This is a genomic window from Sphingomonas sp. AC449 (assembly GCF_979253475.1).
In genome coordinates this window covers 223,746-268,071 of record NZ_CEEDCZ010000005.1, presented here as the reverse complement: position 1 = coordinate 268,071, position 44,326 = coordinate 223,746, and the positions used below count along the sequence as shown (strand labels likewise).

The following is a 44,326-nucleotide window of genomic DNA, read 5'->3' as shown; positions in this document are numbered from 1 at the left end:
CTGCACACCGTCATCACGATGGTCAGCGTCCATGTCGACCTCGCGAGCGGCCGCCCCGCGCCGCTCCCCCCGCCGCCACAAAGCCCTGCAATCTAGCCGCTCGATCACACTGACTTGACGCTTTTGATTGCAAAGCGGCGCGTTGCGGCCCCATCTAGCAATCGTGTTGCGCCAATATGAACTCGTCGATCGAGTCCTCGATTACGATCCCGATGCCGACGAGGCCCTGCTGAATCGTGCCTATGTGTTCTCGATGCAGGCGCACGGGTCGCAGAAACGCGCCAGCGGCGATCCGTATTTCAGCCACCCGATCGAGGTGGCGGGGATCCTGACCGACCTGCATCTCGACGACGAGACGATCGCCACCGCGATCCTCCACGACACGATCGAGGACACCGTCGCCACGCCCGAGGAGATCGAGCGGCTGTTCGGCCCGTCGGTCGCGCGGCTCGTCGACGGCGTCACCAAGCTCAGCAAGATCGAGGCGCAGACCGAGAACGAACGCGCCGCCGAAAACCTGCGCAAGTTCCTGCTCGCGATGTCCGACGACATCCGCGTGCTGCTGGTCAAGCTCGCCGACCGGCTGCACAACATGCGCACGCTGCATCATATCGCGAAGCCCGAGAAGCGCCGTCGCATCGCCAAGGAGACGATGGACATCTACGCGCCGCTCGCCGAGCGGATCGGCATGTACGAGTTCATGCGCGAGATGCAGACGCTCGCGTTCGAACAGATCGAGCCCGAAGCCTCCGAATCGATCAACCGCCGGCTCGAGCAGCTCAAGAACGGCGACGGCAACCGCATCGCCAAGATCGCGTCGGGGCTCAGGCTGGTGCTATCGCGCGCGGGGATCGAGGCCGACGTGTCGGGGCGCGAAAAACACCCCTATTCGATCTTCCGCAAGATGTCCGAACGCCATATCAGCTTCGAACAATTGTCCGACGTGATGGCGTTCCGCGCGATCGTGCCGACCGAGGCGGACTGCTACGCCGCGCTCGGCATCATCCACCAGCGCTGGCCGATGGTGCCGGGCCGGTTCAAGGATTACATCTCGACGCCCAAGCGCAACGGCTATCGCTCGCTCCACACCAGCGTCATCCACGCGGACAATGCGCGCATCGAGATTCAGATCCGCACCGAGGCGATGCACGCGCAGGCCGAATTCGGCCTCGCCGCGCACTGGGCGTACAAGCAGAAGACCGGCGGCCAGACGATCGGCGGCGGCGAGCATCAGGTCAGCTGGATCCGCGATCTCGTCGAGATCCTCGACACCGCCGAGAGCCCCGAGGAGCTGCTCGAACACACGCGGATGGCGATGTACGCCGACCGCATCTTCGCCTTCACCCCCAAGGGCGAGCTGATCCAGCTGCCCAAGGGCGCGACGCCGATCGACTTCGCCTATGCGGTCCACACCGATCTCGGCGACCAGGCGGTCGGCGCGAAGATCAACGGCCGCGTCGTGCCGCTTTCGACGGTGATCGAGAACGGCAACCAGGTGCAGATCCTGCGCTCGAAGGGCCAGTCGCCGCAACCGCACTGGCTCAACGTCGCGACCACGGGCAAGGCGCTCGCCGCGATCCGCCGCCATCTGCGCCACAAGGAGCGCGTCGAGCAGGAATCGCTCGGCCGCACGCTGTTCGACGACATCGTCACGCGGCTCCCCGCGCAGATCGCCGCGGACGCGACCGAGCACGCGCTCAAACGCCTCAAGATCGCCGACGAGGGCGCGCTGATGGTCGCGATCGCGCGCCGCACCGTGTCCGACGAACAGGTGATGGAGGCGCTGATGCCCGGCTCGACCGGCGCCGATCTCGGCCACGCGGTCGCGCCGCAATCGAGCGCGATCTCGATCAAGGGACTGACGCCGGGGGTCGCCTACGACCTCGCCATCTGCTGCCATCCGGTGCCGGGCGACCGCATCGTCGGGCTGCGCCGTCCCGATGCGGGGATCGAGGTCCATGCGATCGACTGCCGCGTGCTCGCCGAACTCGCCGAGCGGACCGAGAACGAGACCGACTGGGTCGACGTCGCGTGGGGCGAGAAGACCGAGGGCGCGGTCGCGCGCATCTCGGTGATGGTCAAGAACGAGCCCGGCTCGCTCGGCGTGGTCGCGTCGATCATCGGCACGCACATGGCCAACATCATCAACCTGCGGCTCGACACGCGCGACACCAGCTTCCACACGAACGAGATCGACGTCGAGGTCCACGACGTCCAGCAACTCATGCGCCTCATGGCCGGCCTCCGCGCCGCCGACGCCGTCAACACCGTCGAACGCGTCTAACCCGCCGGCGTCCTCCTCGCCCGTCCGCGCAGCAACCGCCGTCCCGTCCCCCCTCCGCCGTCATCCTGACGAAAGTCAGGATCCAGAGCCAAACAGCGACACGCCCCCGCAACCCTGGATCCTGGGTCAAGCCCAGGATGACGGCAGGGGAGTGCCGCCCCCACCCACCCCGTCATCCTGACGAAAGTCAGGATCCAGAGCCAAGCAGCGTCACGCCCCCGCAAGCCCGGGATGACTAACACACCCCCCGCTTGCCCCCCGCAATTCCCCGGCTACTATCCCCACCAACACCCCGGGGGACCCATCACATGAACCGTCGCGCCTTCCTCTCGTCCGCGAGCATGCTCGCCACGCTCGCCCTCGTCCCGCGCGCAGCCCTCGCCGCGGGCGCCACCCCCGGCGACGCGAAGCTCGACGCGCTGCTCACGTCGATCTTCGACGCGAACCTCAAATACGCCCCCGAATTCGCCACGCAGCTCGGGCTCGACAAGGGCGCCAACGCCGCGCTGAAAAGCCGGCTCGGCGATTACACCCCCGGCGCGGTCCGGGCGAACCTCGCGCGCACCACGCGCGCGATCGCGCAGATCGAGGCCGTCCCCCCCGCCACGCTCTCCGACGCCGGCCGCCTCAACCGCGAGGTCGTGCTCTATTCGCAGAACCAGCAGCGCGCCGCCGCCGAGCGGTTCGGGGTCGGCTCGCCCACCAATCCCTATGTCATCAGCCAGCAGGACGGCGCCTATTTCGACGTCCCCGACTTCCTCGACAGCGCGCACGTCATCAAGACCGCCGCCGACGCGGACGCCTATTGCGCTCGCCTCGACGCGTTCGCGACGGCGCTCGACGGCGACACCGCGACACAGGCCGAGCGCGCGAAACGCGGCCTCGTCGCCCCCGGCTTCTCGCTCGACCTCGCACTCGGCCAGATGGCGGCACTCCGCGCCCCCGCGCCCGCACAAAGCGGCCTCGTCACCTCGGTCGCGACGCGCAGCAAGGCCGCCGGGCTGACCGGCGACTGGGACCGCCGCGCCACCGCGCTTGTGACGGACAAGGTCTATCCCGCGCTCGACCGCCAGATCGCGCTGGTGAAACAGCTCCGCACCACGGCGCGCCCCGAGGCGGGGCTCTGGGCGGTCCCCGGCGGCGACGCGATCTACGCCGCCGCGCTCGCACAGGCGACCACCACCAACTTCACCCCCGACGAGGTCCACAAACTGGGCCTCGAGCAGGTCGCGCAGATCAGCGCCGAACTCGACACCATCCTCAAGGCGCAGGGCCTGACCAAGGGCAGCATCGGCGCGCGGCTCGCGGCGCTCAACGCGAGCCCCGCACAGCTCTATCCCGACACGCAAGCCGGCCGCACCGAGCTGATCGCCGGGCTCAACACCGGGCTCGCCGCGATGCAGGCCAAGCTCCCCCAGGCGTTCATAAACCCGCCGTCCGCCCCGCTCCAGATCCGCGCGGTCCCGACCGATATCCAGGACGGCGCGTCGAACGGCTATTACCGGCTCGCCGCGCTCGACGGCTCGCGCCCGGCGATCTACTTCATCAACCTGAAAAGCGTCGCCGACTGGCCCAAATACACTTTGCCCTCGCTCACCTATCACGAGGGCGTGCCCGGCCATCATCTCCAGCTCAGCCTCGTCGCCGGGCTCGACACGCCGCTGCTGCGCAAATTCTCGTTCTTCGGCGCCTATGTCGAGGGCTGGGCGCTCTACGCCGAACAGCTCGCCGACGAGCTCGGCGGCTATGCCGGCCCCATCGAACGCGCGGGCTATCTCCAGTCCTTCCTCTTCCGCGCCGCGCGGCTCGTCGCCGACACCGGCCTCCACGCCAAGCGCTGGACGCGCGAACAGGCGACCGACTATTTCGTCGACACGGTCGGCTTCGCCCGCCCCCGCTCGCAGCGCGAGATCGAGCGCTACTGCACGATGCCCGGCCAGGCGTGCAGCTACAAGCTCGGCCACATCAGCTGGCTTCGCGCGCGCGACTCCGCGAAGAAGATCCTCGGCGACAAGTTCGACGTGAAGCAGTTCCACGAGGTGCTCCGCGACGGCGCCGTCCCCCTCACGATCCTCGAACGCCTCGTCGAAGCCCGCGCGACGGCCTTGGCCAAGGCCTGACCAATAAATCCTCCCCCGCAAGGGGGAGGTGGGCCGCCCTTGCGGCTCGGAGGGGGAGGAAAGGGACGAACTCACCGAGGTCCCCCTATCCTCCCCCTCCGTCGCCTACGGCGCCACCTCCCCCTGGCGGGGGAGGATCGAGACCGAATATCCGACGATGACGCCGCCCGCACACCCGGCTAAAGACCCCGCATGCACCGTCCCGCGCTCTCGATCGTCGTCCCCTGCTACAACGAGGCCGCGTGCCTCGACCTCCTCCACGCGCGCATCTCGGGCGCGGCGCAGAGCGCGGTCGGCGACGATTACGAGATCGTCCTGATCAACGACGGCTCGCGCGACGACAGCTGGTCGGTGATGCAGCGTCTCGCCGCCGCCGATCCGCGGCTCGTCGCGATCAACCTGTCGCGCAACCACGGGCATCAGCTCGCGCTCACCGCCGGGCTCGACCTGTGCGCGGGCGCGCAGATCCTGATCATCGACGCCGATCTCCAGGATCCGCCCGAGCTCCTCCCCCAGATGCGCGCCGCGATGGCCGAGCAGCAGGCCGACGTCGTCTACGCGGTCCGCCGCCAGCGCGCGGGCGAGACGGTCTTCAAGAAAGCCACCGCCGCCGCCTTCTACCGGCTGCTGACCAAGATGACCGACACGCCGATCCCGGTCGACACCGGCGATTTCCGGCTGATGAGCAGGCGCGCACTGGACGCGTTCCTGTCGCTCCCCGAACAGGCGCGCTTCATCCGCGGCATGGTCGCCTGGATCGGCTTCCGCCAGGTCCCCTTCGCCTATGACCGCGCCGAGCGGCATGCGGGCGAGACCAACTATCCGCTCGCCAAGATGATGCGGCTCGCGTTCGACGCGGTGACCGGCTTCTCGACCGCCCCGTTGCGCTTCGCCAGCCATGCCGGCCTCGCGCTCACCGGCGTCTCGCTGCTGCTGTTCGTCTACATCGCGATCGGCTGGCTCTCGGGCAGCGCGGTGCAGGGCTGGACCTCGACGATGCTGGTGACGGTGTTCCTCGGCGCGGTACAGATGTTCGTGCTCGGCATGATCGGCGAATATCTCGGCCGGCTGTATGTGGAATCCAAACGCCGCCCGCTCTACATCGTCGCCGACATCGCCGGCCCCATCCAGGGCAAGGCGACGCTCGGCTTCCGCGCCGAACCCACAGAACCCCCCCTCAAGTAATCAAAAAGCCCCTCCCCTTCAGGGGAGGGGTTGGGGTGGGGCGAACCCAGCAAGCCGACGTCTCGGAAAGCCCCCACCCCGGCGAAGGCCGGGGCCCAAACGGGATAGCCAGAATAACGAGGCGCAACCGCCGTCACGACGGTCCCCCAACTGGACCCCGGCCGACGCCGGGGAGGAATTGAGGAGACGTCGCGTGCGAACCACACCCAACCGCAGCGCCGCCCCACCCCCCGTTCGTGCTGAGCGAAGTCGAATCACCGCCCCCGCACACACCCTTCGACTGCGCTCAGGGCGAACGGACAAAAGGCGCCGCTTTCGCCCATTCGTCGCCGTTCGGCCCGGGGCGGGCCGCTCCCGATTGCAGACGCTCGGCAACGATGGCACGCATGTCGACGAGGAAAGCGGGAAGGGCTCGGCATTGGAACTTGGAGATAATGAAACGGGCCTTCTGGAAGACTGCCATGAGGACTGGCGGGCGTTGTGGGAGATCCCCTCGGGGCCTCCGACCAGAAGCATTGACGAAAGCATCGGTTTTCTCGTGCCTCTTATTGAGGGCGGCTACCTTACAACGCTTGAAGTTACTGCGTGGGAACAGGCGAGGGCTGCCGCGCCGATGAATCGAGACGTTGCTTTGACTGTCGTGAGACGGAGCGAAAACTACACTCCACCGGCGAAGGAAGGCGAAACCTTTTATTTGCTGTCGATCACGCCTGAAGGCGAAGCCGCCATCCCGCCGGGTGCGTTCCCGAACGATTGACTATCCGGGTCTGCTTTGCCCGATGCCGTGTCCAAAAGCGGACGATCCGCTGACCACCAAACCCAGACATCAACCCAACCCCTACCCAGGCACCGCCAGCGTCACGATCGAAACCCCCGGCGTCATCGGCACGCGCCCGACCAGATGCCGCTCCAGCCGGAAGATCCGCTCGAACAGCGCGTTGAGCGGCTTGGCGGGCGGCGAGTCATCGCTGTCGTCGCGGCCCGACAGCCGTCCGGCGATCCGCGCCGCCGCCGCCAGCGGGAACAGCAGCGAGTTGAAATAGCCGAGCTTGTCGGGCTTCAGCCCCGCCGCCGCGATCGCGGTCTTCAGCGTCGCCTTCGAATAGCGCCGGTGGTGATGGTTGACCGTGTCGTGCGCGCTCCACAGCCACTGGTGCGCCGGCACCGCGATCAGGATCTTGCCGCCGGGCGCGAGGCACTGCGCCATCGCCTTCAGCGCCGCGACGTCGTCCGCGATATGCTCGACCACGTCGAGCACCGCGATCAGGTCGTAATGCCCGCGCGGCACCCCCGGCAGCTCGGGGAGCGGCGCCGCCCCGACCGGCTTGCCAAGCCTGGCGCTCGCGATCTCGCGCGCCGCCGGATCGATCTCGATCGCGTCGATCTCGCCGAACCCCGCGAGCATGGGCAGGTTGTGCCCCGTCCCGCAGCCGATCTCGAGGATCTTCGCCTGCGCGGGCAAACCGCCATAGCGCGTCAGATAATCCGCGAGGATGTCGCGGCGCGCGCGGTACCACCAGTGCGTGGAATCATGCGCGGCCATCCGGTCGTAAACGATGCGGTCCATCAGCAATCGGCCATAATCAAGAGAATACCCAGAAGCGGTTGAGCACGAACGTCACGATCGCCGCAAGGAACACCGCAGGGATCAGCGGCACCCAAGGGTGCAGATGGAGGAACGCGGTCCCCACCCAGGTGATCAGCGCGTTGAGCGCGAGCCCCGTCCCCTGCACCAGCACGAACTTGACGTGTTTCGCCCCGCCCGGCTCGGCGGCATGCCCCTTGAAGCTCCACCGGCTGTGCAGGAAATAGCCCGCGGTCACCGCCACCGCAAAGGCGAACGGCACCGCCGCGACCGCCTGCTGCTGCGGAAACACGAACTTGGTCAGCGGCAGATAGACGAGCGAATAGATCACGCTCGACAGCCCGCCCGCAATCCCGAAGCGGAGGAGCTGGCCGAGCACGCCGCTCGCCCGCATCTGGTCCATCTGTCGCCTGATCGCCTGCATGCCCGCCTTGTTCTTTGTACGCGCGTCGATACAGCGGCGCTCACGATAGCCCCGCGCATTAGTCCGCGCGCGGTCAGGAGGAAAGCGTTTTGGATCAGCCCCAACAGTCCCCACGGCAGCGGTGGCTCGACCTGCTCGACCGGCACTGGATCGCGCTGACGCTGATCGCTTGGGTGGGGGTCGCGGCGTGGTCGGTGTTCGACCGCTGGGGGCAGGTCCGCTGGCTGTCCCTCGGCGACACCGACGACAACATGCGCCTGATGCAGGTCCGCGCATGGCTCGGCGGTCAGGGCTGGTACGATCTGCGCCAGTACCGGCTCAACCCGCCCGTCGGGTTCGACATCCACTGGAGCCGGATCGTCGACCTGCCGATCGCCGGGCTGATCCTGTTCTTCCGCCTGTTCACGAGCAACAGCTGGGCCGAGCGGCTCGCCTGCGGGATCGCGCCGCTGCTGCCGCTGTCGATCGCGATGCTCGGGATCGGCGCGACGGTGCGGCGGCTGGTCCATCCCTATGCCTGGCCGCTGTCGATCGTCTTCCTCGTCGGCGCGACCGCGACGATGCTGATGTACATGCCCGAACGCATCGATCATCACGGCTGGCAGCTCGCGATGCTCAGCCTCACGCTCGCCGGGCTCTGCGATCCGCAGGCGCGGCGCGGCGGCGCGCTCGTCGGGATCGCGAGCGCGGTGTCGCTCTCGATCGGGCTCGAGCTTCTCCCCTATGCCGCGATGGCGGGCGCGATCATCGGGCTGCGCTGGGTGTGGGACCGTGCCGAGGCGCCGCGGCTCGCGGTCTATGCGCTGACCTTGGGCGGCGGCAGCACGCTGGGGTTCGCGCTGTTCGCCTCGAACGCGAACCAGGCGATGCGCTGCGACGCGCTGACGCCCGTCTGGCTCAGCGTGATGATCGCGGCGGGGATGCTCCTCTTCCTACTCGCCCGCTTCGGCCCTGCATCACGCGGCGCCCGGCTCGCACTCGCGGTCGCGGCGGGCGCGGCGATCGTCATCGGCTTCGCGCTGATGTTCCCGCAATGCCTCGCCCGGCCCGAGGGCGTCTCGCCCGAGCTCCAGCGCAACTGGCTCGACAATGTCCGCGAGGCGAAGCCGATCTACAAGCATAGCTGGCGCACCGGCGTCGCGCTCGCGACGCTGCCGATCATCGGGCTGATCGGCGCGCTCGTCGCGGCGTGGCGCGCGCGGCGCGAGCGGCGCGCGATCGGCTGGGTCGCGGTCGCGCTGTTCACGAGCTTCGCCGCGGCGATGCTGCTGTGGCAGGTCCGCGCGGGGCCCGCGGCGCAGCTGCTCGCGGTGCCCGGCATCGTCGCGCTTGCCTGGTTCGTGCTGCCCTGGCTGCTCGGCCACCGCTCGGTCTTCGTCCGCGTCTTCGGGACGGTCGGCGCGATGGTGATCATCTCGGGGTTCTTCGTCGGGATCGCGCTTAAATACGTCCCCGTCGGCCGCCCCAAGGCGTATGAGAAGCGCGTCAACATGGCGACGGGCAACTGCCTGCGCACGACGGTGCTGCTCGCGCTCAACAAATACCCCGCGCAGACGGTCTTTACCTTCGTCGACATGGGCCCGCGGCTGATCACGATCACGCACCATGATGCGATCGCCGGCCCCTATCACCGCAACGGCGCGGCGATCCTCGACGTCCAGCACGCCTTCGGCCGCAGCCCCGACGCGGCGCACGCGATCATCAAGCGCCACGGCGCGACCTTGCTGCTGCTCTGCCCCAACGCGGCGGAATCGACCAACTACAAGGCGCGCAGCCCCAACGGCTTCTACGCCCGGATGGCAAAGAACGAGGTCCCGGCCTGGCTCACCCCGCTCCCCCTCCCCCGCAACTCCCCGCTGCGGCTGTTCAAGGTCGACTGACACACCCGTCATCCTGACGAACGTCAGGACCCAGAGCCAGGCAGCACCACCGCCCGTAACCCTGGGTCCCGGGTCAAGCCCAGAATGACGAAGGAGAGGCAGCCACCCCTCCCCCCGTCATCCTGACGAAAGTCAGGATCCAGAGCCAAACAGCACCCCCGCCCGCAACCCTGGATCCTGGGTCAAGCCCAGGATGACGAAGGAGGGGCAGCCACCCCCTCCCCGTCATCCTGACGAAAGTCAGGATCCAGAGCCAAACAGCACCACCGCTCGTAACCCTGGATCCTGGGTCAAGCCCAGGATGACGAAGGAGGGCGGACACACCACCCCCTCCCCCGTCATCCTGACGTTCGTCAGAATGACGGCAATCGGCGCACCACGGACGCCTGCCCCCCCTAGCGCATCACCGCCGAAACCCCGTCGAGCACGAACTGCACCGCCAGCGCCGCGAGCAGCACGCCGAGCAGCCGCGTGATCACCGCCTCGATCTTCGCCCCCAGGATCCGCATGATCGGCCCCGCCGCGAGCAGCGCGGCCAGCGTCAGCAGCAGGATCGTGACCATCGCGCCCAGCACGACGAGGCTGCGCTCGAGCCCGCTGTTGCGGCTCATCAACAGCATCACCGACGCGATCGACCCCGGCCCCGCGATCATCGGCATCGCCATCGGGAAGATCGAGACGTCCTCCGCCTCGGGGTCGCTCGCGACCTTGGCGGCGCGGTCCTCGCGGCGTTCGGTGCGCTTCTCGAACACCATCTCGAGCGCGATCAGGAACAGCATGATCCCGCCCGCGATCCGGAAGCTCGCCAGGCTGATCCCCAGGCCTTTGAGCAACGCCTCGCCGAACAGCGCGAACACGAACAGGATCGCCGCCGACACGCCGACCGCGCGGATCGCCATCGCGCGCTTCTGCGCCGCGGACGCGCTCGCCGACAGCCCGGCATAGATCGGCGCGCAGCCGGGCGGATCGATGACGACGAAGAACGTGATCAGCGACGAGACGAACAGCTCGATCACAGCGCAGCCTCGTCGATGGCAATGCCTTCGCGGCGGCCTGCGGACACCAAGGTGTTGCGGAGCAGGCACGCGATCGTCATCGGCCCGACGCCCCCCGGCACCGGCGTGATCGCGCCCGCGACCGCGACCGCGCTCGCAAAGTCGACATCGCCGACCAGCCCCGTCTCGGTCCGGTTGATACCGACGTCGATCACCGTCGCGCCGGGCTTCAGCCAGTCGCCCTTGATCATCTGCGGGATGCCGACCGCCGCGACGACGATATCGGCGCGGCGGACATGCGCGGGCACGTCCTTCGTCCGGCTGTGCACGACGCTCACGGTGCAGCTCTCGCGCAGCAACAGCTGCGCCATCGGCTTGCCGACGATGTTCGACCGCCCGACGACGACCGCCTCGAGCCCGCTCAGGCTTGGCAGCACGCTTTTCAGCAGCAGCACGCAGCCGAACGGCGTGCACGGCACGAACCCCGGCAGCCCGGTCGCGAGCCGCCCCGCGTTGATCGGATGGAAGCCGTCGACGTCCTTGTCGGGATCGATCGCCGCGATCACCGCCTGCTCGTCGATATGCCTGGGCAACGGCAGCTGCACGAGGATGCCGTCGATCGCGCGATCCGCGTTCAGCGCCGCGACGAGTGCCAGCAGCTGCTCGGCGGGCACGTCGGCGGGCAGCCGGTGCTCGATGCTCTCCATCCCCGCCTCGCGCGTCGCCTTGCCCTTCGAGCGGACATAGACGCTGGACGCGGGATCCTCGCCGACCAGCACCACGGCGAGCCCGGGCGCACGCCCCGCCTCGGCCCGAAAGGCGGTGACGCCGTCTGCGATACGGGCCCTGAGGCCGGCGGCGAAGGCCTTGCCGTCGATGATGGTCGCGCTCATGCCCGCGGTCCTTAAAGACCGGCGGCGATTTCCGCCAGCGCGGGCGTGTCGCCGGCGACATGCAGGCGCTTGAGCCGCGCGGTCTCGCCCGCGACGATCCGCACCGCGCGTTTGGGCACGCCGAACCGCCGGGCGACCAGCGCGATCAGCGCGGCATTCGCGGCGCCGTCGACGGGCGCCGCCGCGAGCCTTGCGGCAAGATGCTCGGGCGTCCCCGCCGTCAGCGCGTCCCGCCCGCCGCGCGGCGTCACGCGGACCGCGATCGCCAGGCCGCCGTCGACGACGCGCCAGGCGGCGGGTTCGCTCACAGCGTCGGAGCGAGCAGGCTCTGCGCGATGTTGGGAACGACGATGTTCTGCAGGATGTACAGGATCAGCAGCACGACGAGCGGCGACAGGTCGAGCGCGCCGAAATCGGGCAGGATCCGCCGGATCGGCCGGTACATCGGCTCGGTGATCCGCTGCAGCGCGTTCCACACCGACCGGACGAAATCGCTGTGCGTGTTGATGACGTTGAACGCGATCAGCCACGACAGGATCGCCTGGATGACGATCACCCACCAGACGAGGTTGAGCAGCAACTGGACGATCTGAAGAAGGGCGAGCAAGGCAAGGGTCTCCGCTGGTGTACCCCTGATATAAGGCAGCCGAACGACAACGAGAACCCCGCACCGCAAACACCCCGCCCGTCATCCTGACGAACGTCAGGACCCAGAGCCAGGCAGCGCCACCCCCGTAACCCTGGGTCCCGGATCAACCCCGGGATGACGAAAGAAGAGCCCCCCCTGCCCCAACCCCGTCATCCTGACGAAAGTCAGGATCCAGAGCCAAGCAGCGTCACCCCCCCGTAACCCTGGATCCTGGGTCAGGCCCAGGATGACGAAAGAAGAGCACCCCCCTGCCCCAACCCCGTCATCCTGACGAAAGTCAGGATCCAGAGCCAAGCAGCATCACCCCCGTAACCCTGGATCCTGGGTCAAGCCCAGGATGACGAAAGAAGAGCACCCCCCTGCCCCAACCCCGTCATCCTGACGAAAGTCAGGATCCAGGGTTACGGGCGGCGTCCCTCATGGCTCTGGATCCTGACTTTCGTCAGGATGACGGAAGAAGGACTCCTACCGCGCGCCGCCCTTCGCGCTCACCAGCGTGCCTGCGCCCTGTTTCGTGAAGATCTCGAGCAGCATCGCGTGCGGGACGCGCCCGTCGATGATCACCGCTGCGTCGACCCCCGACCCGACCGCGGCGACGCACGTCTCGAGTTTCGGGATCATCCCGCCCGTGATCGTCCCGTCGGCGCGCAGCTCGGCGATCTTCGCCGGATCCAGATCGGTCAGCAGCTCGCCCTGCTTGTCGAGCACGCCGACCACGTCGGTCAGCAGGAAGAACCGCGCCGCGCCCATCGCCGCGGCGATCGCGCCCGCCATCGTGTCGGCGTTGATGTTGTACGTATGCCCGTCCGCACCGATCCCGATCGGCGCGATCACCGGGATGATGTCCGCCTTGATCAGCGTGTCGAGGATCGTCCGGTCGACCGCGATCGGCTCGCCGACGAACCCCAGGTCGACATGCCGCTCGATCCCCTGCAGCTTGTCGGGCTCGCGCGCGTGGCCGACCTTCTGCGCGAGGACGAGCCCGGCGTCCTTCCCCGAGATCCCGACCGCGCGGCCGCCCGCCTGGCCGATCCAGCCGACGATTTCCTTGTTGATCGAACCCGCCAGCACCATTTCGGCGATCTGCGCGGTCTCCGCATCGGTCACGCGCAGCCCGTCGACGAACCGCGATTCGACCCCGAGCCGCTTCAGCATCGCGCCGATCTGCGGCCCGCCGCCATGGACCACGACCGGGTTGATCCCGACCGCCTTCAGCAGCACCATGTCCTCGGCGAAATCGCGCTGCAGCTCGGGATCGCCCATCGCGTGCCCGCCATATTTCACGACGAAGGTCTTGCCGGCATAACGCTGCAGATAGGGCAGCGCCTCGGTCAGCGTCTCGGCCTTGGCGAGCAGGGCGGGATCGGGCGTATGATCGGTCATCGCGCCCCCTTAGCCAGTGTGGCGAATGAACGAAAGCCGCACTGCCCCCTTCCGCGTCAGACCCGGTCGAGCCGCCGCCCCAGACCCACGAAGAACGTGATCATGAACGGCACCAGCACGATCGACAGCACGACCTTGGTCAGCATCTGCCCCTCCATCAGCGCGAGGATCGGGCGTTCGCCGAGGAACGAGATCGTGATGAACAGGATCGTGTCGATTACCTGCGACACGATGCTCGCGATCATCCCGCGCAGCCACACCAGCTTGCCCGCGCCGCTCCCGACCTGCCCCGACAGCTTGGCGAAGATCAGCACGTTGAGCGTCTGCGAGATGCCGTAGGAGATCAGCCCCGCGATCATCATCCGCGAACTCTGCCCGACGACGATGGGGAACGCCTCGATCGCGGGCGGGTACATCCCCGGATCGTGCGGCAGCGCGAGCACGAGGTGGATCAGCGCCGCCGACACCAGCAAGGGGATGAACCCCAGCCGCACGAGGAACGTCGCGGTCTTCTGCCCGTGCAGCTCCGAGATCGCGCTGCTCAGCACGACGAGCAGCAGGAACCCGAAGATCCCCGCCTCGACCGCGAGCGGCCCGAGCGCGACCTGCTTCACCCCCAGCACGCCGGCGATGCACACCATGCCGCCGTAAAGGACCGAGAAGACGAAGAGCGAGCGCGGAAAGGCGGGCGCCGGATTGGGGGGGATAGTCATCGCGCGGGACGCTAGCGAAAACACGCGCGGCGTCAAACACCTCGCCTCAATTCGCAGGCCTCTCAATTCACTGGCCCCCGCAATTCACTGGCGACGACCATCCTCCCGTGTCATGTCGCTCGCTTGCGCTGCCGGGGGGCCGCGTGTGACATTCGAAAAGAGCGCAAGGGCGTCCATGGAAAGATTAGTCATCGGCCTTGCCGGCATCGCCGTCATCCTCGGCATCGCCGTGCTGCTCTCGAGCGACCGCCGCGCGATCCGGCTGCGGATCGTCGGCGCCGCGTTCGCGCTCCAGGCGGGCATCGCGATCCTCGTGCTCTATTCGAGCTTCGGCAAGGTCGTGCTCGGCAGCATGTCGGGCGGCGTCGCCAACCTGCTCGGCTATTCGCAGAAGGGCACCGAATTCCTGTTCGGCAAGATGGCGACCCCCGAGATCGGCGGCCAGAGCTTCGCGATCGCCGCGCTCCCCGTCATCATCTTCTTCGCCAGCCTCGTCTCGATCCTCTATTATCTCGGCATCATGCAGTTCGTGGTGCGCTGGGTCGGCGGCGGCATCGAGAAGGTGATCGGCGTGTCGAAGGTCGAATCGCTCTGCGCGGCGGCGAACATCTTCGTCGGCCAGAGCGAATCGCCGCTCGTCATCCGCCCCTATCTCGCCGGCCTCACCCCCGCGCAGCTCTTCACCGTGATGACCAGCGGGATGGCGGGCGTCGCGGGCACGATCCTCGCGGCCTATGCCTCGATGGGGATCCGCATCGACTATCTGCTCGCCGCCAGCTTCATGGCCGCGCCCGGCGGGATCCTGATGGCGAAGATCATCATGCCCGACCGCGTCACGCCGCCCGAGGGCGAGCTCGCGCTCGGCGACCTGCCCGGCGAATCGTCCGCGGGCGAGCCCATGCCGCAGGCGACGCATGACGAGGAAAAGCCCGCCAATCTGATCATGGCGGCCGCGCAGGGCGCACAGACCGGCGTCCGCCTCGCGGTCGCGGTCGGCGCGATGGTGCTGGCGTTCGTCGCGCTGGTCGCGCTCGCCAACGGCCTGCTCGGCGGGCTCGGCAACATGATCGGGCTGCCGGGGCTCAGCTTCCAGGGTCTGCTCGGCTATGTCTTCGCGCCGATCATGTTCCTGCTGAACGTGCCGTGGAGCGAGGCGGGGATCGCGGGCGGGCTGTTCGGGCAGAAGATCGTGCTGAACGAATTCGTCGCCTATATCTCGCTCGGCACGCAGACGGGTCTCAGCCCGCGGACGATCGCGGTGATCACCTTCTCGCTGTGCGGCTTCGCCAATTTCTCGTCGATCGCGATCCAGATGGCGGTGACGGGCAGCCTCGCCCCCAACCAGCGCCCGATGATCGCCAAACTCGGCCTCCGCGCCCTCGCCGCCGGCAGCCTAGCGAACCTCATGTCCGCCGCGCTGGCCGGCCTCCTGATCAGCTAAAAACCCCCGTCATCCTGACGAAAGTCAGGACCCAGAGCCAAACAGCGCCACGCACCGTAACCCTGGATCCCGGGTCAAGCCCAGGATGACGGCGAGCGCCAAACCCCTCTCCCCCCGGGGGAGAGGGAGGGGCCCACGCAAAGCGTGGGAGGGTGAGGGCACGTGAGGCCCCACCCCACCCGTCATCCTGACGAAGGTCAGGACCCAGAGCCAAGCAGCGCCACGCGCTGTAACCCCGGGTCCCGGGTCAAGCCCGGGATGACGGCGAGGAGCGGGCACCCCCACCCCACCCGTCATCCTGACGAAAGTCAGGATCCAGAGCCAAGCAGCGCCACGCGCCGTAACCCTGGATCCTGGGTCAAGCCCAGGATGACGGCGAGGGGCGGACACACCCTCACCCCCGTCACCCCGCCAGCGCAGCGCGCGTTACGGCAGCATCACCGTGTCGATCACGTGGATCATGCCGTTCGACTGGCGCACATTGGCGATCGTGATCCGCCCCTTGTGCCCCTTGCCGTCCATGATCCCCCAGCCGCTGCCCGACTTCGCGAACATCAGCGGCTCGCCCTGCACCGTCGTGTAGCTGGCCGTCCCGCCATCCGCCTTCGCCTTGGCCGCGATGTCGGCCGCGGTGATCGTCCCCGGCACGACGTGATAGGTCAGCACGCCCGCCAGCTGCGCCTTGTTCTCGGGCTTGAGCAGCGTGTCGACGGTCCCCGCGGGCAGCTTCTTGAACGCGGCATTGGTCGGCGCGAAGACCGTGAACGGCCCCGGCCCCGACAGCGTCTCGACCAGGTCGGCGGCCTTGACTGCGGCGACCAGCGTCGTGTGATCCTTCGAGTTGATCGCATTGTCGACGATCGTCTTGGTCGGGTACATCGCGGCGCCGCCGACCATCGGGTTGGTCTGCGCGGCGACGAGCGCGGTGCCGCCGACGGCGATAGCGGCGGCAACGATCGTCGTACGGAACATGGGGGTCATGGCACATCTCTCCTGATCGGCGCCGATGATCCGGCTGCCGCGGCGAAGATACGGCCACCCGGACCGCAACGATGCACGCGCTTCCTTACATTGGGTTGCGCAATGTTTCCCAGGCGGCAATTTCTTCGTCATGCCGCTGCGTGATCACCAGGTCGCGCGCGCCCGGCTCGTCCGACTCGAGATCGACCGTCACCGACCCGCTCCATTCGACCGTCGCATTCCCCGACAGCGTCACCATGCCGTCCGCGCCCGCCTCGGCGCGCACCAGCCCGCCCTTGTTGAACACCGTCGTCGGCGTGTCGTACGCGATCCGTCCGGTCAGGCATGCGGCATAGGTCGACGCCGCCATCGCGCTGCCGCAACTGTCGGTCAGCCCGACGCCGCGCTCATGCGTCCGGACGAACAGGTCGGTCCCGCGCACCTCGACAAAGCTTACATTGGCGCGGTTGGGCAGCCAGTCGGGCGCCGCCTCGCACGCCTCGCCGACGCGGACGAGTTCGGCATCGTCGACCGACTCGACGAACGCGACCAGATGCGGGTTGGGCATCGCCACCGCGGTGAACGCGCGCGGCGACGGCAGCCCGGCGAGTGGCGTCTCGACGATCTCCTCCGCATCCACGAGCATCGGCCACGCGGCAACGTCGAGCGACGCGGGGCCGGCGGTCTCGCGCACCGTGAACACGCCCGGCGCGATGTCGCGGTCGCGCGCGACGACCGCCTCGCTCGTCTTGAGCCGCGCGGTCGCATGCGCGAGCCCGGTCGCGGCAAAGCCCGCGCGCGCGACGCAGCGCAGCCCGTTGAGGCACGTCTCCGATTCGCTCCCGTCCGAATTGAACATCCGCATCCCGAACGCGCGTGCGCCGTCATCGTCGCCAGCGGTCAGCAGCAGCAGCCCGTCGCCGCCGACCGGCCCCGCGCGATCCGCGAGCGCGCGCGCGACGCGCGCCCAGTCCGCATCGCCCAGCGACAGCGCACGCGCGTCGATCAGCGGGAAATCGTTGCCGGAGCCGTGACATTTGATCAGATCGAAGCGCATGCCGCGCCCTTAACCGCGTCGCTCCGCAAAGGCGAGCCGCGCCCCCCATCCCCGCCCTCATAATGCCCGCCTTCATAATGCATCGCCAGCCGGTCGAGCGCGAGCGTCAGCACGACGCGCCCCGCGCGCGCGGGCCAGGACAGCGCCCGTTCCGCCGCGGGCAGCCCCTCGCCCGCGCACACCACGCGCCACAAGATGTCCGCAAGCCCCGGCCCCGCCGCCGCGATCGCCGCATCGAACCGCCGCTTCGCCGCGATCTGCGCGCTGGTCGGGTCGAGCGCGTCCTGCCCGCCGCCATCGACGCGCGGCGTCCAGCGCATCGTCACGCTCGGCGCGATCGACGCGGTCTCGTACGCCGCGCGCAACCGCTCGCCCGCCGCATAGTGCCGCGCGTCGATCAGCCCGCGCGACCGCAGCCAGGTCAGCGGCGACTCCGCCCGGTTGACCGTGACGCTCCGCCCGCCCCGCGCGACACCTTCGCTCTGCACCTCCCGCTCGACCACCCTGTCAGCGTCCCGCTCACCTTCCCTGTCAGGCTCCCGCCGCATGCCCTGCCCGTCGATCGCGACCTCGATCAGCTCCTGCATGCGCCGCCCCTTTCCATTTGCCGAATATGGTTTTCTTTGCCATATTCGATCAGAAAATGCAAGCGAAACTAACCTGTTTGGTTTGTAGAAGCGACGGAGCCTGTCGATGATCACTGCTATCCGTGCCGTCCGCCGTGCCAAGGGGCTGACGCTCGACGATGTCGCAAGGCGTTGCGATCCCCCGACAACCGCGCAGACGATCGGCCGGCTCGAGACGGGGACGCGGACCGTTTCGGTCGGCTGGCTCAACCGGATCGCCGCCGCGCTCGACGTCGCCACGGTCGATCTCGTCACGATGCCCGAACGCGCCGATCTGCCCGTGGTCGCGATCCTGGATTCGACGGGAATACAGGCGCCTACGCGTCCCAACCTCGCTACGCCGCCACAGGCTGCGCCGGGTCAGGTCGCGCTGACCGTCGCGGCCGGGATCGGCGATTATCGTGCGGGCGACGTACTCTGGTGCACCACGCTCGCGCCCGCCGAGTTCGACACCGCGCTCTACCGCGACGTGCTCGTCCCGCGCCCCGCAGGCCGCTTCGCCTTTGGCCGGCTCGTTGCGATAACCGACGGCAGCGCCACGATTATTCCGCCCGGCCACGGCACCGAACCGCAGACGATCGACCGCCCCGTCTGGATCGCGCGCGCGGTCCGCCTGATCCGCGAACTCTGATTCCTCGCGGCCGATTCGTCCGTTGACGCCCCCCCGCCCCCGGCCCATCGCTGGCGCATGATCCGCTCGCTCCTCCTCGCGCTCGGCCAGCTTGGCGACCCGCCGATCCTGCGCGTGTTCGCCAAGTCCATGGCCTTGACCTTGCTGATTTTTGTGGTCGTCGGGATCGGCGTGTGGTGGGGGACGCAGGCGATGCTGGCGACCTGGCTGGGCGCGCAGTCCGCCGACATGAGTTCTGGAATCGCCGCGCTTTTTGCGCTGTTCGTCACCGCGCTCGCGCTCTGGCTCGTGTTCCGCGTCGTCGCGATCGCGGTGGTCGGCATCTTCGCCGACGACGTCGTCGCGGCGGTCGAGGCGCGGCATTATCCCGCCGCGCTGGCGACCGCCCGCCCCGTCCCGTTCGCGCGTGGCGTCGCGATGGGGCTGCGCTCCGCGCTCCGCGTCGTGCTGGTCAATCTCGTCATGCTCCCCGTCTATGTCGCTCTGCTCGTTACCGGAATCGGCACCGCCGCGGCGTTCTTCGTCGTCAATGGCTGGCTGCTCGGGCGCGATCTTGGCGACATGGTCGCGGCCCGTCACATGGATGCCGGGGCGATGCGGGGCTGGCGTGCGACGACGCGCTTGCGCCGGTTCGTGCTGGGTCTTGCGAATACCGGGCTGTTCGTGGTTCCCGTGCTCAATATCGCGGCCCCGGTCCTGGGTGCCGCGATGGCGACGCACGACTATCACGCAAACCGCGGCACACGCCGCGTCGGGGGACAGGATCAATGACGGCATCGGCAAAACTGGCGGTCGGTCTCGCGCTCGGGCTGGGGCTTGCCGCGTGCGCCGCACCGGTCGCCAAGCCCGTCGTGGGCCGCACCGTCATTCCCTATACAAGCGTGGGTTTGGAACGGGTTGTGGGTCAGGACGCCGCCGGATTGACGCGGCTGTTCGGCGAACCCGATGCCGATGTCCGTGAGGGCACCGTGCGCAAATTGCAGTTCCAGAGCGGCATCTGCGTGCTCGACGCCTATCTCTACCCGAGCGGGTCGGGCGAGCCCAAGGTCACCTATCTCGATGCCCGCGAACCCGATGGCAGCACGATCGACCGCGCCAGCTGCGTCGCCGCGCTCACGCGTCGCGACGGCGGCCGCTAACGGATCTCGGGCGCGGGCACGGGCGCCGGATCCGCCGGCACCGTCTGTTCGACAGGCGCCGGTTCGGTCGCACCCGACGACGGCACCGCCGCAGACGGGGCGGCGGTCGGGGCGACGGTCGGAGCGGTGAGCGGCACGGCGAGCGGTACGGGGGGTGGCGCTCCGACGGGGGTCGGATCCACCGTCCCGTCGCTGTTCGGCGTCAACCGCCGCGTCGCGGGCAGCGCATCCTCGCAGAACGGCGCAGGCGCGGGTGGACGGCGGTGGAGATGGTCGATCTCCGCCTGACGCCGGTGCAAATAAAAGGCGCGCGACGAGGCATAGGGATCGGACGCGTCGTCATGCAGGCATTTCAGCGTCTCGTCGAAATCCGCGCGGTGATCGAGCGCGCCCAGCACCCCCGCCGGCGCGGTATAGCTCGTATCGGTGAACGGCGAACCGACCGCCGCCGGCAACAGCAGCCGGTCGAGCGTCCCCCCGACCAGATCGCGCACCGTGGTCGGCCCGACCAGCGGCAGGAACAGGAACGGACCGTTCTTGACGCCGTGATAGCCCAGCGTGTTGGCAAAGCCGTTCGACCGGCGCGGCAGGCGGAACGGACGCTTCTTGGCGACGTCCAGCACACCCCCGATACCCGCGGTCGTGTTGACCAGGAACCGCCCGACCGTCTCCGCCGCCTTGCCCGGCTTGAACTGGAGCAGGAAGTTCACGAACACGATCGGCTCGCGCAGATTGTACAGGAAATTGTGGATTCCCCGGCGGATGGGGCTTGGCACCTTGCGTTGATAGACGCGCGCGACTGGCCCGACCACGGCCTTGTCGACCGCCTGCGTCGCGCCGAACGCCTGCGCATTGACCGACCGCAGCGGGTCACCGGGATCGCGCTTGCGCCCCACCACGACGATGTCGCTCGCGGCATTGGGCGCTCCCGCCCTGCCGGATGTCTGCCGCGGCTTCGTCGCAACGGGCGGCACTGCGCCGGTCGGCCGCGTCTGGTCCTGGGCCGGCGTGATCGTGGACGCAGGCGTGGGCGTGGGCGTAGTCGTGGTCGCGGGCATTTCGACCGGCGTGGTCACCTGCGTCATCGGTAGGGCGTCCGCAACCGATCCCGACAAGGCGGCAATCATCGTTGCGGTCGTAAATGCCAACATCAGAACTCGTCGCCTTCCCGGTCGCCGATGCCCAGGCACCGACGCTATGCCTGCATCGGTGTGGCGATTGTCCGCTCAACGCAAGCGGCGAATGGCGTCGGCGCGATCTTGTGCAGAAGAATCGCGCGCCACACCGGCCGGCCTACTGGCGGTCCCATTCCGCCCGAACATCCTCGTCCGGCTCGACGGCCATGCGCGCCGCGCGCTCGGTTCCCCAGACCGGGCGATCGAGCATCCGCAGCGCCCAGACCGCGGCGCCGCGAACGACCGCGTGCGGGTCGTCGAGCAGTGCCGTGACCACCCCGATCAACGCGGCCTCGCCGCTGTTTCCAGCCGCGATCAAGGCGTTGCGCGTCATCTTGACGCGACCGATGCGCTTGATCGGCGATCCCGCAAAGACCTGTCGAAACCCGGCATCGTCGAGCGACAGCAGGTCGGCAAGGCTGGGCGCGACGAGTTCCGCGCGGGGTGCGAAGGCCAGGTTCGCACTGGCCGACGCCGCGAACTTGTTCCACGGACAGACCGCAAGGCAATCGTCGCAACCATAGATGCGGTTGCCGATCGCGCGCCGGAATTCGTGCGGGATCGCACCCGAATGCTCGATCGTCAGATACGAGATACACCGCCGCGCATCGAGCCTGTAGGGCGCCGGGAACGCGTCGGTCGGGCACGCGCGCTGGCACGCATCGCAGCTGCCGCAGCTATCCGTACCGGCGCGATCGGGCACGAGGTCGAGCGTCGTGTAGATCGCCCCGAGGAACAGCCAGCTGCCCTCGGTACGGCTGACCAGATTGGTATGCTTGCCCTGCCACCCGAGCCCCGCGGCTTCCGACAGGGGTTTTTCCATGACGGGCGCCGTATCGACGAACACCTTCAGGTCGAAATCGCCGCGCTCCTGCCCTGCATCGACCGCGAGCCAGCGACCGAGCGCCTTGAGCTGACGCTTGATGACATCGTGATAATCCGGCCCCTGCGCATAGACCGAGATACGGCCGATTCCGCCCTCGTCAGCCAGGCGGAGCGGGTCGTCCTTCGGCGCATAGCTCATCCCCAGCGCGATCACGCTGCGCACTTCGGGCCAGAGCCCGGCCGGACTTTCGCGGTGGTGCTTGCGCTCCTCCATCCAGATCATGTCGCCGTGCTGTCCCTCGGCGAGCCATTGGTGAAGGCGCTCGCCTGCACGCGGCGCGGCATCCGCCCGCGCGATCCCGCAGGCCGCGAAACCCAGCTCGGTGGCCTTCGCCTTCAGACGTGCTTCAAGTTCCAATCGGTCCGGTCCAATGACTTGTATTGGTGGAGTGCTCGCCGCTACCACAGGCCACGGGTTTGAAGGAAGTTGCGCGTGGACGAGAAGTGGGCGGTCAGCGCGAGCGGACTGGTAAAGATGTTTGGGGATCGGCGCGTCGTCGACGGGGTCGACATCGCCGTGCCGACGGGGTCGATATACGGCGTGCTCGGGCCCAATGGGGCAGGAAAAACCACCACGCTGCGCATGCTGCTCGGCATCATCGAACCCGATTTTGGCCACCGCTCGCTGCTCGGCCAAGACCGCCCGCGCGATGCAAGCGACCGCGTCGGCTATCTGCCCGAGGAACGCGGTCTCTACCCGGCGATGAAGGCGCGCGAGGCGATCGCCTTCATGGGGGCGCTGCGTGGCCTCGACTGGAAGACCGGACGCGCCCGCGCCGTGACGTTGATGGAGGGCGCAGGCCTCGGCCATGCCGTCGACGAGAAGATTCGCAAACTCTCCAAGGGGATGGCGCAACTCGTCCAGCTGCTGGGGTCGGTCGTGCACCAGCCCGATCTGCTGGTGCTCGACGAGCCGTTTTCCGGGCTGGACCCGGTCAACCAGGAACGACTCGAGAAGCTCATCCTCGTCGAGCGCGACCGGGGCGCGACGATCCTGTTTTCGACGCATATCATGAGCCACGCGGAGCGGCTGTGCGACCGGTTGGCGATCATCGCGGGGGGCAAGCGCCGGTTCGAGGGCACCGTCGACGACGCGCGCGGGATGCTGCCGCAACGCGTCCGCTATACACCGCACCGCCCGGATCCGGCGATCCGCGGCATATTGCCCGGCGACGCGGTCGCAGACGGTCCGGTGGGTGCAGGGGGCTGGAGCTTCCAGCTTCCCGGCGAAGGGATCGAAGCGCTGCTCGTCCGGCTGATCGACGCCGGGTACGGCATCTCCGGCCTGTCGATCGAGAGACCCGGGTTACACGAGGCATTCGTCCGCATCGTCGGCGAGCAGGACGTCCAGCCATGAGCCCCTTCCGCCGCATGCTTCGCCAGACGATGACGATCGCCCGCCGCGATTTCATCGCCACGGTCTTCACCCCGATCTTCCTCCTCTTCCTCTTCGCCCCCGTCATCATGGGCTCGTTCGGCGCGATCGGCGGCCTTGGTGCCGCCAGTGTCAGCGATGGCGCGCAGGACAAGGCGCGTATCATCGCGATCGTTCCCGCCGGAACCGCGCCGGTCATTCAGCGCGGCGACGCCCGGCTTCGCGCTATGTTCCGCCGCGACGAGACACCGCCCGCGCTCATGACGGTCACCCCAGGGCGCGATCCGGCTGCCCAGGCGCGGGCTGCATTCGACGCCAAAAACATCGATGCCGCAGCCGTGCTTTATGGCCCGCTGGACGAGCCGCAGATCCTGTACGGGTCGCGTGGTGTCCGCGCGGCCGACTATCTCGCGACACTCGCGCAGGTGACGCGGGCGACGGAACGACTTGGCGGGACGCTGCCAGCCAGCAACCCGACCAAGATCCGGATGACGCGCACGGGGACCTCGATCGGTGGTCAGCACCAGTCGGCCTTCTTCGCGGTGTTCGGGATCTTCTTCCTGACGCTGTTCCTCTCCGGCCAGGTCGTCGGCACGATGGCCGAGGAGCGCAACAACAAGGTTATCGAGGTGCTTGCGGCCGCGGTCCCGCTCGAATCGGTCTTCTTCGGCAAACTGATCGGCATGTTCGGTGTTGCAGTATTGTTCGTCGCCTTCTGGGGCACCGTAGTGGGGCAGATCACGTCGCTGCTTCCAGCGGGTGCGGCGGCGGCGATCGGGGACCTTACCCCGGCCGTTGGCGGCCCTGCGTTCATGCTGCTGTTCGCCGCCTATTTCTCGATGGCCTATCTGCTGCTCGGATCAGTATTCCTCGGCGTCGGTGCACAGGCCTCGACGATGCGCGAGATTCAGATGCTCTCGTTGCCGATCACGATCCTCCAGGTCGGGATGTTCGGCCTGTCGTCGGCAGCCGTTTCGCGTCCGGACAGCTGGCTTGCCACCTTTGCCGAAATCTTCCCCCTGTCATCGCCCTTCGCGATGGCGGGCCATGCCGCCAATTCACCCGAGCTGTGGCCGCATTTCGCAGCGCTGGCATGGCAGGCCTTGTGGGTGACGATCTTCATTGCGGTCGGCGCGCGGCTGTTCCGGCGCGGCGTGCTGCAATCGGGCAGCGCACGCCCGTTCTGGCGCAGGCGACGCAAGGCCGACTGATCCAACGCTGTTGACAGGAATGTCAGCAGGCGATCTCCTGCGGCAAACGCTAGGAGAGCAACGATGGCCTCGATTCCGCAGGATACCGTGCAGGCACCCCCGCGCGTCTATCCGATCGATCCTCTCGATGTCAGCCGCGCCGAACTGTACCGCGACGACGTGTGGCAGGCGCCCTTTCGAACGCTGCGCACGTCCGCGCCGGTCCATCACGTGCCGCGGTCGGGCTATGGCGCATATTGGTCGGTCTCGACCTACAAGGGCATCGTCGAGGTCGAGTCGCTGCCCGAGATCTATTCGTCGGAATCCGGCGGCATCACGCTCGCCGATTTCGACGAGAACCGCGACGTCCGCATGCCGATGTTCATCGCGCGCGATCGCCCCGTGCACACCAGCCAGCGTCGTACGGTGGCACCCGCCTTCACCCCCAGCGAGATGGCACGGATGGCCGCCGATATACGTCGGCGAACCGCGGATATTCTCGAAAGTCTGCCCTGGAATACGCCGTTCGACTGGGTCGATACGGTTTCGGTCGAACTGACGACGCAGATGCTTGCGATCCTGTTTGATTTCCCTTGGGACGATCGGCGGAAATTGACGCTCTGGTCCGACTGGGCAGGTGATATCGAACTTGTCCGGGACGAGACGACGCGCAAGCAACGCCTCGCGCATATGTTTGAGTGCGGCGCCTATTTTCAGAATCTGTGGAATGCGAAGATCGGCAAGGATCCGACCCCGGACTTGATCTCCATGATGATCCACTCGGATGCCATGGCGCATATGGAGCATCACGAATTCATCGGGAACCTGATCCTGCTGATCGTTGGCGGCAATGATACGACGCGCAATTCGATGTCGGCATTGGCGTACGGCCTCGACAGATTTCCCGATGCCCGCGCGATGCTCGAGGCGGATCCAGGCCTTATTCCAAACGCCGTGAGCGAGATTCTGCGCTGGCAGACGCCGCTCGCGCATATGCGCCGGACCGCAACCCGTGACACGGAATTGATGGGCCAGTCGATCAAGGCGGGGGACAAGCTGGCGCTGTGGTATTTGTCGGCCAATCGCGACGAGACCGTCTTTGGCGACGATGCCGACTCCATTCGGGTCGATCGCCCGAATGCCCGCCGCCATCTGGCGTTCGGGCACGGGATCCACCGCTGCGTCGGCGCAAGGCTCGCGGAAATGCAGATCGCGATCCTTCTCGAGGAAATGGCGAACCGGCGGATGCGCGTCAACGTGATTGCCGAGCCGGAGCGGGTCGCCGCCTGCTTTGTCCACGGTTACCGTAGCTTACCCGTCGAGATCAGCCGATATTGATCGACACATCCTGTTGCCGGGCGAGATCGTACTTACATCATGACCATGACGCAGACATCTTCAGATCGCCGCACGTTTCTGACAATCGCAGGCGCCGGTACAGCCGGCTTCGCACTCTGGGGTTGCAGCGCACAGCCCGCCGAAGCCGCCGAGCGATTCGAAGTTCAGCTGACCGATGCTGAGTGGCGCAAGCGGCTCTCGCCGGACGCCTATGATGTGCTGCGCAAGGAGGGGACCGAGCGGCCCTATTCGAGCGCGCTGAACGGCGAACATCGTGCCGGGATCTTCCGGTGCGGCGGCTGTGCGCTGCCGGCGTTTTCGTCGAAGACCAAGTTCGAGAGCGGCACCGGATGGCCGAGCTTCTGGCAGCCCCTACCCAATGCCGTCCGAAACCGTGTGGATCGCACGCTCGGCATGGCGCGGACCGAGGTGCATTGCCGCCGGTGCGGCGGTCATCTGGGCCATGTGTTCGATGACGGGCCCAAGCCAACGGGCAAGCGCTATTGCATGAACGGTGACGCGATGACCTTCAAACCGGCATAGACGACGCGCATTGCGTCACGTCTCAGAAGCGCGAGTCGACCAGCGTGAAGATGTGGCGCGGATCGCTGAAGCCGCCGCGTGATGCGCTCGAGGCCGCTGCGGATACGACGTTGGCGCGCGCAGTGGCGGATGTGGAGGTGTCGATCGATGCCATCTGCATTGCCGGCTGGGTCTCGGTATCGAGAGCGGGTGCACGGCCCGAATAGATAAAGCCCTTGGTTGGATAGGCCGAGGTGCCGAGATCGCCCTGCGGGCCATACCAGACCTTGACCATGCTCCAGTCGCCCGCGCTCGAAACGTCGATCGCGCGGACATTGGTCTCGATCGCACCGCGACGCGACCAGTTGGCGTGGGTGAGGAGGACTTCGCGGTCGCTGACGACCTTCGAAACCATCGCGACATGGCCCACGCGCATGCGCGACGTCGGCGAGAAGGCGAGGACCGAACCGGCCTTCGGGGTATGGCCGCGCTCGTAGCGACCCTCGGCTTGGCTCCACCAGGTGTTCGCGTTGCCGCGGATCTCGATGCCGGACGCCGAGCGCGCAAAGGTCACGCACTGCCAGAACTGTGCTGCTGCCGGTGTGGCCGTCATCAGGCCGCACGATACCACCAGCGCAAAACGCGCTGCTAACGCCTTGAAATTCATCGAGACCCCCCGGTCAAAACCCGTTCGTCACAGTCTGGCTACGGGAGCCGCGATTTAATTGAAAGTCGCCGCGGAACCATATCCGACGAAGCGTGTTGCCGCGCCGACGAGTTCCTTTTTGCGACAGCGACACTGGCGTTCTGTACCGGCGGTTGCGGCTTCTGACGCACCACTGCCTCTCGTCTGGCGCCGCGCGCCGCAACGGCACGGATCTGAAGCGGGCGGGGCAGGACACGGCCAGTTTCCGATATTTCCGACCGGAGTATGGAAGCGCGACCCGTCAATCAGACGCTATTTGAAAATCGGGTTTGCGGCAGGCGGCGGGCGGCGATACCAGTCGAAAAACACTGGAGGATGCCGCATGGATACGACCACCCTGTTTCGCCTGGACGGCCGCGTCGCGCTGATAACCGGCGGCAGTCGCGGAATCGGCAAGATGATCGCGGCGGGCTTCATCGCGCAGGGGGCAAAGGTCTATATCTCGTCGCGCAAGGCCGATGCCTGCGAGGCAGCCGCGGCGGAGCTCGGCCCCAACTGCATTGCGTTGCCCCAGGACGTATCCACGGTCGCCGGCTGCAAGGCGCTCGCGGCGCAGTTCGCCGAGCATGAGGGCCAGCTCGACATCCTCGTCAACAATGCGGGCGCGGCCTGGGGCGTGCCGTTCGAGGAGTTTTCGGAAGTCGGCTGGGACAAGGTCATGGACCTCAACGTCAAGTCGCCCTTCTTCCTGACGCAGGCGCTGCACGCGGCACTCAAGGCGTCGGGCTCGCGCGACCGGCCGGCCAAGGTCATCAACATCACCTCGATCGACGGCCAGCGGCTCAACCCGTGGGAAACGTACAGCTATCACGCGTCGAAATCGGCACTGATCTATCTGACCAAGCGCATGGCCGCGCGGCTCGTGACCGACTCGATCAACGTCACCTCGATCGCCCCCGGCGCGTTCGCCAGCGACATGAACAAGGCGGCCCGCGATCACGGCGACGCGGTCGCGCAAGGGATTCCCGCCAAGCGGGTCGGAGTCGACGAGGACATGGCCGGCGCCGCGATCTACCTCGCGAGCCGCGCCGGCGATTACGTGATTGGCGAAACGATCACCGTCGACGGCGGCCTCGTCCACGCCTCGCTAGGCACCAGCATCGACGCCTGAGCATAACCCCTCTCCCCCCGGGGGAGAGGGAGGGGCCCGCCGCGAAGCGGTGGGAGGGTGAGGGCACGCGCCGCATTCCCTCCCGTGCCCTCACCCTCGCGCGCTATGCGCGCTTTCCCTCTCCCCGCCGGGGAGAGGGCCTGCATGTCAGCGTGCGATGCCACCCGCGGCGAGAACCGCCAGCGTGACGAGTTCGCTTGCGGTTGAGGTCATCGGCGCAACCTGCACCGGCTTCTCCATGCCGATCAGCATCGGCCCGATCACCGAATCGCCACCAAGTTCGCGCAGCAGCTTGGCCGAGATATGCGCGGACTGCAGGCCCGGCATGATCAGCACGTTCGCCGGCCCCGACAGCCGCGCGAACGGATAGTTCGCCAGCTGCTTGGGGTTGAGCGCAACGTCGGGCGCCATCTCGCCCTCATATTCGAACCCGACCTGACGGCCGTCGAGCACCGTCACCGCATCGCGGATATTGTCGAGCCACTCACCCTTCGGATTGCCGAAGTTCGAATAGCTCAGGAACGCGACGCGCGGCTCATGCCCCATGCGACGCGCGACTGCCGCGGTCTGCTCGGCGAAATCGGCGAGCTGTTCGGCGGTCGGGCGCTCGTTGACCGTGGTGTCAGCGATGAACACCGTGTGGCTCTGCCCGACGAGCAAATGGATGCCGAACGGCGTCTTGCCCGCTGCCGGATCGATCACGCGGTAGATCTGGCGCATCGTCTCGCCGTATGTGCGCGTGATGCCGGTGATCATCGCATCGCCCTCGCCGAGCTGCAGCAGCAGCGCACCGAAGATGTTGCGATCCTGGTTCACCATCCGCTCGCAATCGCGGCGCAGATAGCCACGACGCTGGAGCCGGGCATAGAGCAGCTCGACCATCCGCGGCACCAGCGGCGAGACGCGGCTATTGTGCAGCTCGAAGCTCTCGGGGTCGGTGACGCCCAAGGCACGCAACCGGTCCGGCACGTCGTCGCGACCGACCAGCACCGGCGTACCATAGCCGCCCTCCTTGAACGCGATCGCCGCGCGCAGCACGACCTCTTCCTCGCCCTCGGCGAAGATGACGCGCTTGGGATGCGCCCGTGCGCCCTCATAGGCCATCGACAGCACCGAGGTGGTCGGGTTGAGGCGCGCGCGCAGCGACTGGCGATACGCCTCGATGTCGAGGATCGGCTTGGTCGCGACGCCCGATGCCATCGCCGCCTTGGCGACCGCGACGGGAACGACCTCCATCAGCCGCGGATCGAACGGCGCAGGGATGATATAGGCGGGGCCGAAGCTGTGGCTGACGCCGTACGCCAGCGCCACTTCCTCGGGCACACGCTCGCGCGCCAGCTCGGCGATCGCATTGGCCGCGGCGATCTTCATCGCGTCGTTGATCCCCGTCGCGCGGACGTCGAGCGCACCGCGGAAGATGAACGGGAAGCACAGCACGTTGTTGACCTGATTCGGATAATCCGACCGGCCCGTCGCGACGATCGCGTCGGGGCGCGCGGCCATCGCCAGCTCCGGGCGGATTTCGGGCTCCGGATTGGCCATCGCGAAGATGATCGGCGCCGCCGCCATGTCCTTGACCATCTCGGGCTTGAGCGCGCCTGCCGCCGACAGGCCGAGGAACACGTCGGCGCCAACCAGCGCCTCGGTCAGCGTCCGTGCCGAGCTGGTCGTCGCATGCGCGGACTGCCACTGGTTCACGTCGTCGCGACCCTGATAGATCACGCCCGTACGGTCACACATGATGACGTTGTCGGGGCGCACACCCATCGCCTTCATCAGCTCGGTGCACGCGATCGCCGCGGCCCCTGCGCCGTTGACGACCAGCTTGATGTCGCCAAGCTTGCGCCCGGTAACCCGGCAGGCGTTGATCAGCCCCGCCGCGCAGATGATCGCGGTGCCGTGCTGGTCGTCATGGAACACCGGGATGTTCATGCGTTCGCGCAGCGTCTGCTCGATGATGAAGCACTCAGGTGCCTTGATGTCCTCGAGGTTGATGCCGCCGAACGTCGGCTCCATCAGCTCGACCGCGTCGATGAAGCGATCGACGTCCTCGGTCTTCAGCTCGATATCGATCGAATCGACGTCGGCGAAGCGCTTGAAGAGCACCGCCTTGCCCTCCATCACCGGCTTGGACGCAAGCGCGCCGAGATTGCCCATCCCGAGGATCGCGGTCCCGTTCGAGATCACCGCGACCAGATTGCCCTTGGCGGTATAGTCATACGCGGTCGAGGGATCGTCGGCGATCGCCTGCACCGGGATCGCCACGCCGGGCGAATAGGCAAGCGCGAGGTCGCGCTGCGTCGCCATCGGTTTCGACGCAATGATCTCGAGCTTCCCGGGACGGCCTTCCGAATGGAACAGCAGCGCTTCGCGTTCGGAGAACTGGAGATTATTGTCGTCGGACATGCGCGGGGCCTCGGGGGTATCTGCGGGGGAGCCCATGCCTTTACGGAACACGTGGCTGTTCGTCACCCCTTGAGCGGTCCATGCGAGCGCTATTGGAGCCTGACGCGTCTTTCGCTACCCCGCGGCAATGCCCACTCCTGCCCCTACCCCCATGATGACGCAATATCTCGGCCTGAAGGCGGAGGCCGACGACTGCCTGCTATTCTATCGCATGGGAGATTTTTTCGAACTGTTCATGGACGATGCGCGGATTGCCGCGGCCGTGCTCGACATCGCCCTCACCGCAAGGGGCGAACATGACGGCAAGCCGATTCCGATGTGCGGTGTTCCGGTCCATGCCGCCACCGCCTATCTCCAGCGTCTGATCAAGGCTGGCCACCGCGTCGCAATCGCCGAGCAGGTCGAAAGCCCGGCAGAAGCCAAGGCGCGCGGCGGATCGAAGGCACTTGTCGCGCGCGCGATCGTCCGCGTCGTGACGGCGGGGACGCTGACCGAAGAAGCGCTGCTGGACGCGCGCTCGGACAATTGGTGCGTCGCGATCGGCGAGGCGGGCGGCGCAATCGCGATCGCCGCGGCCGACGTCTCGACGGGGCGGTTCGAGATCGTCGAAGTCGCAAGCGACGCGGTTGGCGCCGAACTCGCGCGATTGGGCGCTGCCGAAGTCGTCGCATCGGAGACCGGCGGATACGAAGAGGTTGCAACGACCTTGCGCCCCAAGACGGACTTTGACAGCAACGCAGGCGAGGCGCGACTGAAGCGCCTGTACGGCGTCGCGACGCTCGACGGTTTCGGTCACTTCGGACGTGCAGGACTCGCCGCGGCGGGCGGTCTCGTCGCGTATCTCGAACATAACGCCAAGGGCGCGCTGCCCTTTCTACGGCCGCCGCGGATCGGTCGTGCTACCGAAACGATGGCGATCGATGCCGCGACGCGCGAGAGCCTCGAACTGACCTGCACGACGGGTAGCGCTCGAAAGGGCAGTCTGCTCGATGCAGTCGACCGTACGGTGACTGGCGCGGGGGCACGATTGCTGGGCGCCGATCTGGGGGCCCCGCTCATGGACAAGGCCGCCATTGACGCACGGCTGGATCTAGTCCGGCTGTTTCATGAAGATCAGGGCCTGCGCGAACGGTTGCGATCAACGTTGCGCGCGCTGCCTGACATTGGCCGCGCACTGGGACGGCTGGCGGCAGGACGTGGTTCGCCACGCGATCTTGGCCAGTTACGCGATGGGCTGGACGGTGCGTGGAACCTCGGCGAGCGACTGGATGCCATCGCCGATGGACCGCGGCTGCTCAGCGAGATTGCGCCGCAGCTGCGCGGACATGGCGCGGTGATCGACCTGTTGAAACGGGCGCTCGTTCCTTCGCCGCCGATCGAGGCGTCCGATGGCGGCTATATCGCGGCGGGGTATGACGCGGCACTCGACGATCTCCGCGACACGGGTGCGGGTGGCAGGCGCGCGATTGCAGCCCTCGAGGCAGAATTCCGGACGGCCACCGGCATCGCTGCCCTGAAGATCCGCCACAATGGCGTGCTCGGCTATCACGTCGAGGTTCCGGCGCGTGCTGCCGACCCGTTGATGAAACCCGAAAGCGGCTTCACGCACCGCCAGACGCTCGCTGGCGTGGTGCGCTTCAATACCCCCGCGCTTCACGAGGTCGCGGCGAAGGTCAGCCAGGCAGGTGCGCATGCGCTGGCGGCGGAATCGGCCCATCTCGAGGATCTTACCGCCCGGGCACTGGCCGTTCGTGAGGCCATCGCCGCGACGGCGGATGCACTCGCTCGCCTCGACGTCGCGGCGGGGCTCGCCGAACGTGCAGCCGAGGGGGGCTGGGCACGCCCGGCGCTGGTCGATCACGCCTGTTTCGAGATCGAGGGCGGCCGGCATCCAGTCGTCGAGGCGGCGGTCGCGAAATCTGGCGACCGGTTCGTTGCCAACGACTGCAACCTGTCCGAGTCGTCGCGACTATGGCTCGTTACCGGGCCGAACATGGGCGGCAAGTCGACGTTTCTCCGCCAGAATGCGTTGATCGCGGTTCTTGCGCAGGCGGGAAGCTACGTCCCGGCGAGCAAGGCGACGCTTGGGCTCGTCGATCGGCTGTTCAGCCGTGTCGGGGCATCGGATAATCTTGCACGCGGCCGATCGACATTCATGGTCGAAATGGTCGAGACTGCCGCGATCCTCGCGCAGGCGACGCCGCGCTCGTTCGTGATCCTCGACGAGGTCGGGCGCGGTACATCGACCTATGATGGACTCGCGATCGCATGGGCGGTGGTGGAGGCGATCCACGAGGATAATCGCTGCCGATGCCTGTTCGCCACGCACTATCATGAGCTGACGCGTCTTGCCGAGCGATGCGACGCGCTTTCGTTGCACCACGTCCGTGCGCGCGAATGGAAGGGCGAGCTCGTCCTGTTGCATGAACTCGCCGATGGTCCCGCCGACCGCAGCTATGGTCTTGCGGTCGCGCGGTTGGCGGGCATGGCGCCGGTCACGGTGCAGCGGGCCAAGGCCGTTCTCGCCAAGCTGGAGGCGGGCCGTGCGAAGACGGGCGGACTTGCCGCCGGCCTCGACGACCTCCCGCTGTTCGCCGCAGCCGCGCAGGTCGAGGAGGTGGCGTGCGACCTGCTCCGCGAGGATCTGGCGAACCTTGATATCGATGCGATGAGCCCGCGCGATGCGCTCGAGGCGCTGTATCGCCTCAAGGCGCTCGCCAGGGAGGAAGCTTAAGCAACCCTATCGGTGCATATGGTGGGCGCTGACGGGTTCGAACCGCCGACCTACTCGGTGTAAACGAGCCGCTCTACCAGCTGAGCTAAGCGCCCTCACGAGGACCAGGCCCCGGAGACCCATGCCCGATGCCAAAGCGCGGGCCTGGGGGCAACCCCCAATGCGACCATCTGTCAGGCAATCCGCAATTCCTCGCGCAGGACGCTCGTCATATAGCCGTGCATCGCGGCGCGCGCTTGCGACGACAGCGCCATATAGGCGCGGCGGCGGTCGTGCGGGTCGCGCTCGCGTTCGAACAGGCCGTCGTCGGTCATCCGCGCGATCCAACGTAACGCCGTCGTCGCCGCTACGGCGGATGCGATGCACAGACTCGACACCGATACGCGCCGGCTTTCGAGTTCGGCTGCATAGAGATCGAGCAGCATGTCCCAGCCCGGATCCTCGAACAATGTCTTCGTGAAGAACTGGTCGCGCATTCGCCGCGTGCGGATGGCGCGGCGGATTTCGGGGGCGCCATGCGACGGAATGGCGGGTGGCGCACCGTACCGATCGATGCGGTCCCCGACGATCGACGGCGGCCGGCGATCGCTTTCCTGTTCGGTCCGCGTAAGGCGCGCCAGCGCCTCGGCGATACGGCTCACCTCGACGTTCAGTCGCTCGAGCCGGACGCTGTCGCTTTCGCGATTAATATCGAACACGCCGTCGGGACCCCGCGCCTGCTCGATCGCCTGCGCCACCGCGCCGACGCACTCGCCGATCCCGGGGTTCACCAGCAGCGCGGTTCCACCACCGAGCGTCACCGCGGCGATCGCATCGATCTGCTCGGGTGCAAGCGCGATGACCAGCGCGGCGCGGTCGCCGGCAGCCCAGGCAACGATCGCACCGAGACGCTCGGCGATCGTCCCGGGTTCGATCCCCGCCGCATCGACGAGCACGACCTGCGGCACGGGCTGTCGTTCCAGCGGATCGTACCAGCCGATCCGTCCCGTCATCCGTCCGCCCAGCGCGGTGAACGCCGTCGCCAGCCGGTCGCTCCCGGCATCACGCGAAGACAGAAACGTGGACGGGTCGGCGATCAGAACCGCTTCGACACCATTGTCGTACCGAATGTCGTTCGCTGGCTCGTGCATCGCCATGGCCGCCCCTTCCGTCTCGATCGGAACGGGCAATAGGCCATGAAACAGACCGTGGTTACACCCGAACTGGATCAGATCCCGGCGGACTTCGCGATGCCAAGGCCGGGATCGCGCCCGACGTCGTCAGCGCGTCAGTCGAGCGCCTTGACGATTTCCTCGACCATCTTCTTCGCGTCGGCGAGCAACATCATCGTATTGTCGCGGTAGAACAACTCGTTATCGACGCCGGCATAGCCGACACCGCCCATCGACCGCTTGATGAACAGCACCGTCTTCGCCTTCTCGACGTCGAGCACGGGCATGCCGTAGATCGGCGAGGACTTGTCCGTCTTCGCAGCCGGATTGGTCACGTCGTTCGCGCCGATCACGAACGCGACGTCGGTCTGCGCGAACTCGCTGTTGATGTCCTCGAGTTCGAAGACGTCGTCATAGGGCACGTTCGCCTCGGCAAGGAGCACGTTCATGTGCCCCGGCATCCGCCCCGCGACGGGGTGGATCGCGTATTTCACGCGGACGCCCTCGGCCTTCAGCTTGTCGCCCATCTCGCGCAGGACGTGCTGGGCCTGCGCCACCGCCATGCCATAGCCCGGAACGATGACGACCTGCTCGGCCTGGCTCATCAGGAACGCGGCATCCTCCGCCGAGCCGCGCTTCCAAGGTCGATCGCTCGCGGCTGCGGATCCGCCGGCCTCGGCGGATTGTCCGAAGCCGCCCGCGATCACGCTGATGAAACTGCGGTTCATCGCGCGGCACATGATGTAGCTAAGGATCGCGCCCGACGATCCGACCAGCGCGCCGGTGATGATCATCGCGGTATTGTGCAGCGTGAAGCCCATCGCCGCGGCCGCCCACCCCGAATAGGAATTGAGCATGCTGACGACCACCGGCATGTCCGCCCCCCCGATCGGCACGATCAGCAGGAAGCCGATGACGAAGCTGAGCACCGTGATCGTCCAGAAGATCCACGGCGCCTGGTCGGTCACGAAATAGGCGATGAGCCCGAGGATGCCGGCGAGCAGCGCGATGTTGATGACGTGGCGGCCAGGCAGCATGATCGGCTTGCCGCCCATGTTGCCGTTGAGCTTCAGGAAGGCGATGACCGAGCCCGAGAAGGTGATCGCGCCGATCGCGACGCCCAGGCCGAGTTCGATCCGGCTGACGGGACGGATGATCGCGACCGGATCGCCGAGCAGCGGGATCATCAGGTCGGAAATGCCGAACGCCTGGGGGTTGAGATAGGCGGCGATCCCGACCAGCACCGCGGCGAGCCCGACGAGCGAATGGAATGCGGCGACGAGCTGCGGCATCGCGGTCATCGCGATCCGCCGCGCGGTCACGAGCCCGATCGCGGCACCGATGCCGATCGCGACGACGATCTCCCAGATCCCGACGTTGAGATGCGTGACGAGGGTCGTGACGACCGCGATCGTCATGCCGATCATGCCGAACCGGTTGCCGCGCTGGCTCGTCGCAGGGCTCGACAGACCACGCAGCGCGAGGATGAAGCACACGCCTGCGACAAGATAGGCCAGCGCCACCCAGGGGTTTACCGCCACGTCATGCATCACTCAGTTCCCCTCGGATCCGTGACGGTCACTTGGCGACCGGCCGTTCCTTTTTCTTGTACATCGCCAGCATTCGCGCGGTGACCGCAAAGCCGCCGAAGATGTTGACGCTCGCCAGCACGACCGCGAGCAGCCCGAGATACTTGGCCACGGGCGAGCCGGCGGCAGCCGATGCGATCAGCGCGCCGACGATGATCACGCTCGAGATCGCATTGGTCACCGCCATCAGCGGCGTGTGGAGCGCCGGCGTCACCGACCAGACAACGTAATAGCCGACGAAGCACGCCATCACGAAGATCGACAGGATCCCGATAAAGTCCATGTCAGCTCCCGCGCCGCGCGCTTAAGTTGAGAAAGTTGAGGGTCTGGCGATGTCTCAACATTCGATACCTCTCATCCGGCCCGCCGCACGAAGAGGTAAGCAGAACCGGCCGATGTAGGACAGCATTATCGTATCCCCGTGCACCCGCCAGCCGAAGCGCGGGGTCATGCGAGCAGTCGCGCATTGACCACCTTGCCGTCCCTGGTCAGCCGGATCGCGTCACCGATCTCCGCGTCGAGGACCGGGCGGCCCGCATCCTTGTCCCAGAAGGCACTGAGAAAGTTGAACAGGTTTCGGCTGAACAGCGCGCTGGCATCGGCGGCAAGGCGGCTCGGCACATTGCGGTGGCCGACGATCCTGACGCCGTTCACGTCCACGATCTCGCCGGCGACGGCGCCCTCGACATTGCCACCCTGCTCGACCGCGAGGTCCACGATCACCGAACCGGGCTTCATGCTCGCGACCTGCGCCGCCGAGATCAGCCGCGGCGCGGGGCGGCCGGGGATCAGCGCAGTGGTGATCACGATGTCCTGCTTGGCGATATGCCCCGACACCAGTTCGGCCTGCGCCGCCTGATATTCGGCGCTCATCTCGCCGGCATAGCCGCCCGCCCCTTCGCCCTCGATCCCGGCAACGGTCTCGACGAAGATCGGTTTGGCCCCCAGCGACTGGATCTGTTCGCGTGTCGCCGCGCGGACGTCGGTGGCGGACACCTGCGCGCCGAGCCGGCGGGCGGTCGCGATCGCCTGGAGTCCTGCGACTCCAACCCCCATCACGAACACTCTTGCTGCGCTGATCGTGCCGGCCGCGGTCATCATCATCGGAAACGCACGGCCATATTCGGCAGCGGCGTCGAGCACCGCCTTGTACCCCGACAGGTTCGACTGCGAGGAGAGGATGTCCATCGACTGCGCGCGCGTGATCCGCGGCATGAACTCCATCGCCAGTGCCTCGTAACCCGCCGCGGCATAGTCGTCGACGCGCGCGCGTCCGCGATCCGGCCCGGTGCCGAACGGATCGAGGCTGGCGACGATCCAGGCGCCGCGCGAAACGCCCGTCAGCGATGACGCGGCCGGCCCCTGCACCCCGAGCACGATGTCGGCACCTGCGAGAGTCGCGGCACGATCCCCGACGGTCGCGCCCGCATCGCGGTACGCGGCATCGGCGATCGAGGCGGTGTCACCGGCGCCCGTCTCGACCGCCAGCGTCGCGCCCAGCGCCGCGAATTTCCGGACGGTTTCCGGCGTTGCGGCAACCCGCCGCTCGCCGTCCGCATGTTCTTTCAGGACGGCGATTTTCATCGGGTTATGCAATCAGCCAGATGACAATCGCGACAAGCAGCGCGCAGGCCATCGCGCCCCATTTCATTACGCCGATCATGCTGCCATAGGTCGCCACATGGCTCTTCATATTCGTATCGTCAGCCATGATCCCGTCCCTTGCGCCATTTTGCTCTGCGCAGACCTTATCCGGGCAAACCCTGAGCCTCAACCCCTACCCCCGGCAAAGCGCTCGCCAGCGGCCGGTAGGCCGGGCATGAATCGCTCATGCGCTTAAGGTGCCCTTTACCTGTCCCGTTTAGGGACCGTCCTGCTATGGGACGGGATATGCCATGACGCGCAACGGGCAGCGGCTGTTACTTCTGATCGACGACGAGACGGCGCAACGGCGACTCGTCGCGGCGCTGGCGGCACGCGGGGGTTGGCGCGCGATCTTCGCGGATGACGGCGAAGCCGCGATCGCGACGCTGGCCACCGACGACGGCGCGCAGCTCGATGCGATCATCCTCGATCGCTCGGCCCCCGACGACGACGCCGCCGCGCTGATCGCGGAATTGCGGACGCGACGCCCGGCGCTGCCGATCCTGATGCTGACCGCCGACGGATCGGTCGAACAGGCGGTCCGGGCGATGCGCGCCGGCGCGACCGACTTCCTCGTCAAGCCGCTTGCCCCCGAACGCCTGCTCGCCTCGCTCGACGCGGTGATGGCAGGCACGACGGCGGGCGAATTGCGTCCGCTGACCGAGAAGATCCCCGCGCTGCTCGCGTTCGACGAGATCGTAGGGTCATCCCCCGATTTCCGCGCCGCGCTGGCGATCGCCGCAAAGGCCGCGCGGGCGCGTGTCGCGGTCCTGCTCGAAGGCGAGAGCGGCGTTGGCAAGGAAGTCATCGCCGAGGCGATCCACGCCGCATCGCCGCGCGCGAAAAAGTCGATGATCAGCGTCAATTGCGGCGCCATCTCCGCCAATCTGGTTGAGAGCATGCTGTTCGGCCACGAGAAGGGCGCGTTCACCGGCGCGTTCGAACGGCGGGTCGGCTGTTTCCAGGAGGCCGATGGCGGGACGTTGTTCCTCGACGAGATCGGCGCGATGCCGCTCGCCGCGCAGGCCAAGCTGCTCCACGTACTGAACACCGGCGAGGTCCAGCCGCTCGGCGGCCGGCACCTGCAGCAGGTCGACGTGCGGGTGATCGCCGCAACCAACACGACGCTGCTCGACGAGGTCGATGCCGGACGGTTCCGCGAGGATCTCTGCTATCGGCTGAACGCGGTGCAGGTCACGATCCCGCCGCTGCGCGAACGCGCGGGCGACATTCCTGCGCTTGCCCGCCACCTGCTCTCGCGAATCGCGCAGCAGCCGGGGTTGCGACCGCTCGGCATCACCGACGACGCGCTCGCGTTGCTCGTGCAATATGACTGGCCGGGCAATGTCCGCCAGATGCAGAACGCGCTCTTCCGGGCCGCAGTGCTCTGCGAGGGCGATGCGCTGACCCGCGCCGACTTTCCGCAGATCGCCGCGCTCGGCACCCGCCAGCGGCATACCAAGCCATCGGTCGCGAGTGGCGGGGGCGTCACGTTGTTCAACGCCGACGGGCATCTACGGACGCTCGAAGAGATCGAGGCCGACGTCATCCGCCTTGCGATCGGCCATTATCGCGGCCGGATGACGGAGGTAGCGCGCCGCCTCGGGATCGGCCGCTCGACGCTGTATCGCAAGCTCAGCGAGCTCGGGATCGACAACGCAGCATGATTTTCGCGACCGCGGTTCCGGCGCAATTGCCCCGGAACCGTCGCCGCCCGCGTTTTACCAGAGCACGCCCTTGACCGGGGTCAGTGGCTTCGGCGCCTCGTCGCCGATCGACTGAAGCAGATCAATCTCGATGGTGCGGCACATCGCGTTGAGCGGCACGTCATGAATCGTGTCCGCGAACGGATCGACCAGATCGTCGCCGATCTGAAGCACGGCAAGGAACATCAGCCCTGCGATCGTCGAGCCGATCGGCGTCGCGAAGCCCAGCGTCTCGACCAGCCCGATCGGCAACAGCACGCAGAACAGTCGCGTGAACAGGCTAGGGAAGAAGCGAAACTGGTTGGGCAGCGGCGTGTTCTTGATCCGCTCCATCCCGCCCTGTGCATTCGCGATATCAACAAGGATGCTTTCGAACTGGGTCTGCTGGATGGTATCGATCCAGCCGTTGCGGCGTGCGATGTCGATCCGGCGACCGGTGCCGTCGAGCAGGCCGTTGGCGGGATTGGTCCGGGCCAGCGCATAGGCCGCCTCGTCCTCCGACAGGAAGCGCAGTACTTCAGGTGCGATCGGCTGGCGGCGGAGCTGGCACCGCAGTGCGTTCACATAGGCGATCTGGCGGAGCACGATCGTGCGCTTGAGATCATGCCCCTCGGGCTCGGGCAGCATGTTGCGCGTCATACGCGCAAGACTGCGCGAGGCATTGGTCATCAGCCCCCAGAGCCCGCGGCTTTCCCACCAGCGCTGATAGGCGGAGTTGTCGCGAAACCCGAGAAACAGCGCGAGCGCGGTACCGAACAGCGTCAGCGGCAGCGACGGCGCGTGAAATGGCAGGACGTAATAGGTGACCGTCACGATCACGTCCCAGACGAACAGTCCGAGCAGCGGGCGCCACACCTCGCTGAGGATCTGACTTAAGCGAGGGGTTGCGGTGACGATCAACGGGCAGCTCCTTGTTTACGCGCCTCTAATGCGCGAAGACCGGTTTCGCTGCAATGCAGCGGTGACCAGCCCCAGCCAAGCGACTGGCCGCGGAATCGCGCCACTTCGCCGGGCGCAAGACGCGCCGCGGCGATCAGCCCCCGCTCAACGACTGGTCGCGCAGTCCACGCCACACCTTGAGCGCCTGAACGGTCTCGGCGACGTCGTGAACGCGCAGGATCTGCACCCCGGCATCCGCCCCCTTGATCGCCAACGCAAGCGATCCGGCCAGCCGCTCCCCGACCGGCGCCTCGTTCGACAGCGCACCGATCAGCCGCTTGCGACTTGCCCCCAGCATGATCGGGCAACCCAGACCGTGGAACAGCGCGAGCCCGTTGAGCAGCGCGAGATTATCGGCAAGCGTCTTGCCGAAGCCGATGCCCGGGTCGACGAGGATCCGCGCCCGGTCGACCCCGCCCGCGACGACCGCGGCGATCCGCGCCTCGAGCCAGTCGAACACATCAGTGACGACGTCGCGGTAGCCGATCCGGCCATGGCCGCCGTCCTTGGGATCGGGCGAGTGCATCAGCACGACGGGGCAGCCGCCTGCCGCGACGACCTCCAGCGCGCGGTCGTCCCACAGCAGCGCGGCGACGTCGTTGACGAGATGCGCGCCGGCGGCGAGCGTCGCCTCCATGACCCCCGCCTTGCGCGTGTCCACCGAGACGATCGCGCCCGCGCGCGCGAGCCGGGTAACGACGGGGACGAGCCGCGCGATCTCGTCGCCCTCCCATATGGCGGGTGCGCCGGGCCGCGTCGATTCGCCGCCGACGTCGATCATCGTCGCGCCCGCCGCGGCCATGTCGATCCCCGCGGCGGCGGCAGCGGCGGGATCCCCGACATGCTTGCCGCCGTCCGAAAAGCTGTCGGGGGTGATATTGAGGATGCCCGCGACGAGTGGCTGGTCGAAGCGCAGCGTCCGCTCGCCGAGCCGGAGCGCGGAGCGCGGGGCGGTGATGACGGCGTGGAGATGCGCGGCGCGCGCGCCCAGCGTCGCGACGTCGGCGACCGGCACCGTGCGCCGGTCACGCCCCTCGATCACCTCATAGGCGGCGAACCACTGCATCCCGCCCGCGAGCCGCGCGACGCTGCCATCGGGATGGCCGATCGGCGTGTCGACGAACTGGACGGGGCGGAGGTGGAGGCTGGTCATGATCCCCTTTTCCCCAAATCCGTCGCTCGATCAAACCCACGCCGTTCGTCCCGAGTAGACATCGAGCTTGTCGAGATGGCGTATCGAGGGACATGTACCTCGATACAAGCCCTCGACTATGCTCGGTCTCTACTCGCCACGAACGGAACTTTGATCAGACCGTCGTCGCCAACAAATAAGTCTGGCGGAGGTCGTCGATCGGTTTGAGCCCCTTGTCGCTCTCGTAATGCCAGAAGCTCCAGCCGTTGCAGGCGGGCGCGTTCTGGAGCGTCGAGCCGAGCTTGTGAATCGAGCCGATCGTCCCGCAATCGCTGAGCAGCGAGCCGTCCGCGCGGATCGTTGCGCGCCACCGCCGCTTCGAATCGGTCAGCACCGTGCCGGGCGTCAGATACGCATTCTCGACCAGCACGCCGAACGCGACCTTGGGCTGCGTGCGCGGGCTCATCATCGTGCGGATCGCGGATTCGTCGAGCGGTAGCGCGGCCTCGATCCGCTCGTGCGCGGCCTCGATATAGTCGCCCTCGCGGTCGATCCCGATCCAGCTGCGCCCCAACCGCTTGGCGACCGCGCCGGTCGTGCCGGTGCCGAAGAACGGATCGAGCACGACGTCGCCGGGCTCGGTGCAGGCGAGCAGGATGCGGTACAGCAGCGCCTCGGGCTTCTGCGTCGGATGGACCTTGGTGCCGTTCTTCTTCAGCCGCTCGGCGCCTCCGCAGGTCGGGAATTCCCAGTCGCTGCGCATCTGGAGCTCGTCGTTGAGCGTCTTCATCGCGCGGTAGTTGAAGTGATACTTCGCCTTCTCGCCCTTCGATGCCCAGATCAACGTCTCGTGCGCGTTGGTGAAGCGCGTGCCGCGGAAATTGGGCATCGGGTTGGTCTTGCGCCAGACGATGTCGTTGAGGATCCAGTAGCCGAGATCCTGCACGGCCGCGCCGACGCGGAAGATGTTGTGGTAGCTGCCGATGACCCAGAGCGAGCCGTCGTCCTTGAGGATGCGGCGCGCTTCCTTGAGCCAGGCGCGGGTGAAGCGGTCATAGGCGGCGAAGGTGTCGAACTTGTCCCAGTCGTCGGTGACCGCGTCTACATGGCTGCCGTCGGGGCGATAGAGTTCGCCGCCGAGCTGGAGATTATAGGGGGGATCCGCAAAGATCATGTCGATCGAGTTCGACGGCAACGCCTTCATCCGCTCGATACAGTCGCCGCGCAGGATCTGGTCGAGCGGAAGAACCGGCTGAACCGCCGGTTCCGCTGCCTTCTTTGCCGCGCGCGGCCGCGCGATCGTGTCGATCAAACCCATGTTTTCCGCCCCTTGTCGGCCCACATAGCGGCGGAATTGTCCGACTCCGTCAAGCAAACAATCGTTAACGGCTTTCTCACGCGATTCGGCGGATGCGACCAATCGAGTCGCCGTCCTCCAGATATTGAGTCGTGGGGGACGTGCGCCTCAAGCCCTTGGGGTGTGGCGCGAAAGACTCAGCTCGTCGTTTCCTTTGCAAAGAGTCCCTCGCGCGCCAGATAGGCCGCAGCGACGGGCGCGAAACTGCGGCGGTGAATCGGCGTGGGGCCGTGGTCGCGCAGCGCCTTCATGTGGTGCGCGCAGCCGTAACCCTTGTTCGAATGCCAGTTATATTCGGGGTGGACGTCGGCGGCGGCGACCATGATCAGGTCGCGCGTATGCTTGGCGACGATCGAGGCGGCGGCGATCGACAGCGATTTGGCATCGCCCCCGACCAGCGGGGTGGCGGGGTAGGTCCAGCGCGGCAGGCGGTTGCCGTCGACGAGGACATGGCCCGGCGCGTGGCCGAGTTCGGTGGCGAGCGCGTCGACCGCGAGCGTCATCGCCTTCATCGTCGCCCAATAGATGTTGAGCGTGTCGATCTCGTCGGGCTCGACGATGCCGATACCGACGATCGCACAGCCCTTGAGCCGCGCGCAGAGCCGTTCGCGTTCGGAGGCGGAGAGCTTCTTCGAGTCGTCGATGCCGCGGGGGACGCCCTTGGCGGGCAGGATCACCGCGGCGGCGACGACCGGGCCGGCGAGCGGACCGCGGCCGGCTTCGTCGACGCCGGCGACGGGGCCGACGCAGAGCTTTTCGTGTTTCATGCCGGGCATGTGCGGTCTTTCAACTGGTCGAACGGGCTGACGCCGAGCGCGTGCCCCATCGGCCCGTGCCCTGCACCCAGCCCCGGCGGCTGTGCAAGCGCGGCGCGGACGAACGCGATCGCGCGCGCGACGGCTGCGTCGATCGGCATGCCCTGCGCCAACCCGGTGGCGATCCCGCTGGCGAGCGTGCAACCGGTGCCGTGCGCGTGGCGGGTTTCGATGCGGGGGTTGGTCCAGCGCGTTTCGCCAGCGTCGGTGACGAGGCGGTCGGTGATCTGCTCGCCCTCGCCGTGCCCGCCCTTGATCAGCACGGCCGGCCCGAGCGCGCGCACCGCCGCCTCGCCGCCAAGGGCGGCGAGTTCGGGGAGGTTGGGGGTGACGAGCTTAGCGACCCGCATGAGGCGGGCGAACGCGGCAATGGTCGCCGGGTCGGCGAGTACGGAGCCGCTGCTGGCGATCATCACCGGGTCGAAGATTATGGGGATGCGTGCTTGGTGATGTCGCCCTGCCCCTCCTTGTTCTCCCGCGAAGGCGGGAGTCCAGTCTGGGCTCCCGCCTTCGCGGGAGAACAATGTGGTCAGGCGGTCGGCTACGGCGTTGGCGGTTTCTGCCGAGCCGATCATGCCGATCTTTA

41 protein-coding genes and 1 tRNA gene (1 of these 42 running past the window's edge) are annotated in these 44,326 nt (G+C 67.3%); 16 read left to right on the top strand and 26 right to left on the bottom strand.

The features are described 5' to 3' along the window. Positions 1-163: 163 nt before the first annotated feature. The 4 genes from AC0CH3_RS11455 to AC0CH3_RS11440 all read left to right on the top strand — a co-directional run bounded on the left by AC0CH3_RS11455 (position 164) and on the right by AC0CH3_RS11440 (position 6,346). Positions 164-2,284 carry a RelA/SpoT family protein gene (locus AC0CH3_RS11455; protein WP_056017717.1) on the top strand — a complete coding sequence of 707 codons (2,121 nt, stop codon included), beginning with the start codon at positions 164-166 and terminating at the stop codon, positions 2,282-2,284. Between the two features lie 308 nt (positions 2,285-2,592). Next, positions 2,593-4,404, top strand: a complete 1,812-nt coding sequence (locus AC0CH3_RS11450) for a DUF885 domain-containing protein (RefSeq protein WP_465237901.1) — start codon at positions 2,593-2,595, stop codon at positions 4,402-4,404. 192 nt (positions 4,405-4,596) lie between these two features. Further along, the gene (locus AC0CH3_RS11445) at positions 4,597-5,589 is read left to right on the top strand and encodes a glycosyltransferase family 2 protein (RefSeq protein ID WP_354301060.1); all 993 of its coding nucleotides are present in this window, start codon (positions 4,597-4,599) and stop codon (positions 5,587-5,589) included. 358 nt (positions 5,590-5,947) lie between these two features. Then, positions 5,948-6,346, top strand: a complete 399-nt coding sequence (locus AC0CH3_RS11440) for a hypothetical protein (protein ID WP_354301058.1) — start codon at positions 5,948-5,950, stop codon at positions 6,344-6,346. An 81-nt stretch (positions 6,347-6,427) separates the two neighbouring features. On the opposite strand, the gene AC0CH3_RS11435 is transcribed toward AC0CH3_RS11440, so the two are convergent. Both AC0CH3_RS11435 and AC0CH3_RS11430 read right to left on the bottom strand, forming a co-directional pair. Further along, entirely contained in the window at positions 6,428-7,156 is a 729-nt protein-coding gene (locus tag AC0CH3_RS11435; RefSeq protein WP_056017727.1) for a class I SAM-dependent methyltransferase, read from the bottom strand. Positions 7,157-7,172: 16 nt separating this feature from the next. Continuing rightward, positions 7,173-7,598 carry a GtrA family protein gene (locus AC0CH3_RS11430; protein WP_354301056.1) on the bottom strand — a complete coding sequence of 142 codons (426 nt, stop codon included), beginning with the start codon at positions 7,596-7,598 and terminating at the stop codon, positions 7,173-7,175. Positions 7,599-7,687: 89 nt separating this feature from the next. Here AC0CH3_RS11430 and AC0CH3_RS11425 point away from each other — a divergent pair, with 89 nt between their 5' ends. Next, positions 7,688-9,478 (top strand): AcrB/AcrD/AcrF family protein, encoded by a 1,791-nt coding sequence (locus tag AC0CH3_RS11425; RefSeq protein WP_354301054.1) that lies wholly within the window; start codon positions 7,688-7,690, stop codon positions 9,476-9,478. Between the two features lie 395 nt (positions 9,479-9,873). Here AC0CH3_RS11425 and AC0CH3_RS11420 read toward each other — a convergent pair whose 3' ends face one another. The 6 genes from AC0CH3_RS11420 to AC0CH3_RS11395 all read right to left on the bottom strand — a co-directional run bounded on the left by AC0CH3_RS11420 (position 9,874) and on the right by AC0CH3_RS11395 (position 14,105). After that, positions 9,874-10,494, bottom strand: coding sequence for a MarC family protein (locus AC0CH3_RS11420; protein WP_056017732.1), 621 nt, complete (start codon positions 10,492-10,494; stop codon positions 9,874-9,876). Next, complete coding sequence (gene folD, locus AC0CH3_RS11415; protein ID WP_354301052.1) at positions 10,491-11,366, bottom strand: bifunctional methylenetetrahydrofolate dehydrogenase/methenyltetrahydrofolate cyclohydrolase FolD; 876 nt, start codon at positions 11,364-11,366, stop codon at positions 10,491-10,493. Before folD ends, AC0CH3_RS11420 begins: the two co-directional genes overlap by 4 nt. Positions 11,367-11,377: 11 nt before the next feature. Then, positions 11,378-11,674, bottom strand: a complete 297-nt coding sequence (locus AC0CH3_RS11410; RefSeq protein WP_354301050.1) for a DUF167 domain-containing protein — start codon at positions 11,672-11,674, stop codon at positions 11,378-11,380. After that, entirely contained in the window at positions 11,671-11,973 is a 303-nt protein-coding gene (locus AC0CH3_RS11405) for a YggT family protein (RefSeq protein WP_056017741.1), read from the bottom strand. The genes AC0CH3_RS11410 and AC0CH3_RS11405 overlap by 4 nt, the downstream gene beginning before the upstream one ends. A 507-nt stretch (positions 11,974-12,480) precedes the next feature. After that, positions 12,481-13,398 (bottom strand): acetylglutamate kinase, encoded by a 918-nt coding sequence (argB, locus tag AC0CH3_RS11400; protein ID WP_354301048.1) that lies wholly within the window; start codon positions 13,396-13,398, stop codon positions 12,481-12,483. 56 nt (positions 13,399-13,454) lie between these two features. Then, positions 13,455-14,105: a queuosine precursor transporter gene (locus AC0CH3_RS11395; RefSeq protein WP_457325171.1), complete on the bottom strand. Its 651-nt coding sequence runs from the start codon at positions 14,103-14,105 to the stop codon at positions 13,455-13,457. Positions 14,106-14,286: 181 nt separating this feature from the next. On the opposite strand from AC0CH3_RS11395, the gene AC0CH3_RS11390 reads away from it, so the two are divergent. After that, entirely contained in the window at positions 14,287-15,552 is a 1,266-nt protein-coding gene (locus AC0CH3_RS11390; protein ID WP_056017751.1) for a NupC/NupG family nucleoside CNT transporter, read from the top strand. A gap of 426 nt (positions 15,553-15,978) precedes the next feature. Here the strand turns inward: AC0CH3_RS11390 and AC0CH3_RS11385 are convergent, their stop codons facing one another. The 3 genes from AC0CH3_RS11385 to AC0CH3_RS11375 form a co-directional block, all read right to left on the bottom strand. After that, positions 15,979-16,533 (bottom strand): fasciclin domain-containing protein, encoded by a 555-nt coding sequence (locus tag AC0CH3_RS11385; RefSeq protein ID WP_056017754.1) that lies wholly within the window; start codon positions 16,531-16,533, stop codon positions 15,979-15,981. Between the two features lie 85 nt (positions 16,534-16,618). Next, positions 16,619-17,569: a diaminopimelate epimerase gene (gene dapF, locus AC0CH3_RS11380; protein WP_354301044.1), complete on the bottom strand. Its 951-nt coding sequence runs from the start codon at positions 17,567-17,569 to the stop codon at positions 16,619-16,621. Then, entirely contained in the window at positions 17,554-18,117 is a 564-nt protein-coding gene (locus AC0CH3_RS11375; protein ID WP_354301301.1) for a DUF6456 domain-containing protein, read from the bottom strand. The genes dapF and AC0CH3_RS11375 overlap by 16 nt, the downstream gene beginning before the upstream one ends. Before the next feature lie 145 nt (positions 18,118-18,262). Between AC0CH3_RS11375 and AC0CH3_RS11370 the strand changes: the two genes are divergently transcribed. Genes AC0CH3_RS11370 through AC0CH3_RS11360 form a run of 3 tightly spaced genes read left to right on the top strand, consistent with a single transcriptional unit; the run spans position 18,263 to position 19,965 of the window. Beyond that, the gene (locus tag AC0CH3_RS11370; protein ID WP_056019065.1) at positions 18,263-18,826 is read left to right on the top strand and encodes a helix-turn-helix domain-containing protein; all 564 of its coding nucleotides are present in this window, start codon (positions 18,263-18,265) and stop codon (positions 18,824-18,826) included. Between the two features lie 57 nt (positions 18,827-18,883). After that, positions 18,884-19,597: an EI24 domain-containing protein gene (locus tag AC0CH3_RS11365; RefSeq protein ID WP_354301040.1), complete on the top strand. Its 714-nt coding sequence runs from the start codon at positions 18,884-18,886 to the stop codon at positions 19,595-19,597. Then, positions 19,594-19,965, top strand: coding sequence for a hypothetical protein (locus AC0CH3_RS11360; RefSeq protein ID WP_056017763.1), 372 nt, complete (start codon positions 19,594-19,596; stop codon positions 19,963-19,965). Before AC0CH3_RS11365 ends, AC0CH3_RS11360 begins: the two co-directional genes overlap by 4 nt. On the opposite strand, the gene AC0CH3_RS11355 is transcribed toward AC0CH3_RS11360, so the two are convergent. Both AC0CH3_RS11355 and queG read right to left on the bottom strand, forming a co-directional pair. Continuing rightward, entirely contained in the window at positions 19,962-21,116 is a 1,155-nt protein-coding gene (locus AC0CH3_RS11355) for an MlaA family lipoprotein (protein WP_354301037.1), read from the bottom strand. The genes AC0CH3_RS11360 and AC0CH3_RS11355 overlap by 4 nt on opposite strands. Positions 21,117-21,258: 142 nt before the next feature. Then, positions 21,259-22,383, bottom strand: a complete 1,125-nt coding sequence (gene queG / locus AC0CH3_RS11350) for a tRNA epoxyqueuosine(34) reductase QueG (RefSeq protein ID WP_457325012.1) — start codon at positions 22,381-22,383, stop codon at positions 21,259-21,261. Between the two features lie 117 nt (positions 22,384-22,500). On the opposite strand from queG, the gene AC0CH3_RS11345 reads away from it, so the two are divergent. The 4 genes from AC0CH3_RS11345 to msrB all read left to right on the top strand — a co-directional run bounded on the left by AC0CH3_RS11345 (position 22,501) and on the right by msrB (position 26,471). After that, on the top strand, positions 22,501-23,382 hold the full coding sequence (locus AC0CH3_RS11345) for an ABC transporter ATP-binding protein (protein ID WP_354301297.1): 882 nt from the start codon (positions 22,501-22,503) through the stop codon (positions 23,380-23,382). Then, a complete protein-coding gene (locus AC0CH3_RS11340; RefSeq protein WP_465237900.1) occupies positions 23,379-24,611 on the top strand; it encodes an ABC transporter permease in 1,233 nt (410 codons plus the stop codon). The genes AC0CH3_RS11345 and AC0CH3_RS11340 overlap by 4 nt, the downstream gene beginning before the upstream one ends. Positions 24,612-24,674: 63 nt before the next feature. Then, a complete protein-coding gene (locus AC0CH3_RS11335; RefSeq protein WP_354301033.1) occupies positions 24,675-25,928 on the top strand; it encodes a cytochrome P450 in 1,254 nt (417 codons plus the stop codon). Positions 25,929-25,973: 45 nt separating this feature from the next. Next, complete coding sequence (gene msrB / locus AC0CH3_RS11330; RefSeq protein WP_354301295.1) at positions 25,974-26,471, top strand: peptide-methionine (R)-S-oxide reductase MsrB; 498 nt, start codon at positions 25,974-25,976, stop codon at positions 26,469-26,471. A gap of 22 nt (positions 26,472-26,493) precedes the next feature. Here the strand turns inward: msrB and AC0CH3_RS11325 are convergent, their stop codons facing one another. Further along, positions 26,494-27,117, bottom strand: coding sequence for a CHAP domain-containing protein (locus AC0CH3_RS11325; protein ID WP_354301031.1), 624 nt, complete (start codon positions 27,115-27,117; stop codon positions 26,494-26,496). A gap of 361 nt (positions 27,118-27,478) precedes the next feature. On the opposite strand from AC0CH3_RS11325, the gene AC0CH3_RS11320 reads away from it, so the two are divergent. Then, positions 27,479-28,267 carry an SDR family oxidoreductase gene (locus AC0CH3_RS11320; protein WP_354301029.1) on the top strand — a complete coding sequence of 263 codons (789 nt, stop codon included), beginning with the start codon at positions 27,479-27,481 and terminating at the stop codon, positions 28,265-28,267. Between the two features lie 147 nt (positions 28,268-28,414). Here AC0CH3_RS11320 and AC0CH3_RS11315 read toward each other — a convergent pair whose 3' ends face one another. Continuing rightward, positions 28,415-30,673, bottom strand: a complete 2,259-nt coding sequence (locus tag AC0CH3_RS11315; protein ID WP_056017781.1) for an NADP-dependent malic enzyme — start codon at positions 30,671-30,673, stop codon at positions 28,415-28,417. Between the two features lie 151 nt (positions 30,674-30,824). Here AC0CH3_RS11315 and mutS point away from each other — a divergent pair, with 151 nt between their 5' ends. Further along, positions 30,825-33,407, top strand: coding sequence for a DNA mismatch repair protein MutS (mutS, locus tag AC0CH3_RS11310; RefSeq protein WP_354301027.1), 2,583 nt, complete (start codon positions 30,825-30,827; stop codon positions 33,405-33,407). A gap of 19 nt (positions 33,408-33,426) precedes the next feature. Here the strand turns inward: mutS and AC0CH3_RS11305 are convergent. The 6 genes from AC0CH3_RS11305 to AC0CH3_RS11280 form a co-directional block, all read right to left on the bottom strand. Continuing rightward, positions 33,427-33,502: transfer RNA gene (locus AC0CH3_RS11305), tRNA-Val, on the bottom strand. A 78-nt stretch (positions 33,503-33,580) separates the two neighbouring features. Next, complete coding sequence (locus AC0CH3_RS11300) at positions 33,581-34,543, bottom strand: hypothetical protein (protein ID WP_457325006.1); 963 nt, start codon at positions 34,541-34,543, stop codon at positions 33,581-33,583. 131 nt (positions 34,544-34,674) lie between these two features. Then, a complete protein-coding gene (locus AC0CH3_RS11295) occupies positions 34,675-36,108 on the bottom strand; it encodes an NAD(P)(+) transhydrogenase (Re/Si-specific) subunit beta (RefSeq protein ID WP_465237909.1) in 1,434 nt (477 codons plus the stop codon). A 28-nt stretch (positions 36,109-36,136) separates the two neighbouring features. Beyond that, positions 36,137-36,430: an NAD(P) transhydrogenase subunit alpha part 2 gene (locus AC0CH3_RS11290; protein WP_056017793.1), complete on the bottom strand. Its 294-nt coding sequence runs from the start codon at positions 36,428-36,430 to the stop codon at positions 36,137-36,139. 164 nt (positions 36,431-36,594) lie between these two features. Next, entirely contained in the window at positions 36,595-37,731 is a 1,137-nt protein-coding gene (locus AC0CH3_RS11285) for an NAD(P) transhydrogenase subunit alpha (RefSeq protein ID WP_354301023.1), read from the bottom strand. A gap of 4 nt (positions 37,732-37,735) precedes the next feature. Further along, positions 37,736-37,858 carry an aa3-type cytochrome c oxidase subunit IV gene (locus tag AC0CH3_RS11280; protein WP_235532247.1) on the bottom strand — a complete coding sequence of 41 codons (123 nt, stop codon included), beginning with the start codon at positions 37,856-37,858 and terminating at the stop codon, positions 37,736-37,738. A 184-nt stretch (positions 37,859-38,042) separates the two neighbouring features. Between AC0CH3_RS11280 and AC0CH3_RS11275 the strand changes: the two genes are divergently transcribed. Further along, the gene (locus AC0CH3_RS11275; protein WP_354301021.1) at positions 38,043-39,458 is read left to right on the top strand and encodes a sigma-54-dependent transcriptional regulator; all 1,416 of its coding nucleotides are present in this window, start codon (positions 38,043-38,045) and stop codon (positions 39,456-39,458) included. A gap of 54 nt (positions 39,459-39,512) precedes the next feature. On the opposite strand, the gene AC0CH3_RS11270 is transcribed toward AC0CH3_RS11275, so the two are convergent. The 5 genes from AC0CH3_RS11270 to thiD form a co-directional block, all read right to left on the bottom strand. Continuing rightward, on the bottom strand, positions 39,513-40,397 hold the full coding sequence (locus AC0CH3_RS11270; protein ID WP_056017803.1) for a bestrophin family protein: 885 nt from the start codon (positions 40,395-40,397) through the stop codon (positions 39,513-39,515). A gap of 133 nt (positions 40,398-40,530) precedes the next feature. Then, a complete protein-coding gene (gene folP / locus AC0CH3_RS11265; RefSeq protein ID WP_354301019.1) occupies positions 40,531-41,589 on the bottom strand; it encodes a dihydropteroate synthase in 1,059 nt (352 codons plus the stop codon). Between the two features lie 154 nt (positions 41,590-41,743). Next, positions 41,744-42,886: a site-specific DNA-methyltransferase gene (locus AC0CH3_RS11260; RefSeq protein WP_354301018.1), complete on the bottom strand. Its 1,143-nt coding sequence runs from the start codon at positions 42,884-42,886 to the stop codon at positions 41,744-41,746. 176 nt (positions 42,887-43,062) lie between these two features. Beyond that, positions 43,063-43,701: a ribonuclease HII gene (locus AC0CH3_RS11255; RefSeq protein ID WP_354301016.1), complete on the bottom strand. Its 639-nt coding sequence runs from the start codon at positions 43,699-43,701 to the stop codon at positions 43,063-43,065. Next, on the bottom strand, positions 43,689-44,326 hold the 3' portion of the coding sequence (gene thiD, locus AC0CH3_RS11250; RefSeq protein ID WP_465237899.1) for a bifunctional hydroxymethylpyrimidine kinase/phosphomethylpyrimidine kinase. Its footprint extends 223 nt past the window's final position; only the last 638 of its 861 coding nucleotides appear in the window; its start codon lies beyond the right edge, outside the window — the gene reads right to left on this strand; it ends in the stop codon at positions 43,689-43,691. Before thiD ends, AC0CH3_RS11255 begins: the two co-directional genes overlap by 13 nt.

Excerpts from the sequence above, each read along its gene's own strand:
- AC0CH3_RS11385 (WP_056017754.1), bottom strand. The coding sequence starts at position 16,533 with ATGACCCCCATGTTCCGTACGACGATCGTTGCCGCCGCTATCGCCGTC.
- folD (WP_354301052.1), bottom strand. The coding sequence starts at position 11,366 with ATGAGCGCGACCATCATCGACGGCAAGGCCTTCGCCGCCGGCCTCAGG.
- AC0CH3_RS11375 (WP_354301301.1), bottom strand. The coding sequence starts at position 18,117 with ATGCGGCGGGAGCCTGACAGGGAAGGTGAGCGGGACGCTGACAGGGTG.
- AC0CH3_RS11355 (WP_354301037.1), bottom strand. The coding sequence starts at position 21,116 with ATGTTGGCATTTACGACCGCAACGATGATTGCCGCCTTGTCGGGATCG.
- AC0CH3_RS11320 (WP_354301029.1), top strand. The coding sequence starts at position 27,479 with ATGGATACGACCACCCTGTTTCGCCTGGACGGCCGCGTCGCGCTGATA.
- AC0CH3_RS11435 (WP_056017727.1), bottom strand. The coding sequence starts at position 7,156 with ATGGACCGCATCGTTTACGACCGGATGGCCGCGCATGATTCCACGCAC.
- AC0CH3_RS11260 (WP_354301018.1), bottom strand. The coding sequence starts at position 42,886 with ATGGGTTTGATCGACACGATCGCGCGGCCGCGCGCGGCAAAGAAGGCA.
- AC0CH3_RS11345 (WP_354301297.1), top strand. The coding sequence starts at position 22,501 with ATGTTTGGGGATCGGCGCGTCGTCGACGGGGTCGACATCGCCGTGCCG.
- AC0CH3_RS11360 (WP_056017763.1), top strand. The coding sequence starts at position 19,594 with ATGACGGCATCGGCAAAACTGGCGGTCGGTCTCGCGCTCGGGCTGGGG.
- dapF (WP_354301044.1), bottom strand. The coding sequence starts at position 17,569 with ATGCGCTTCGATCTGATCAAATGTCACGGCTCCGGCAACGATTTCCCG.
- AC0CH3_RS11300 (WP_457325006.1), bottom strand. The coding sequence starts at position 34,543 with ATGGCGATGCACGAGCCAGCGAACGACATTCGGTACGACAATGGTGTC.
- AC0CH3_RS11295 (WP_465237909.1), bottom strand. The coding sequence starts at position 36,108 with ATGCATGACGTGGCGGTAAACCCCTGGGTGGCGCTGGCCTATCTTGTC.
- AC0CH3_RS11285 (WP_354301023.1), bottom strand. The coding sequence starts at position 37,731 with ATGAAAATCGCCGTCCTGAAAGAACATGCGGACGGCGAGCGGCGGGTT.
- AC0CH3_RS11445 (WP_354301060.1), top strand. The coding sequence starts at position 4,597 with ATGCACCGTCCCGCGCTCTCGATCGTCGTCCCCTGCTACAACGAGGCC.
- AC0CH3_RS11365 (WP_354301040.1), top strand. The coding sequence starts at position 18,884 with ATGATCCGCTCGCTCCTCCTCGCGCTCGGCCAGCTTGGCGACCCGCCG.
- argB (WP_354301048.1), bottom strand. The coding sequence starts at position 13,398 with ATGACCGATCATACGCCCGATCCCGCCCTGCTCGCCAAGGCCGAGACG.
- msrB (WP_354301295.1), top strand. The coding sequence starts at position 25,974 with ATGACGCAGACATCTTCAGATCGCCGCACGTTTCTGACAATCGCAGGC.
- AC0CH3_RS11275 (WP_354301021.1), top strand. The coding sequence starts at position 38,043 with ATGACGCGCAACGGGCAGCGGCTGTTACTTCTGATCGACGACGAGACG.
- AC0CH3_RS11255 (WP_354301016.1), bottom strand. The coding sequence starts at position 43,701 with ATGCCCGGCATGAAACACGAAAAGCTCTGCGTCGGCCCCGTCGCCGGC.
- AC0CH3_RS11280 (WP_235532247.1), bottom strand. The coding sequence starts at position 37,858 with ATGGCTGACGATACGAATATGAAGAGCCATGTGGCGACCTATGGCAGC.
- AC0CH3_RS11340 (WP_465237900.1), top strand. The coding sequence starts at position 23,379 with ATGAGCCCCTTCCGCCGCATGCTTCGCCAGACGATGACGATCGCCCGC.
- AC0CH3_RS11290 (WP_056017793.1), bottom strand. The coding sequence starts at position 36,430 with ATGGACTTTATCGGGATCCTGTCGATCTTCGTGATGGCGTGCTTCGTC.
- folP (WP_354301019.1), bottom strand. The coding sequence starts at position 41,589 with ATGACCAGCCTCCACCTCCGCCCCGTCCAGTTCGTCGACACGCCGATC.
- AC0CH3_RS11315 (WP_056017781.1), bottom strand. The coding sequence starts at position 30,673 with ATGTCCGACGACAATAATCTCCAGTTCTCCGAACGCGAAGCGCTGCTG.
- AC0CH3_RS11390 (WP_056017751.1), top strand. The coding sequence starts at position 14,287 with ATGGAAAGATTAGTCATCGGCCTTGCCGGCATCGCCGTCATCCTCGGC.
- AC0CH3_RS11450 (WP_465237901.1), top strand. The coding sequence starts at position 2,593 with ATGAACCGTCGCGCCTTCCTCTCGTCCGCGAGCATGCTCGCCACGCTC.
- AC0CH3_RS11335 (WP_354301033.1), top strand. The coding sequence starts at position 24,675 with ATGGCCTCGATTCCGCAGGATACCGTGCAGGCACCCCCGCGCGTCTAT.
- AC0CH3_RS11325 (WP_354301031.1), bottom strand. The coding sequence starts at position 27,117 with ATGAATTTCAAGGCGTTAGCAGCGCGTTTTGCGCTGGTGGTATCGTGC.
- mutS (WP_354301027.1), top strand. The coding sequence starts at position 30,825 with ATGATGACGCAATATCTCGGCCTGAAGGCGGAGGCCGACGACTGCCTG.
- AC0CH3_RS11370 (WP_056019065.1), top strand. The coding sequence starts at position 18,263 with ATGATCACTGCTATCCGTGCCGTCCGCCGTGCCAAGGGGCTGACGCTC.
- AC0CH3_RS11430 (WP_354301056.1), bottom strand. The coding sequence starts at position 7,598 with ATGCAGGCGATCAGGCGACAGATGGACCAGATGCGGGCGAGCGGCGTG.